A 56041-nucleotide genomic window follows, 5' to 3' on the forward strand; every position below is an offset into this window, starting at 1 on the left:
TGGATCCGGCCCTGCGACTCGGTCACCGGGACGCGCTGGACCCGGTGCACACCGCCTTCGAACTTCAGCTTCGCGTACGGCGCCTCACCCGGCTCCGGCGTGCCTTTCGCCTTCACCGCGACGGTGATCGACTTGTACCCGCCCAGGTCGGACTCGGCCGAGTCGAGCACCTCGGTCTTCCAGTTCTGCGACTCGGCGTACTTCAGGTACATCTTCAGCAGGTCGCCAGCGAACAGCGCGGACTCGTCACCGCCCTCGCCCGCCTTGATCTCGAGGATCGCGTCCTTGTCGTCACTCGGGTCGCGCGGGACCAGCAGCATCTGCAGCTTGTCCGCCAGCTCCTCACGGCGGGCCGCCAGCTTCGTGGCCTCCTCGGCGAACGCCGGGTCCTCGGCCGCGAGCTCCCGCGCCGCCTCGATGTCGTCGCCCGTCTGCAGCCACTCGTCGTACGTGCGGACGACCGGCGCCAGCGCGGCGTACCGCTTGCCGACGCGGCGCGCGTTGGCCTGGTCGGAGTGCAGCTCCGGATCGGACATCTGCCTTTCCAGCTCGGCGTACTCCGCCTTCAGCGTCTGGACCGCCTCGAACATCGCGCACTCCTCCCTTCGGGTCCCCTGGACATACACAAACCGCGCGCCGGTCCCGCACACATGCGGAACCGGCGCGCGGTGAGAAAGCTACTTCTTGGCGTACCGCTTCTCGAAGCGGGCGACCCGACCACCGGTGTCGAGGATCTTCTGCTTGCCGGTGTAGAAGGGGTGGCACTGCGAGCACACGTCGGCGTGGATCACGCCGTTCTCCGCGGTCGAGCGCGTGGTGAACGTGGCGCCACAGGTGCAGGTCACCGTGGTGTCGACGTACGTCGGGTGGATGTCGCTCTTCAAGGGATCTCCTAGGTTCAGGTGCCCCGGGTCGCCCGCGGGCGCGAGCGTGAACCGGAACCGACCAACTATTTTGCCATCCGCGACCGGTTTTCACCGAATCGAGGGGGTACGGCGACCGCCCGCACCCCCTGACCCGGTCAGTTGCCGTCGTCGGTGCTGCGGGCGCCGCCTGCGGACGGTGTGGTCTTGTTCACCTGGAGCAAGAACTCGATGTTCGACTTGCTCTCCTTGAGCTTGCCGATCAGCAGCTCCAGCGCCGCCTGCCCGTCGAGCGCCGACAGCACCCGGCGGAGCTTCCAGACGACCTGCGTCTCGTCCTTGCTCATCAGCAGCTCCTCGCGGCGGGTACCGGAGGCGACCACGTCGATGGCCGGGAAGATGCGCCGGTCGGCGAACTCGCGGCGCAGCCGCAGCTCCATGTTGCCGGTGCCCTTGAACTCCTCGAAGATGACCTCGTCCATCTTGGAACCGGTCTCGATCAGCGCGGTGGCCAGGATGGTCAGCGAGCCGCCGTCCTCGATGTTGCGGGCCGCGCCGAAGAACCGCTTCGGCGGGTACAGCGCCGAGGAGTCGACACCACCGGACAGGATCCGGCCGCTGGCCGGCGCCGCGATGTTGTACGCGCGGCCGAGCCGGGTGATCGAGTCGAGCAGCACGACGACGTCGTGGCCGAGCTCGACCAGGCGCTTGGCCCGCTCGATCGCCAGCTCCGCGACGGTGGTGTGGTCGTCGGCCGGGCGGTCGAAGGTCGAGGCGATGACCTCGCCCTTCACGGTGCGCTGCATGTCGGTGACCTCTTCGGGCCGCTCGTCCACCAGCACGACCATCAGGTGCACTTCGGGGTTGTTCGTGGTGATCGCGTTCGCCAGCGCCTGCAGCACCATCGTCTTGCCGGCCTTCGGCGGCGAGACGATCAGGCCGCGCTGGCCCTTGCCGATCGGGCTGACGATGTCGACGATCCGGGTGGTGAGCACGCCGGGCTCGGTCTCCAGCCGGAGCCGCTCGGTCGCGTACAGCGGGGTCAGCTTGTTGAAGTCCTGCCGCTGCTTGGCGATCTCCGGGTCCGACCCGTTCACGGTGTCGATCCGGACCAGCGGGTTGAACTTCTCCTTGCGCTCACCCTCCTGCGGCTGCTTCACCGCACCGGTGATCGCGTCGCCCTTGCGCAGGCCGTAGCGCTTCACCATCGACAGGGCGACGTACACGTCGTTCGGGCCCGGTAGATAGCCGCTGGTCCGGACGAAGGCGTAGTTGTCGAGCACGTCGAGGATGCCGGCCGCCGGCACGAGGACGTCGTCCTCGCTGATCGTCGGCTCCGGGTCGAACCGCTCGCCGCGGCCGCGGTTGCGGCCACCGTCACGACCGCTGTCGCGGCCGCCGGTCTGGTTGCCGTCGCGGTTACGGTCCCGGTCGCGGCCCCGGCGGCGCCGGCGACGGCCCTCGCCTTCCTCGCCGCGGTCGCTCTGGTCCTGCCGGTTCCGCTGGTCGCCCCGGTTGTCGGCACGGTTGTCGGCCCGGTTGTCGCCACGGCTCTGGTCGCCGCGGTTGCCGTCCCGGTTCTGGTCGCCGCGGTTGTCCCGGTTGCGGTCGCGGTTCTGCTCGCCGCGGTCACCCCGGTTGTCCCGGTTCTGCTCGCCACGGTCACCGCGGCTGTCCCGGTTGCGGTTCCGGTTGTCGCGGTCACCGCGGTCGTCCCGGTCCTCACCGCGGTCGTCGCCACGGTTGTCCGCCCGGCTCTCCGCCCGGTTCTCGGCGCGGTTCTCGGCGCGGTTCTCCGGGGCCTGCTCGGCCTTCGGCTCGGCGACGGCGGTGCCGTTCTGCGTGGCGACCGCGGCGGCCGGCGCCTCGGCGGCGACCACCGGCGCACTGGCAGCCGGTGCACTGGCAGCCGGTGCATCGGCGACCGGCGCAGCAGCGGTGTCCTTCTCGGCCACGCCGTTCTGCGCGGTGTCCTTGGCCGCGGCGCGGGTCCGGCGGCTGCCGCCCTCCCGCTTGGCCGGGGCCTTGGCCGCGGGCGCCTCGTCGGCACCCTCGTCCAGGGTCGGCTGGCTCGTCTTCGGGCGCGATCCGCCCGTCGAGCCACCCGCCTGGGCGGCCTTGATCGCCTCGATCAGCTGGCCCTTGCGCAGTGCGCCGGTGCCCTTGATGCCGAGCGTCCCGGCGAGCTGCTTGAGCTCGGGGAGCAGCATGCCCTCGAGGCCGCCTCCGGCCTTCCGGCGACGCGTCGCGGTGGTGGCCGCAGCGTCGGATCCCGGGGCCGACGAGGTGCCGGCTCCGCTGGAGGCTTCAACAGTTTCTGTCACGTGAGGTCCTTCCCACACGGATCGTCGATGACATGGAAGCCAATCGACCGTTTCATCACCCACGCCCTATGCGGTGTCAGCTGTTCCGACTGCGGCGGTCACGTGGGTACAAGAGGCTCTCGTTCGATCTGAGTCCCCCAGGACAGCTCCGGCGCAGGCGGCGCAAGTTCAAATCCACAGGAGGGTCGCCACACAACACAGGGTGCCGGGAGCACAGCCCGGATCGTGACGAGAGTTCACCGATCACCTGGAGGGGATCGGGTGAGTCGAGACTAGCACCACTACGGGTCTTTCTGCTGACTCGAGGGGTACAACGCGTGTCAGTCCCGACTCATTCCCGCACCGCTCAGCGGACTAGCCCGCTTCCATCGACCAGACCTGTACACCGACTGGATCGATCCCCAGGTCGTACCGCGTCCAGCCGTCCGGCGCCGGCGGCGCACCCCGGAAGAAGCCCTGACCTGCGGGTTTGCCCGTCGAGGCAGAGGTTCCATCAGGGCGGCCCAGTACGACGACGGTCGGCCCGGCGCCGCTCACGATCGCCGGCAGCCCGCTCCCCCGCAGCTTGTGCACCAGCGCCAGGCTCTCCGGCATCGCGGGCTCGCGGTACTCCTGGTGCAGCCGGTCCTCGGTCGCCGTCAGCAGCAACTCCGGCCGCCCGGTCACCGCCGCGACGAGCAAAGCAGCCTTCCCCGCATTGGCCGCCGCATCACTGTGGGAAACAACGCCTGGCAGCAGCCCGCGCGCCTCCTTGGTCAGCACCCGGTTGTCAGGTACATAAGCCACCGCCGCCAGACCGTCGACGGTCTGCAGCCGGACCGCGCGGCCTCCATCCCCTTCGTGCACAGCGCCTTCTGTCCAAGCGATTGTGAACCCACCGAGCGCGGCCGCGGCCACGTTGTCCGGATGCCCTTCGATCTCGTTCGCCAGTACGACGAGACGCTCTCGATCCAGCGGTGCACCGACCAGCCCGTACGCCGCCGCGAGACCGCCGACGATCGCCGCCGACGACGAGCCGAGCCCGCGGCCGTGCGGAATCCGGTTCTCGCACCGCAGCGTGAACCCGGGCACCGAGGCGCCCAGCGCGTCGAGACCGCGACGGATCGCCTGGACCACCAGGTGCGACTCGTCCAGCGGCACCTCGCCCTCGCCCGATCCGGTCACCTCGACCGTGACCCCGGATCCCCCCGGGGTGACGATCAGGTCGTCGTACAGGGTCAGCGCCAAGCCGAACGCGTCGAAACCGGGGCCGAGGTTCGCGCTCGTCGCCGGGACCCGGACCCGCACCTGGTCGCAGGGCCGGCGGTCGCTTGCGGCCTCCACTGCGCTCTCCACCGCCGGCCCGTCAGCTCAGGCCGGCGACGCGGGCGACGGCGTCGGTGTCGGCCGGGGTGACCGGCGACTCCTTCACCTTCGCGTGGTCGAGCGCGGTGTCGATGTCCTTCAAGCCGTGCCCGGTGACGGTGATCACGACGGTCGAGCCGCCGTCCAGCCAGCCTTGCGCCTTCGCGTGCAGCAGCCCGGCGACGCCGGCCGCCGACGCGGGCTCGACGAACACGCCTTCGTGGGCGGCGAGCTCACGCTGCGCGGTCAGGATCTGCTCGTCGGTGACCATCTCGATCCGGCCGCCGGACTCGTCCCGGGCGGCCTCGGCCAGCGTCCAGGAGGCCGGGTTGCCGACCCGGATCGCGGTCGCCGCGGTCTCCGGCTTCTCGACGATCGCCTTCCGGACGATCGGCGCCGCGCCCTCGGCCTGGAATCCCCACATGCGCGGGGTTTTCGAGGCGAGCTTGTCCTTCGCGTACTCCTGGTAGCCCTTCCAGTAGGCCGCGATGTTGCCGGCGTTGCCGACCGGCAGCAGGTGCAGGTCGGGCGCGTCGCCGAGCAGGTCGCAGACCTCGAACGCGGCTGTCTTCTGGCCTTCCAGCCGGACCGGGTTCACCGAGTTCACCAGCGCGACCGGGTAGTTCTTGCCGAGCTCGCGGACGATCCGCAGGCAGTCGTCGAACCCGCCGTCGATGGACACCAACTGGGCGCCGTGCACGATGGCCTGGGCCAGCTTGCCCTTGGCGATCCGGCCCGCCGGGATCAGCACCAGCGGGATCAGACCGGCGCGGACGGCGTACGCGGCTGCCGAGGCCGAGGTGTTGCCGGTCGACGCGCAGACGACGGCCTTGTCACCGGCCTGGGCGGCCAGCGAGATCGCGACCGTCATGCCGCGGTCCTTGAACGAGCCGGTCGGGTTGTTGCCCTCGACCTTGAGCCAGACCTCGCAGTTGGTCTGCTCGCTGAGCCACTGCGCGGCCACCAGCGGCGTCCCGCCCTCGCCGAGCGTGACCACGGGAGTGTCCGCCGACACCGGCAGCCGGTCCCTGTACTCCTCGATCACGCCTTGCCACTGGTGCGCCATTCGCTACTCGCCTTCTACCCGCATCACACTGCTGACTTCCCGAACGATGTCCATGTCACGCAGGGCCTCCACGGTCGCGGACAACGCGGCGTCGGTCGCGGTGTGGGTGACCACCACCAGCTGCGCGTCACTGCCCCGGCCCTCTTGCCGGACGGTCTGGATGGACACGTCGTGTTCGGCGAAGGCATGGGCCACCGCCGCCAGCACACCGGCCTTGTCGGCCACGTCCAGCGACACGTGGTAGCGGGTCACCGCGTCGCCCATCGGCCGCACGGCTCGCTGGGTGTACGACGACTCGCCGACCCCCGGCACTCCCTTGAGCCGGTTGCGCGCGGCGGACACGAGATCCCCGAGGACAGCGCTGGCCGTCGGGGCGCCGCCGGCACCACGACCATAGAACATCAGCTGGCCGGCCGCTTTGGATTCCACGAACACGGCGTTGTACGCGTCGCGAACACTGGCCAACGGATGAGTGGCCGGGATCATCGCCGGGTACACCCGGGCGCTGACCGAGTCGGTCGTCTCGTCGAGCTCGCAGATCGCCAGCGACTTCACCACGCAGCCCATCTCGCGGGCCGAGGCGATGTCGGTGGCGGACACCTCGGTGATGCCCTCGCGGTGCACGTCGGCGATGGAAACCCTGGTGTGGAAGGCCAAACTGGCCAGCAAAGCCGCCTTCGCGGCCGCGTCGAACCCCTCGATGTCCGCGGTCGGGTCGGCCTCGGCGTACCCGAGCGCTTGGGCCTCCTCCAGCGCCTCGTCGAAACCGGCGCCGGTGCTGTCCATCTTGTCGAGGATGTAGTTCGTGGTGCCGTTGACGATGCCCATCACCCGGGTCACGTCGTCACCGGCCAGCGACTCGCGCAGCGGCCGCAGGATCGGGATCGCGCCGGCCACGGCGGCTTCGAAGTACAGGTCGCGCTGGTACTTCTCCGCGGCGGCGAACAGCGTCGGGCCGTCCTCGGCCAGCAGCGCCTTGTTCGCCGTCACCACGGACGCGCCGTGCTCGAGGGCGGACAGGATCAGGCCGCGGGCCGGCTCCAGGCCGCCGATCACCTCGATCACCAGGTCCAGGTCGCCGCGCGACACCAGCGCGTGCGCGTCGGTCGTGATCAGCGACGGGTCGACCGCGATGTCGCGCGCGCGGCCTGGTCGCCGGACCGCGATCCCCGCGATCTCCAGCCGGCCGCCGACGCGGGCGGCGAGATGGTCACCCTGCTCGGTCAGGATCCGCACCACCTCGGTGCCGACCACGCCACAACCGAGCAGGCCTACCTTCAAGGGTTTGTCGTTCACTCCGCCGCCCCCATGTCGAGCAGTAGCAGGTCGTCTTCGGTCTCGCGCCGTACGACGACTCGCGTGTGACCGTCCTTGACCGCGATCACCGGTGGCCGCGGCACGTGGTTGTAGTTGCTCGCCATCGACCGGCAGTACGCACCGGTCCCTGGTACGGCGATGAGGTCGCCGGGGCGCACGTCCGACGGGACGAACTCGTCCTTCACCACGATGTCACCGGCCTCGCAGTGCTTGCCGACGACCCGGGCCAGCGTGGGCTCGGTGTCGGAGTAGCGGTTCGCGAGCGTGCAGGAGTAGTCGGCGTCGTACAGCGCGGCGCGGATGTTGTCGCTCATCCCGCCGTCGACCGACACGTACGTGCGGGACGCGCCGGCGTCGAGCTCGACCTCCTTGACCGTGCCGACCGTGTAGACGGTGCAGACGGCCGGGCCGACGATCGCGCGACCGGGCTCGATCGACACCTTCGGCACGTCGACCTGGAACGCCCGGCACTCGTGCTCGACGATCTTGCCCATCTCGGTGGCCAGCTGCGCGGGGTCGGACGGGTCGTCCTGCGTGGTGTAGGCGATACCGAAGCCACCACCCAGGTCGAGCTCCGGCATGTCCACGCCGAGCTCCTCGGAAACCCTTGCGTGCAAGGCGATCACACGCTTGGCGGCCACCTCGAACCCGGACGAGTCGAAGATCTGGGACCCGATGTGCGAGTGCAGGCCGAGCAGCTCCAGCTCGGCCGCTTCGTTGACTCGGGCAACGGCTTCGAAGGCCGCGCCGGAGGTGATCGAGAAGCCGAACTTCTGGTCCTCGTGCGCGGTCGCGATGTACTCGTGGGTGTGCGCCTCGACTCCGGCGGTGACCCGGACCATCACCGGAGCAGTCGTGTTGCGCTCCCGGGCCAGCTCGATCAGCCGGTCGATCTCGTACAGCGAGTCGACGATGATCCGGCCGACGCCGGCGTCCAGCGCCCGGGCCAGCTCGGACTCGGACTTGTTGTTGCCGTGGAAACCCAGCCTGGCCGGGTCGGCGCCCGCCCGGAGCGCGACCGCGAGTTCTCCGCCGCTGCAGACGTCGAGGTTGAGGCCTTCCTCCATCACCCAGCGGACGACCGTCGTACACAGGAACGCCTTGCCGGCGTAGTAGACGTCGAAGTCCTTGAAGGCGTGCTTGAACGCGCGGGCGCGGGCGCGGAAGTCGTCCTCGTCCAGCACGTACGACGGGCTGCCGTGCTCGGCGACCAGGTCACGGACGTCGACCCCGCCGACGACCAGCGAGCCCTCGCCGGTCTTCTTCGCCGTGGACGACCACAGCTGCGGGACCAGGTCGTTGACGTCGCGGGGCGCACGCAGCCAGGACGGGCCACGGTGACCGATGTCGGCGTGCAGCGCGCCCGCCTCGTGCGCCCTCACATCCGCTCCGGTGCGGAGACGCCGAGCAGGTCCAGCCCGTTGGCGAGCACGGTCCTGGTCGCGGAGACCAGGGTCAGGCGAGCCTTGTGCACCGGCTCCACCTCCTCGTCGCCGCGCGGCAGCACGCGGCAACTGTCGTAGAACTTGTGGAACGCCGACGCCGTGTCCTCCAGGTAGCGAGCGATCCGGTGTGGCTCGCGCAGCTCGGCGGCGGTGGCGACGACGCGCGGGAACTCGGCCAGCGCGCGCAGCAGGTCGCCCTCGCGCTCGTGGCTGAGCAGACCCGGGTCGAACTCGTCCAGCTTGATGCCGAGCTCGTCGGCGTTCCGCAGGATCGAGGCCAGCCGGGCGTGCGCGTACTGCACGTAGTAGACCGGGTTCTCGCTGACCTGGCGGGTCATCTCCTCGATGTCCAGGGTCAGCGGGGAGTCCACCGGGTAGCGGCAGAGCGTGTAGCGCAGCGGGTCGACGCCGCCCTCCTCGACCAGCTCGGCCAGCGTGACGATGGTGCCGGCCCGCTTGGACAGCCGCATCTCCTCGCCGCCCTTGAGGATCTTCACCAGCTGGCCGATCAGGATCTCGATGTTGTGCTCCGGGTCGTCGCCGGCGCAGGCGGCGATCGCCTTCAGCCGGTTCACGTACCCGTGGTGGTCGGCGCCGAGCATGTAGATGCAGACGTCGAAACCACGCTCGCGCTTGTTCACGTAGTACGCCGCGTCCGAGGCGAAGTACGTCGGCTCGCCGTTCGACCGGATCAGCACCCGGTCCTTGTCGTCGGTGAAGTCCGTCGTCCGCATCCACAGCGCGTCGTCGGCGTCGTACAGGTGACCCTGCTCACGCAGCTTGTCGATCGCGTGGCCGACGCCGTCCTGCTCGTGCAGGCTGCGCTCGGAGAACCAGACGTCGAAGTTGGTCCGGAAGTGCTCGAGCTGGGACTGCTGCTCCTTGAGCTGGCGCTCGTACCCGGCCTCGCGGAAGGCGACCGTCTGCTCCGCCTCCGGCAGCTCGGTGATGCCGGGGACCTCGGCGACGATCTGCTTGGCCAGGTCGCCGATGTACTCGCCGTGGTAGCCGTCCTCGGGGATCGGCTGACTGTGCGCAGCCGCCTGCAGGCTGGCGCCGAACTTGTCCATCTGGGCGCCGCGGTCGTTGATGTAGAACTCGCGGGTCACCTTCGCGCCGGCCGCGGCCAGCACCCGGGCCAGCGCGTCGCCGACCGCGGCCCAGCGGGTGTGGCCCAGGTGCAGCGGGCCGGTCGGGTTGGCGGAGATGAACTCCAGGTTCACCGTCTGGCCGTGCAGGCTGTCGGTGTGGCCGTATGCCGACCCGGCGTCGAGGATCGCCTGCGCGATCTTGCCCTGGGCATCGGCCGCGACGCGGAGGTTGATGAAGCCCGGACCGGCGATCTCGACCGCGGTGATCGCGTCGTCGTCCCGCAGCTTGGCGGCCAGCAGCTCGGCGAACTGGCGCGGGTTCAGCCCGGCGCGCTTGCCCAGCTGCATGGCGACGTTGGTGGCGTAGTCCCCGTGCTCGGGGTTCTTGGGTCGCTCGACCTTCAGCTCGCGCGGCAGCCCGCCCTCGACGGTGATGGCGCCGTCGTCGGCGAGCGCGGCCAGGGCCTGCAGGATCTTCTCAGCGAGCTGTTCCGGAGTCACCGCCTCAGCCTAATGGCCCCACGCCCAAACCCTTGACTCACCATCCACAGCCCGGTACGCCGTCAGCCGCGGGCAGTCACCGAGACCTGCGCCTTGGGAGTCAGCGGCGTATCCCAGGGAGCCGGCTGGCCGTCCACGGTGACTGTGAGTGAGCCACACGCGTCGCCCAGGCACTTGGCGTCGTACTTGACTCCCCAGAGGGTGAAGAACTGGGCGAGGGTCGGGCGCTCGGTGGTGGTCTTGGCCTCGACGTACACGAGGCCGTCCGTGGTGTGCGTGTGTACGGCGGCCTGCTCGGCGCGGACGCGGTCGACGCCGATCCCGGCCGGGACCTGCACCGGGGCGCCGTCGACGGTCACCGACAGAGTCAAGGTGTACGGCGACGGGCCGGAGAAGTCGAGCGGGAGACGTTCGAACCCCGCCTTGTCGATGTACGAGACCGCGTCGCGGGGGGCGTCCCACGGCGGCGCCCCGGTCCGGAGCTCGGCCGGACCGGGCGGCGCGGGACCAACCTGGCAGCCGCCGGCCACACTGCTGACGAGGAGCAGAGCGGCTGCCGTCGCACCCGCCCGGCGCCACCTGCCTGCTCTCATCCGTTTGACGGCGTAGAAGTCCCGTTCACGGCGGGGAGAATACGCCACTCGCCCTCTCAGGTTCCGTCGGATCGGTCGGGTACCATCTTCACTGGTTGCGATAGCCAAGTGACCGGCAGTTGCAGGACGATAACAACCGCGGCCGGGTGGGCCGTGGCAGCGCGGGGAGCCTTCTTGCGCAGTAAGGCACGGCTGTGAACCGCGAACCTCAACCCGCAAGGGTTGGAATCCCCTGCCTTCAGGCGGTGGGAGGACGCCAAGGGGAGCAGGTTGTCATCGGGTACTGAGTCGGCGAACCGCCGACTCAGCGCTCCGACGGCATCAGGATCCAGAGCGCGATGTAGATGAGGATCTGCGGGCCGGGCAGCAGGCAGCTGACGACGAAGATGAGCCGCATTGTGTTCGCCGACATACCGAACCGGCGAGCCAGTCCGGCACAGACACCGCCGATCATGCGACCGTGGGACGGGCGGACCAAAGAGCTAGCCATGGGTACCGAATTCCTTTCACTGATGGGCTTACAACCACTATGACGCCGACCTGAGCGGACGTGATCCCGCAGTACCGCGCTTCCAGGGTCCCGTCAGGGTCCCCCCGGCCCCCGGCTCCGGTACCCACCCGACGCACCGGCACCCGATTCGGGAAATCCCGGAATCTCCTGATACTGTTCTGACCGTTCCTGAGCCCCCGTAGCTCAGGGGATAGAGCACCGCCCTCCGGAGGCGGGTGCGCAGGTTCGAATCCTGCCGGGGGCGCGCGGACGATCTGGGCGGTCTTTGCCGGCGGAGTGCGCCGGCGGGGATCGTCCGATGTGTTTTGTGGGGGCGCGGCCCCCACACCCCGCCCGGAGGGGCTTCGCCCCCCGGACCCCCCTTGGCGGTGGTTGCTGTCCGCTGTTTGGTTCCCGTACCACTGGGCTGAGGGCCGCAAGGCTCCCCCGGGTGCTGTGATACGCCGTCGGGCGTAGGTGGGAGGGCGTCTGCTGCGCCAGGTGAGGTAGGGGAAGTCGGGCGGGTGCGCGGACGCCGTGGCGGCTCGGAATCAGAAGACTCTCGTCATGACGATTCCCGGTGTTGTTCTGGCTTTGATTGCTTCCCTACTAGGTCCGCCAACCTCTGGCACGGTGAAGGTGGACGCCGGCTGGCTGCGGGGGACGGTTGCTGCGGACCACGTGAGCTACACGGGTGTGCCGTACGCCGCTCCCCCGGTCGGCGAGAAACGATGGCGTCCACCTGCTCGGGTGAAGCCGTGGTCGGGTGTGCGCGATGCGACGGCGCCGAGCACGCCGTGTGCGCAGCAACTGGGGGCAGTCGGATCGGAGGACTGCCTCTACCTCGACGTCCGAGTGCCCCGTGGTGTGCGGCCGGGTGAGCGGCTGCCGGTGCTGGTGTGGTTGCCGGGCGGCGGGTTCGTCACCGGAGCGGCCAAGGAGTACGACAGCACAGCGCTCGCTACCGATGGCCGACTGATGGTTGTCATGGTCAACTATCGGCTCGGGGCACTCGGCTACCTCTCGTCGCCCGCCCTCGGTGAGGGCAACTACGGTCTGATGGACCAGGCCGCTGCACTGCGCTGGGTACGGCGCAACGCCGCCAGCTTCGGTGGAGACCCCGGCAACGTCACACTGGCCGGTCAGTCCGCGGGAGCGCGCTCGGTGTGCGCCTTGCTCGCCTCACCGCTCGCCCGCGGCCTCTTCGACCGCGCGACCGTGCAGAGCGGCGCGTGTGAGAACAGAGTGCCGACACTGGCCGAGGCACGAGCCTTCGGCGCCCGTGCAACCGAGGAACTCGGCTGCACCACAGCACCCAAGATTGCAGCCTGCCTGCGCGAGCGCCCGGCCGGCAAGGTGCTTGAAGCGCTCTCCAGCATTCCCCTGACGCCACACGGCCGCAGCGGCGACCGCCCTTGGGGCCCGACTGCCGGTACGGCGGTACTGCCGCGACAACCGGGAGACGCAGTACGCGACGGCACGGCTGCCCGGGTACCGCTACTGATCGGTGGGACCGCTCACGAGATGCGTGGGTTCCTCTCGCGTCAGTCGTCGCTGACCGCGGCGCAGTACGAGGCGATGCTGGTGGAAACGTTCGGTGACCGGGCCGACGCCGTACTCGCGAAGTACCCGGTGACTACGACTCCGGTGTTGGCGTTGGCGACTGTGCTGAGTGACTGGGGTGGCTTCATCGGTGCGTGTCCGGTACTGCGCACTGCCCAGGCGGCCGCCAAGCACCAGCCGGTCTACGCCTACGAGTTCGCCGAGGACAGCGGTCGGGTCCTGCCGGACGGCTACCCGCTCGGTGCGTACCACAGCTCAGACCTGCCGTACCTGTGGGCCGTTGACATGCCCCAGAACCCGTTCCCGCCACTCACCCCGGCCCAGGAACGCCTGTCGGACACGATGATCGCCTACTGGTCCGCGTTCGCCCACGCGGGCAACCCGAACGGCCGCGGACGTCCACAGTGGCCGGCCTTCAACGGCTCCGGCACCGTGCTGGGCCTGTCCACAGCCGGCATCGCGCCCACGGCGTACGCGACCAACCACCAGTGCGGCTTCTGGCAGGACCTACCGCGCTGACTGCGTGGTGGTGAAGCGGGCCGCGGGGCTGCCGGTCAGATGGTGTGGAGGCAGCGTGCGACCGCAGAGCACGAGGAGGAGGTCTTGGGCATTGCCGGACAAGGCCTCCCCGGTGCCGTACGTCCAGTCGAGGTCGGTCGCAGACAGCTGGATCCCGGTCAGGTCCACGCCGAAGTACTTGACCTGACGGGGCTTCACGCCGTCTAGGACCCGGCGCAGGCGATCCGCGGGAACACACCGGTCCATGCCTAAGGCAACGGTGATGTCAAGCCCGTGGATAACGTCGTGCGAGAGCGCGCCCTCGTACCCACCGCCCGGCGGTTTCCACGGGTGGTTCACGTTCTGCCGCAGGCACTCCGTCAGCTCGCCGGCCGAGAACTCGACCGCACCCTGCCGCGCCTGGCGATCCGAGAACTTGTTGAAGTTCCCACCCGCCCGGACCATCCCGACCAGAAACCGCGGCAAGGACATCCGGAAGGGCATCGTGACGTGCGCAACCACCTCACGCACCCGCCACCCCTCGCACAGGCTCGCCTTGTCCCAGTCCTGGTCCTGCAACCCGTCCAGCAGGTCAGCAAGCTCGGCCCGCTCCCCCGCCACCATCGTCCTGATATCCGTCATACCCCACCGACGAACGGCCTGCGCTCAGACAGACACCTCATCCAGCCGACGTTGGAGGTACTTGCGTTCGGCGTCCGTGGTGGCGAGGGTCAGGGCCTCGCGGTAAGAGGTTGCGGCCTCGGTGGAGCGGCCTAGGCGGCGGAGGAAGTCAGCGCGGGTGGCTGGGAGGAGGTGGTAGCCGGCTAGAGGGCCGGCTGCTAGGTCGTCGACGAGTTTCAGGCCTACTGCGGGGCCGTCGGCCATGCCGATGGCTACTGCGCGGTTGAGGGCGACCACTGGGGTCTGCTTGAGCTGGCCGTAGAGGGCGGCGATCTGCGGCCAGTCCGTGTCGGCGGCGGTACGCGCGGTGGCGTGACAAGCGGCGATGGCGGCCTGCACTTGGTACGGACCGGGGCTGCGTCGGCGGAGGGCTGCGTCCAGGAGGTCGACACCCTCGGTGATGGCTGTGTGGTCCCACTGGGTGCGGTCCTGGTCCTCCAGCGTCACCAGTACACCGTCCGCGGTCAGCCGCGTGTCACGCCGAGCGTCATGCAGCAGCATCAGTGCGAGCAGGCCAGCGGCCTCTGGCTCGTCCGGCATGAGCTGGACCAGCAGTCTGGCCAGTCGGATCGCCTCACTGGTCAGGTTGCTACGGACGACGTCGGAGTACCCCTCGTTGAACAGCAGGTACAGCACCGCCAGTACGGCGGGCGTCCGCTCGGGCAGCAGGTGTGCGGGCGGGACGCGGTACGGGATGCCGGCGTGCTGGATCTTCTGCTTCGCCCTGGTCAGCCGCTTCGACATGGTCGTCTCCGGGACCAGGAACGCGCGTGCGATGTCCGCCGTACTCAGACCGGCCAGCGTCCGCAGCGTCAGGGCGACGCGTGCCTCCATCGCCAGCGCCGGGTGGCAGCAGGTGAACATCAACCGCAGCCGGTCGTCCGGTACGTCGTACGGCTCGTCGGGCTCGTACTCCACCGCAGCCACCTCCTTCAGCTTCGCAGCGCCGACCGCCTCCCGGCGCAGCCAGTCGATCGCACGGTTGCGTGCCGTGGTGGTCAGCCAGGCACCCGGCTTGTCCGGTACGCCGTCCCGCGGCCACCGCTCCAGGGCGGCCGCGAACGCCTCCTGGGCGCACTCCTCGGAAAGCTCCCAGTCACCGGTCACACGGATCAGGGTGGCGACCACCTGGCCCCACTCCTGCCGGTAGACCTCCTCGAAGGTCACCCGATCCCCGGCGGCGGCTCCAGCACCGGCCGGATCTCGATCGTCCCGTAGGTCGCGAACGGGTGCTTGGCCGCGATCTCGATCGCCTCGTCCAGGTCGGCGCAGTTGATCAGCACGAACCCGCCGATCTGCTCCTTGGTCTCCGCGAACGGGCCGTCGGTGAGCAGCAGCTCGTCGTTGCGCACCCGCACCGTGGTCGCCTCGGTCGGCGGCCGCAGCCCGGCACCGCCCTCGACCACGCCGCGCTGCTCCATCTCCTCCGACCAGCCGCCGCACCCCTCGTTGGCGTGCGCCTCGGCCGTCTCGTCACCGCAGATCATCAGCAAGTACTTCACGGTCCTCCTCCAGACGGTGTCACCCCACCGACGAACGGCTCCGGCGGAAACAGACACCCCCACGGTAAAACGCCGGCGCCCTCGAGTACGTCGTACCGCCGAGGTTCGCCGAACACTCCGCAGTGAACCGGTCGGCGCTTTCCGCCCGGTTTCTGTTCGCTTTCCATCCGGACCGGACTAGCGTCGAAGCTGACGGATCGCCGGTGTCGAAGGGGAGGACTTGCGATGACCGGACGAGTAGTGCATTTCGAGGTTCCGTACGACGACGGGGACCGGGCGCGGGCGTTCTACGCCGAGGTGTTCGGCTGGCAGGTCAACGTGATGCCGGAGCTGCAGTACACCAGCGTGTCGACCGGACCGGTGACCGAGGAGGGGTACCCGCAGGAGCCCGGGTACATCAACGGCGGCATGTTCGAGCGCGCCGGAGCGCCGGCCACGCTCCCGGTGCTCACCGTCGAGGTCGACGACGCCGATGCCGCGCTGGAGTCGATCGAGCAGCACGGCGGCAAGACGGTCGCCGCCAAGTTCGCGGTCGGCGAGATGGGCTTCGCCGCCTACTTCCAGGACTGTGAGGGGAACGTCCTTGGGCTGTGGCAGTCCGCGCCCAGCTGAGTAATTCGGTCGCGGCCGGTCGCCGTACGCGGTCAGAGTGGTGAGCATGGTGACTGCATGGTGACTGCGGCTCAGCGCGACGAGTTCGACCGCACCGGTCTGCTGCGGGTGCCCGGGGCGATCCCGGCGGGTGACGCGGCCGCGATGTGCGACCGGGTCTGGGACCACGTGCGCGCGGAGCACGGGATGGAGCGAGCCGATCCGGCGACCTGGCTGATCGAGCAGCGGCTGTCCGGGCTCCGCAAGGTCGCCCGCGGGACCGAGTTCGAGCGGATCGGCAGCGCGGCGGTCCGGGCGACCCTGGACGGGCTGCTCGGCGCCTGGACCGAGCCGTCGAGGTGGGGCGTGCTGCTGGTCACGTTCCCGAGCCGGGAGCAGGCGGAGTGGAACATTCCGTACGACGTCTGGCACAACGACTTCGTCCCGTATGACACCGGCAGCAGGGCCCGCTCGGTCCAGATGTTCGTGCTGCTGAACGACATCCGGCCGCGTGGCGGGGCAACGCTCGTACTGACCGGATCACACCACCTGGTGACCCGGTACGCCGATCCCGCCGAGGACGGCCCGCATCCGAAGCGGGTGCGGAAGGTGCTCGGCGGTGTCGACCCGTGGTTGCGGGAGCTGTGGGTGGGCGACGATGCCGACGGCAACGACCGGGTACGGCGTTATATGGCCGACGGATCCGAGGTGGACGGCGTACCGCTGCGGGTGGTCGAGCTGACCGGCCAGGCGGGTGACGTGTACTTCATGCATTGCGACACCTTCCACTCGGCCGCGCCGAACTGCGGGGACGCGCCGCGGATGATGGCGACGAACATGATCGGCTGACCGCCGGGTGCCTACACTTCGGGTATGCCCGATCGCATCCAGACCATCGCCTATCCCGCGCCCGGATCGCGTCCGTCCCGACGGGATCCGGAGCCGCTCGCGCCGCATGTGATCGTGCTGTTCGGGGCCACCGGCGACCTGGCCAAGCGCAAGCTGCTGCCGGGGCTGGCCTACCTGCAGCAGTCCAAGTTCGCTCCCGACGTACGCATCATCGGCATGGCGACCGAGCAGCTCAGCTCCGACGAGTTCCGGGACAAGGCCCGGGAGGCGGTGGAGCGGTTCGGGACGCACCGGATGAGCAGCGAGGAACTGGCGCAGTTCACCGACCGGCTCGAGTACGTGCCGGCGACGGCCGGGCCGGACGGGCTCTCGGCCGCGGTGAAGGCGGCCGAGGCACAGCTCGGACCGGACACCTGCCGGCTGCACTACCTGTCCGTGCCGCCGAAGTCCGCGCAGGCGGTGATCGCGATGCTGCGCGACGCCGACCTGGTCGACCGGGCTCGGGTGGTGATGGAGAAGCCGTTCGGCGACGACCTGGCCACCGCGATCCAGCTGAACAACTTCGTGCACGAGACGTTCGACGAGTCGCAGATCTTCCGGATCGACCACTTCCTCGGCAAGGAGGCGGCGCTCAACATCCTCGCCTTCCGGTTCGCCAACGGCCTGTTCGAGCCGATCTGGAACCGCAACTTCATCGACCACGTGCAGATCGACATCCCCGAGTCCCTCGGCCTGGACCAGCGCGCCACCTTCTACGAGCCGACCGGCGCGTTCAAGGACATGGTCGTCACCCACCTCATGCAGGTGATGTCGTTCGTCGCGATGGAGCCGCCGACCGCGCTGGAGCCGCGGGCGATCTCGGAGGAGAAGAACAAGGTCTTCCGGTCCATGCTGCCGATCAACCCGGCCGAGGTGGTCCGCGGCCAGTACAGCGGCTACCGCGGCGAGGAAGGGGTCGCGCCGGACTCCGACACCGAGACGTTCATCGCGCTGAAGGTCGGCATCGACAACTGGCGCTGGGCCGGCGTCCCGTTCTACCTGCGCACCGGCAAGCGGCTGGCCGAAGGCATGCGGATCATCTCGATCGCCTTCAAGGAAGCCCCGAAGACGATGTTCCCGGCCGGCTCCGGGGTCGGCTCCCAGGGCCCCGACCACCTGACCTTCGACCTGGCCGACTCGTCCCGCGTCTCACTGTCCTTCTACGGCAAACGCCCCGGCCCCGGGATGCGGCTGGAGAAGCTGTCCATGCAGTTCTCGACCCAGGAGACCGAGAGCGCGGGCGACGTACTGGAGGCGTACGAGCGCCTGATCCTCGACGCGATGCGTGGCGACCACACCCTCTTCACCACCGCCGAGGGCATCGAGTCCCTCTGGGACCGCTCAGCGTTGCTGCTGGAGGACCCGCCCCCGGTCAAGCCCTACCAACCCGGCACCTGGGGCCCCAACGCCATCCACCAACTCATAGCCCCCCGAGCCTGGCGCCTCCCCTTCGAACGCGAATGGCGCGAATCCAAGTAGATCTCCCCCACGCCGCGGCTGCCTGATGGATCGGGGTTGTCTTGGGGAGTCTGACTGGTCGTTTCTGGTGCGTGATGCTCCCCAGACCGGTGCACCCAGTCGGCCGGCGGCGTGTCAGGGCGGTGGCGGCTTCGTGTCAGTGGGGAGGGCGATGGTTGGTGCCATGAGCGCGAATACACGGCACGAGGGAGATATCACGATGGGAACTGGCGGCACCGGCTTCTCCGCAACCGGGGTGCGCAGACTGCACGACGTACTGCAGCGGCATGTCGACTCCGGGAAGATCCCCGGGCTCGTCGCGCTGGTCAGCCGGGGCGGCGAGACGCACGTCGAGGCGATCGGGACGATGCGGCACGACGGCAGCGCGGACATGCGCCGGGACACGATCTTCCGGATGGCCTCGACGTCCAAGCCGCTCTCGATCGCGGCGGCGATGGTGCTGCTGGACGAGTGCAAGCTGCGGCTGGACGACTCGGTCGAGCAGTGGCTGCCGGAGCTCGCCAACCGGCAGGTGCTGAAGCGGATCGACGGTCCGCTGGACGACACCGAGCCGGCGCGGCGGCCGATCACCGTGCGGGACGTGCTGACCTCGACGTTCGGGCTCGGCATGGACATGACCGTGATCGGCACTCCGATCATGGGCGCGGTGTTCGAGCAGGGACTTACCCCGAACCTGCCGGAGCCGATGCCCGAGCCGGACGAGTGGATGCGCCGCCTGGGCACGCTTCCGCTGATGCACCAGCCCGGCGAGCAGTGGCAGTACCAGATCAGCAGCGACCTGGTCGGCGTACTCGTCGCCAGGGTCAGCGGCCAGTCGTTCGAGGCGTTCCTGCGGGAGCGCATCTTCGAGCCGCTGGGGATGAAGGACACCGGCTTCCACGTGCCCGAGGACAAGATCGACCGGCTGCCGGACCTCTACGCACCGGACCCGCAGACCGGCGAGTTCCTGGTGTGGGACGAGGCCAAGGGCGGACGGTGGAGCCAGCCTCCGGCGTTCCCGGGCGGCGGTGGTGGGCTCGTGTCCACCGCTGACGACTACCAGGCCTACTTCCAGATGCTTCTGAACGGCGGTCTGCACAGGGGCGAACGGATCCTGTCCCGCGCGGCGGTCGAGCTGATGACCACAAACCGCCTCACGCCGGAGCAGACCGCTGCCCGGACTGCGCTGGCTCGCGACAACGTCCACATCTCGTTCGGCCAGGGGCAGCACGGCGGCTGGGGCTTCGGGATGGCGGTGCGTACGTACCGCGGTGACTACGCGCCCGTCGGACAGTTCGGCTGGGACGGCGGCAGCGGCACCTCGACGTACGCCGACCCGACGAACCAGCTCACCGGAATCCTGCTCACCCAGGTCGGTGCGTCCGCGCCCAACTCGATCCACCTCCTGCATGACTTCTGGACCACGCTGTACCAGGCGATCGACGACTGATTGCTCGCGCTGGGGCTGGGGCGCTCCTGGAGCGCCCCAGCCTTTCAGCCGGTGTGGAGGATTCGGAAGCTGTCCGGGTGGGCTGGGTCTCGGTCGACTACCTGGACCGGCGGCCAGGTCCATTGCCAGACGCTGATGCCTGGGGTGCGGGAGAACTGGATCTTTCCGCGAGTGCCTTCGACTGCGACGTCCTGCCAGGCTTTGGATTTGCCGAGCACCTCGGCCAGTACGGCGATCGCGTCGTACCCCTCGTAGGCGACGAAGGACGGGGCTCCTTTGAGGTGGTCGCGGAGTTTCTTCTCGACCTGGGTGCCGAGTGGGGTGAGGTGCTCGGGGAGGTAGCGGAGGAACGGGATCGCGACGCCGTCGCCGCCTAACAGCGCCGCCCATTCTTTGAACTCCGGTTGGCCGGCTGGTGCACCGATCAGGGTCTCCGCGAGGCGCGGGTCACTGCGGACTGCCTTGACGATCGGCACTGCCGGGTCCGGGATGCCAACCAGGAGGAGCAGGGCTGTCGCGCGGTCGGCGATCTCGTCACACACGTCCTCCGGGGTGAGTGCGGTCATGTCGAGCTCTGTGACAGTGCCGCCGTTAGCGGCGAGGTGGTCCCGCAGGATGCGGGTCCCGGTTGCCCAGTAGACGCTCGGCTGGGTGGCTACGGCGATTCGTGTGTGGCCCGCGCTGAGGAGGAAGTCGGCGTAGACCTTCCAGCCACGGGACTGCGGCGGGGACAGCCGCGCGACCCAATCCGTTGGCTCCTCGGTGAGCGCGTCGAGCACCGCCGACGAACAGAGGAACGGCAACCCGACCGCGTCAGCCCGAGCAGCAGCCGCCCGAGCAACAACACTGTGATACTCCCCCACCAACGCAGCCACCCCCAGCCCAGCCAACTCATCCACAGCCGCCACGGCCTTCTGCGGATCAGCCGCGGTATCCCCCACCACCAACTCGAGCGGCCGCCCGCCGATCCCGCCGGCGTCGTTCACTTCCCTCACACCAACCTCAAGCCCAGCAAGCAACTGCTGCCCGGCCTCAACCCAACCCGGCCGAGTGAGCGGCGCGAGAGCACCAACCCGCACCGACGACCCCACCTGAGCACCCATGCCCCACATTGCATCCGCCACCCTCACCCCCAAGCAACCCGATTACCTGCCCTGACCCGAGCTCGGCGTGGGAAAGAAAGCGAGGCATTGCCGGGGGTTGGTTTTCGGGCGCACTATCGAGGTGTGATGTGAGTCACAAACATGTGGGCGGGGTCGGGAGGTGGGCGGATGACCGGGACCAGGACGCACATGACCGCGGAGCGGGCGCCGTGCGGGCGGGTGGGTGACGCGGACCGGAGCCAGGAGGACGACTTCGAGGGGTTCCGGATGGACGATGTGCGGTACGCGTGCGGCTGCCGCCGGATCCGGCACGAGTTTCATGACGGGAGTGTGCGGATCCAGACCGTGCGGCACGACGGCAAGATCCTGATGGACGAGCACAGCGGCGACCACGAAGCCTGACGGGGCGGGCAAAGGACATGACCGAGCGAAGCGAGGGCATCAAACAGCACAGCCATTCTCGCGCCTCATCCGCGCCCGGAGCGAAGCGAGGACGTGGATGAGCTTTCACGACGTCGTGGTGATCGGGGGCGGCGGCGCGGGGTTGCGGGCTGCCATAGCGGTGGCGGAGACGAATCCGGCGTTGCGGGTGGCGGTGGTGTCGAAGGTCTATCCGATGCGCAGTCACACGGTGTCGGCTGAGGGTGGAGCCGCGGCGGTGGCGGCGGACGACGACTCGCTCGACGAGCACGCCTACGACACCGTCTCCGGCAGCGACTGGTTGTGCGACCAGGACGCGGTCGAGGCGTTCGTGCAGGAGGCGCCGCGGGAGCTGCTGCGGCTCGAGCACTGGGGCTGCCCATGGAGCCGGCAGCCGGACGGGCGGATCGCCGTCCGGGCGTTCGGCGGGATGAAGAAGAAGCGCACCTGGTTCGCCGCGGACCGGACCGGCTTCCACCTGTTGCACACGCTGTTCCAGACCGCGCTGTCCTACTCCGACATCGTCCGGTACGACGAGTGGTACGTCACCAAGATCCTGGTCGACGACGGACGCGCGTACGGCGTCGTCGCGATCGAACTGTCGACCGGCCGGATCGAGACCATCACGGCGAGCGCGGTGATCGTGTGCACCGGCGGCTGCGGCCGGGTCTACCCGTTCACCACGAACGCGAACATCAAGACCGGCGACGGGATGGCCCTCGCTCTCCGCGCCGGCGCCGCGCTGAAAGACATGGAGTTCGTCCAGTACCACCCGACCGGCCTGCCGTTCACCGGCATCCTGATCACCGAGGCGGCCCGCGCGGAAGGCGGCTGGCTGCTCAACAAGGACGGCTACCGCTACCTGCAGGACTACGACCTCGGTACGCCGTCCCCGACGCCGGTGCTGCGCAGCATGGAACTCGGGCCACGCGACCGCCTGTCGCAGGCGTTCGTGCACGAGCTCGACAAGGGTCGCACTATCGACACGCCGTACGGGCCGGTCGTGAATCTGGACCTGCGGCACCTGGGCGCGAAGCTGATCGACGCCAAGCTGCCGTTCGTCCGTGAGCTGTGCTCGAAGTACCAGAACATCGACCCTGTGAAAGAGCTCGTGCCGGTTCGCCCGGTCGTGCACTACATGATGGGCGGCATCCACACCGACATCCGCGGCGCGACGAACCTCGAGGGTCTGTACGCCGCCGGCGAGGTGGCCTGTGTCAGCATCAACGGCGCGAACCGGCTGGGATCGAACTCGTTGCCCGAGTGCCTCGTCTTCGGCAACCGGGCCGGCCGGGCCGCGTCGGTCTTCGCCGGCCGCTACGGCACCGCCGTACCGAAGGCGATCGAGGCGCAGGGCCGCGACGAGGTACGGCGCCTCACCGCCGAGCTGACCCGGCACGCCGAGGGACACGAGCGGATCGCGGACATCCGGACCGAGATGCAGACCACGATGGAGACCGGCGCCGGGATCTACCGCGACGGCGACTCGCTGGCGAAGGCGGCCGAGCAACTCGCGGAGCTCCGGTCGCGCTTCACCCACGCCGCGATCGACGACCACAGTACGAGCTTCAACACCGAGCTGATCGCCTTGCTGGAGCTCGACTTCATGCTGGATGTTGCCGAGAGCATCATCGACTGCGCGCTGCGCCGGGAGGAGTCGCGGGGAGCACACCAGCGCGTCGACTTCCCGGCCCGCGACGACGAGCGGTTCCTGGCGCACTCGCTGGTACGGCGGGACCCCGACGGAACCAGCCGCGTCACGTACCTGCCGGTGACCATCACCCGCTGGCCGCCGGGAGAACGGGTGTACGGGAGGTAGGGATGGCGGACGAGATCACCCTGGAGGTAGCGCGGTACCGGCCCGAGCAGGACTCCGAACCGGTGCTGCAGTCCTACCAGGTGCCGCTGCGCGAGCACTGGGCTGTGCTCGACGGCTTGTCGTACATCAAGGACCATCTGGACGGCACGCTGTCGTTCCGGTGGTCGTGCCGGATGGGCATCTGCGGCAGCTGTGGCATGACGGTCAACGGCGAGCCGCAGCTGAGTTGCGCGACCTTCCTCACCGACTACGCGCCCGGTCCGGTGCGGGTGGAACCGTTGCGCAACTTCCCGGTGATCCGCGACCTGGTCATCGACATCGACGACTTCATGACCAAGCTGCCGACGGTGAAGCCGTGGATCGTGCGGGACGTGCACAGTCCGGTCGAGGAGGGCGAGTACCTGCAGACGCCGGAGCAGCTGGACGAGTACCAGCAGTTCAGCATGTGCATCAACTGCATGCTGTGCTACTCGGCCTGCCCGGTGTACAGCCTGGAGCCGGAGTTCATCGGGCCGGCCGCGATCGCGTTGGCCCAGCGGTACAACCTGGACTCCCGCGACGAGGGGGCTGAGGAGCGTCGCGCCGTACTCTCGTCGCCGGAAGGGATCTGGGCCTGCACGTTCGTCGGTGAGTGCAGTGCGGCGTGCCCGAAGGGCGTGGACCCGGCGGGCGCGATCCAGCGGTACAAGCTGACCGCGGCGACGCAGTCGATCAAGGATCTGCTGATGCCGCGGAGCCGGCGATGAGCACGTACCAGCGACCGCTCAACCTGTTCTGGTGGCTCGAGCGCCGGTCGTACCTGCTGTTCGTGCTGCGCGAGTTGAGCAGTGTCTTCGTGGCGTGGTTCGTGGTCTTCCTGCTCCTGCTGGTGAAGGCGGTCAGCGACGGGCCGGCGGCGTACCAGGACTTCCTCGACTGGAGCGGGCGGTGGTGGATGATCGCGATCAACGTGATCGCGATGCTGTTCGTGCTGCTGCACACGATCACCTGGTTCGGGCTGGCGCCGCGGGCGATGGTGATCCGGCTGCGCGGGCAGCGGGTGCCGCCGCCTCAGGTCGTCGTCGGGCATTACGTGCTGTGGTTGGTGTTGTCGGCCGTCGTCGCCTGGCTGGTCCTGCGATGAACCGCCGCCGTCCGTACCCGGAACCCATGCTCTGGATGCTGTTCAGCTCCGGCGGCATGGTCGCCGCATTGATGGTGCCGATCCTGCTGTTCCTGTTCGGCATCGCGTTCCCACTGGACCTGCTGTCGCCGCCGGACCACTCGCACCTGCTCGCCATCCTGCGGAACTGGATCACCCGGCTGGTGCTGTTCGGGCTGTGCGCGCTGTGCCTGTTCCACTGGGCGCATCGCTTCCGCTTCACCCTGTACGACGGGCTCCAGCTCAAGCGGTACGGCGTACCGATCGTGATCATCTGTTACGGCGGAGCCATCGTAGGAACCGTGATCGCCGCCGCGCTCCTGCTGTCGATCTGACTGACGTAGGGTCTGCGGCATGCGGGAGATTGTGGTGATCGGGGTCGGGGCGGGCGATCCGGAGCAGGTGACGATGCAGGCGGTGTCGGCGCTGAACCGGGTCGACGTGTTCTTCGTGCTGGACAAGGGCGAGGTCAAGCAGGAGCTGGTCGACCTGCGCGAGGAGATCCTGCGCCGGTACGCGACGGACAAGGACTACCGGGTCGTGATCGGCCGCGATCCCGAGCGGGACCGGACCACCACCGCGTACGTCGAAGCCGTCGACGACTGGCGTCGGCGCCGGGCCGATGTGTGCGCGGAGCTGATCGCATCGGAACTCGGCGAGGACCAGGTCGGCGCGTTCCTGGTCTGGGGTGACCCGTCGCTGTACGACAGCACGCTGGCGATCCTGGACGACATCCTGGCGCGGGGTGAGCTGGCGTTCGAGGTCGAGGTGATCCCGGGGATCAGCAGCGTGTCGACGCTGGCCGCGCGGCACCGGGTCGGCCTGAACCAGGTGGGCCGGCCGATCCAGATCACCACCGGCCGCCGGCTGGCGAAGGCGTGGCCCGAGGACGTGGACGACGTGGTGGTGATGCTGGACGCGCAGACCGCATTCACCGAACACCTCGACCAGGACGCGCACATCTATTGGGGCGCCTACCTGGGCACGCCCGACGAACTCCTCATCTCAGGTCCACTCAGTGAGGTCGCGGCCGAGATCGAGAAGGTCCGCGCGGAGGCCCGCGACCGCAAGGGCTGGATCATGGACACGTACCTGCTCCGCAGGAAGTAGCCCGAAGATGTAGGTGGGTTGGCTGGTCAGGCATCCGCTGATTGACGGAGCAGCAGTGCGACGGTGAGTACGAGCGCCGCGAGGACGAAGCCAGCGGCCGCAAGCCACGCGGCGCCGTACCCATCCCGAAGAGCCAGTACGTCGCTCGCACCGTCACCCAACCGACTAGCGGTCGTCGACGCTGCCAGCGTGGCCAGTACGGCGGTGCCGACCGCAGCGCCCGCCTGCTGCGCAGTGTTGTTGAGGCCAGAGGCCAGTCCGGCGTCCCCAGGCTCCGCACCGGACATGGCGAGCATGATCGCGGCCGGAATGGCCAGTCCGATGCCGGCACCCATCACTGCGAGCACTGGCGCGACGTTGACGACGTACGAGCCGTCGACAGGTGCCTGGCTGATCCACAGCAGGGCAACGAAGAAGGCGGCGAGGCCGGCAGTCAGCATGACCCGCGGCCCGAAGCGGACTGTCAGGCGCGGCGCGATGGACAACGACATCACAGCGTTCATCAGCGGGGCGGGGAGGAACGCCAGGCCGGTAGTGAGCGAGTCGTAGCCCAGCACTCGCTGCACATAGAGCGCGGTCGTGAACTGGAAGCCGAAGCCGGCCGCGAAGAGCAGCACCACGACAACGTTCGCCACCGTCACCTGCCGCTTGCGGAAGATGTGCAGTGCGAGCAACGGGTTGGCAAGGCGCGCTTGACGCAGTACGAATGCCGCCAGCAACAACACCGAGACCACAGCCAGGACGAGCGTGCGCACCAGCGACGCGTGCGGCTCGGCGGTCTGGACGATGGTGTAGACGCCAAGCGAGAGTCCTGCAGTCACCAGTACGGCGCCCAGCACGTCAGCCCCGTTGCCGAGGCCCATGCCCTTCTCCCCCGCCAGCACGCGTACGGCGAAGACCAGCGAGAGCAGCCCGATCGGCACGTTGATCAGGAACGCCCAGTGCCAGCCGACGGTCTGGGTGATCACGCCACCGAAGATCAGGCCGATGGACGCACCGCTCGCTGCGGTGAAGCTGTAGACGCCCATCGCCCGGGCCTGCTCACCCGGAGCCGGGAAGAGCCCGACGATCATGCCGAGGATGACGGCGGACGCCAGTGCTCCGCCGACGCCTTGCAGGAAGCGCCCGGCGATCAGCACCTCGGCGCTGGTGGCGACGCCGCAGAGCAGCGACGCGGCGGTGAACAGGCCGAGCCCGGCGACGAAGACCCGCTTGCTGCCGAGCAGGTCGCCGATCCGGCCGGCCAGCAGCAGGAGGCCGGCGAAGGCGATCAGGTACGAGTTCATCACCCAGGCCAGACCGGCCTGCGAGAAGCCGAGGTCCTCCTGGATGGTCGGTAGCGCGACGGTCACCACGGTGCCGTCGAGGATGATCATCAGCTGCATCACGCACAGCACGATCAACGCCTTCACGCGGCCGTCGATCGTGGGTGCAGGGGTTGCCGAAGTGGTCGTCATGAAAACGACCATAGCAGATAGTCCCGTAGTAGACGATCTTTTAGTGGATCATGGTGTGCGCTGGCGTGCGCGCCGTACCGGCTGCGCCTCGACCGGGGTGGACAGGTGCCCGTCGACGAGCTCGACCAGGGCGTTCACGAACGGCGTGCGCTGGTCGGCGGCGAGCGCGGCCAGGGCCTCGGCGTGCACCCGGTCGACGATCCGCTGGCCCTCGTGCGCGATCTTGGCGCCGGCGTCGGTGACCGCGATGATCCGGGCCCGGCGGTCGGTGGCCGACGGTTTGCGCTCGGCATACCCGGCCTTCTCGAGCGCGTCGACGGTGACGACCATGGTCGTCTTGTCCAGGTACGCGAGCTCGGCGATCTGGATCTGGGTGCGCTCAGCCTCGAGCGCGTGCCGCAGGACGCACTGCATCCGCAGCGTCAGCCCGACCTCCGCCAGCGCCGCGGACAGCTGCGTCTCGAGCACATGACCGGCATGAGTCAGGTAGCCGGTGAGATCGGGAACGGTACGAGCCGGTGTCGCTGCCATACGTCGAGACTATCCCGCGCCAGATAATCCCGTCCGGATCATTCCCGGCGGGTAAGCGACGTGGTGGTCCGGCGGTATGGCGAGGGCGGGAATCCGCCGGTGTTCGGTCGGTGCGGCGGGTGGGGTGGACGCCATGGCGACTGCGACGACGGTTCGGGCTGGGGTGCGGGAGTGGTTGGGGGTGGGTGCGGTGACGTTCGGGATCTTCTCGATCGTCACGGCGGAGATGCTGCCGGTGGGCCTGCTCGGGCCGATGGGCAGCAGTTTCGGGCTGTCGGCCGGGCGGACGGGGTGGCTGATGACGATGCCGGGGCTGGTCGCCGCGGTAGCGGCGCCCGCGGTCACGGTGGCGACCGCCCGGCTCGATCGGCGGGTGATGCTGTGCGTGCTGATGCTCGTGCTGGCCGTGGCCGACCTTCTCGCCGCCGTCGCGCCGACCTACTGGCTGGAGTTGCTCGCGCGCGTCCTGGTCGGGCTGGTGATCGGCGGGTTCTGGCCCATCGGCGCCGGGCTCGCCGGGCGGCTGGTGCCAGAGCGGTCCGCGGCACGAGCCACCGCTGTGATCTTCTCGGCGGTGCCGCTGGGCTCGGTTCTGGGCGTACCAGCCGGCACCTACCTCGGCGACCTCGCGGGCTGGCGTACGGCGTTCGCCGTACTCGGGCTGCTGACCTTGGCCGTGTTCGGCGGACTCTATGCCTTCGTTCCACGGCTACCGCCGCTGCGGGCGACGCGTCCGGCAGTACTGCAGGCTGCACTGAGGCAGCGCGGCACCGGAGTGGCGCTGGCCCTCACCTGCCTGATCGTGACAGCACACTTCGGCACCTACACCTACGTCACGACGTTCCTGCGAGAGTTCATGCAGCCAGAGCTGCTCAGTGCGTTGCTGCTCGTCTACGGCGTGGCGGGACTGGTCGGCAACCTCATCGCCGGGAGCACCGCCGGACGGCACCTGCACACGACGTTCCTGACCTGCGCCGGCCTCATCGCAGCCGTCACACTGCTGCTACCCGTCCTGGGACGCAGTACGGCGGGAGCGCTAATCCTGCTGGTCGTCTGGGGACTCGGGTACGGCGGAATACCCGTCTGCTCGATGAGCCTGTTCGCCAATGCACTCCCCCAGACCCGTGAGGCAGCGACCGTGTTGTTCACCTCCTCCTTCCAGGCCACATTGTCCGCCGGTGCTCTGCTGGGCGGCCTGGTTGTCGATGCGTGGTCGGTCTCGGTCGCGATGGTTTGCGGCGGTCTGTGTGCTCTGCTCGCCTGCACCGTGCTGCTGAGGGTCAGAAGGGCCACGTAGCATCTCGGGGATGCGTAGGACTGAGGCGGATCGGTGCCCTGGGGTGCTGGCGGTACATGAGGCAGCCGACGGTGGGCTAGCTCGGGTGCGGATCCCGGGCGGCGTGCTGACCGTCGAGCAGCTCGACGTACTGCGGCTGGCCGCGAGCGACCTCGGCGACGGACGACTCGAGCTGACGTCGCGGGGGAACGTGCAGGTCAGAGGCCTGACCGCAGACGGACCGCGCGAGCTGTCGCAGCGGTTGTACGAAACCGGACTGCTCCCCTCCATCACCCACGAGCGTGTCCGCAACATCCTGGCCTCGCCGCTGTCCGGTCTGGACAACCAGAGCGCGTACGACGTGATGCCACTCGTCAGCGCGGTCGACCGAGCGCTGTGCTCGCGTCCGGGCCTGGCGGAGCTGCCCGGGCGCTTCCTGTTCGCGCTGGACGACGGGCGCGGGGATCTGAGCGGGGTGCAGGCGGATGTGCTGGTGCGTGCGGTGGACGAGCGCGAGGCGCTCCTCAGCCTGGGCGCGCTCGGGGTGCGAGTGAGCTGGGCTGAGGTGCCCGAGGTGATGGTCGCGGCGGCGGAGGCGTTCCTGGCGGAGCGCGACGGCCAGGAGTGGCGGATCGCCGAGCTGGACGACGGAGAACACCGGATCCTGCACAGGCTCGGACTGCGGACGACGGACGAATTGCCGACGGCGACCTCGACGATCACCGCCGGGCAGCACGGGGCCGCGATGGTGGTGACGGTTCCGCTGGGCAGCCTCGGGCCAGAGCAGGCCGCCGTCGTCGCCGACGTGGCCGAGGAGATCCGGATCACGCCCTGGCGATCCCTGGTCCTGGTCAACGGCGCGGACCAGAGGGCGCGGCTGGACGAGGTTGGGTTGGTCACAAAGCCGGACTCGCCGTGGAACGGTGTGACAGCGTGTGCTGGTCAGCCCGGGTGCGCGAAGGCGCTCGCGGACGTCCGGGCCGAGGCCTGGCGGGTGACGCCGCGGCTGCCGCGGCACGGGCGGCCGATGCACTGGTCAGGGTGTGAGCGGCGGTGCGGCAAGCCGGCCGGCGAGTTCGTGGATGTGCTTGCACTAGGCAACGGGTATTCGATCGACGGAGAGCGGATGTGAGTGGGTTCGAGTACGTGCGGGACGGCGCGGAGATCTACCGGCGGTCCTTCGCCACGATCCGGACCGAGGCGGCGGACGCGCTCGGCGGTCTCCCGGCCGACCTGGCGCAGGTCGCCGTACGGATGATTCACGCGTGCGGGATGACCGACCTGGTCGCGGACCTCAAAGCCTCGCCCAACGTGGTCAAGAACGCGCGGGCCGCGCTGCAGGACAGGGCGCCGATCCTCTGTGACGCCCAGATGGTCGCCGCCGGCATCACCCGGAAGCGGCTGCCCGCGGACAACCAGGTCATCTGTACGCTCCAGGATCCGCGGACCGCCGAGCTCGCCGAACGCCTGCAGACCACCCGGAGCGCGGCCGCGGCCGACCTCTGGCACGACCACCTCGCCGGTGCGGTTGTTGCCATCGGCAACGCCCCGACCACGCTGTTCCGGCTGCTCGAGCTGATCGCGGACGGCGCACCGCGGCCGGCCGCGATCCTCGGCATCCCGGTCGGGTTCATCGGCGCGGCCGAGTCCAAGGACGCGCTGGCCGCGAACGACCTCGGGCTGGAGTACCTGGTGGTCACCGGGCGCCGGGGCGGCAGCGCGATCACCGCGGCCGCCGTCAACGCGATCGCGAGTGAGGCGGAGTGACCGGGCGGCTCTGGGGTCTCGGGCTCGGCCCGGGCGACCCCGAACTGGTGACGGTGAAGGCGGCCCGGCTGATCGGCGCCGCGGACGTGATCGCGTTCCACAGTGCCCGGCACGGGCGTAGCATCGCCCGCTCGGTGGCGGCGCCGTACCTCACCGACGGGCAGATCGAGGAGCACCTGGTCTACCCGCTGACCACGGAGACGACCGACCACCCGGGCGGCTACCAGGGTGCGATGGACGACTTCTACGCGGACTGCGCTGCCCGGCTCGCCGCGCATCTCGATGCCGGCCGCGATGTCGTCGTACTGGCTGAAGGGGATCCCTTGTTCTACGGGTCCTACATGCACATGCACAAGCGGCTGGCCGACCGGTATCCGTGTGAGGTCGTTCCCGGGGTCACGTCGGTGAGCGCGGCGGCCGCCGTACTCGGTCGGCCGTTGTGTGAGCGGGACGAGATCCTCACGGTGCTGCCCGGCACGCTGCCGCCCGACGTCCTGGCGGACCGGCTGCGCTACACCGACGCAGCCGCGGTGATGAAGCTCGGGCGGACGTTCGCCAACGTGCGCGAGGCCTTCGAGCTCGCCGGACGGGCCGACGAGGCCTGGTACGTCGAGCGCGCGACGACCGACGCGCAGCGGACTGCTCCCCTGGCCGACGTGGACCCGAACGACGTGCCGTACTTCTCGCTCGCGCTGCTGCCCAGCCCGATCAACAACACCTTCGCGGCCCCCACGCCCAAGACCGAGGCGGAAGGCTCGGTGACCGTCGTCGGTCTCGGGCCGGCCGGACCGGAGTGGATGACGCCAGAGGTACGGGCGGCGATCGCGAGCGCCAACGACCTGATCGGCTACGGCCCGTACGTCGACCGCCTGCCGGATCGGGCCCGTCAGCGCAAGCACGGGTCGGACAACCGGGTGGAGTCCGAGCGAGCCGCTTTCGCGCTCGACTTGGCGCGCAAGGGCTCCAGGGTGGTTGTGGTCTCGTCCGGTGACCCGGGTGTGTTCGCGATGGCCAGTGCCGTCACCGAGGTCGCGTCCGAGCCCGAGTACGCCGACATCGCCGTCCGCGTACTGCCCGGGATGACCGCGGCCCAGGCGGTCGCCAGCCGGGTCGGCGCACCACTCGGGCACGACTACTGCGTCCTGTCGCTGTCGGACCGCCTGAAGCCGTGGGAGGTGATCGCCGGGCGGCTGTCCGCCGCAGCCGCGGCCGACCTGGCGATCGCGATCTACAACCCGGCCTCGAAGTCCCGCACCTGGCAGGTCGCCGCCACCCGCGACCTGCTCCTCGAACACCGTTCGCCCAGTACGCCGGTCGTCGTCGGACGCGATGTGGGCGGTCCCGGAGAAGCGATCACCGTCACAACACTCGCCGAACTGGACCCCGAAGCGGTTGACATGCGGTGCCTGCTGGTGGTCGGGTCGTCACAGACCCGCACCGTGCTCCGCCCGGCCGGCCCCCTGGTCTTCACTCCCCGCCGATACCCGGCGACGGTGAGTGAGCCCGCGCCAGAGGCCGGTTAAATCCGCTGTTCCGGCCGTGTAGGAACAGCCTCGGTGGGTAGGACCCGCGCGGAGCTGACCAGTGAGGAGATAGGGAATGGTCCAGCAGTACGGCGAGACCGCCACGATGACGCAGCCCGTCGCCGCGGCGCCGGCGCCTGAGAATGCGGATGCGAACACGACCCAGAAGTACGAGGAGGCACGGGCGGCAGCCCACCGGGCGATGAGCACTGTCACGATCATTCCGGACCGGCCACTGCCCGCCGAGCCTGCCGTGGACCCCGAGATGCTGTCCTACCGCGGCTTCAAGTTCGGCGCGGCGTTCTTCGGCTGGCTGATCGCGATCGCCATGTCGGTGGTGCTCTCGCTGGCCGTGTCAGCAGCTGCCGTGGGTACGGCGGAGGTCCTCGACTACACCCGTGCCGACGCCGAGGCGCAGGCCGGCGCCGCGGGCATCACGGCTGGGGCTGTCGCCGTACTGACGCTGAGCCTGGCCTTCTACTGCGGTGGGTACGTCGCCGGGCGGCTGGCCCGCTTCGACGGTGGCCGGAACGGGTTCGGGGTGTGGATGTTCGCATTCCTGTTCTCCGTGCTGGCGGCCGGCGGGGCTGCGCTGCTGAACAACCAGTACGACCTGGTTTCCGACGTGAACCGGCCGGACGTGGCGATGTCCACCGACACCATGACCACCGGCGGAATCATCGCCGCCGCGGCGCTCGTCGTACTCACGCTGCTGGCCGCGATCCTGGGCGGCAAGACCGGCAAGCGGTACCACGACAAGATCGACCGGCTGCTCGACTAGCAGCCAGTCACCACCTCGCCACGCTTAGCCAGTCCTCCGGCGGGTACCGGGGGTACGACACGGGGCTGTCTGGCGAGGAGAACTGACATGGCCCAGCAGTATCGAGAGGACACGCAAGCAGAGCGGCTCGGCACGGTCGAGCCCTATGACGACGACCGGCAGGTCAGCACGACCGAGCCGATGCACCGGGCGGACGTCCCGGCGACCGAGGTCGACCCCGCGTACCGGGGCTTCAAGGGTGGTGCCGCGTTCTTCGGCTGGCTGGTCGCGGTCGGGCTGATCGCGCTGCTGACCGGGATCGTCAGCGCCGTCGCGGCAGCCGTCGACTACGCGGTGACGATCGACTGGAACGCGGCCGAGGCGGAGGCCGGCACGATCGGCATCGTGTCCGGCGGCGTCCTGCTGCTGATCCTGGCGATCGCCTACTACAACGGCGGATACGTCGCCGGGCGGCTCGCTCGCTTCGACGGTGCCCGGCAGGGCTTCGGCGTCTGGCTGATCGGCGTACTGGTCACGCTGATTGTCGCGGCGATCGCTGCGCTGGCCGGTTCGCAGTACGACGTACTGGACCGGGTGGACCTGCCGTCCGTGCCGCTGGCCGATGACACGATGACGACCGGCGGGCTGATCGCGCTCGGCGCGGCCGTGCTGATCACGCTGTTCGCAGCTGTGATCGGCGGTAAGGCGGGCCAGCGGTACCACCGCCGGATCGACGTGAGTGGCGACTGACCTTCAGCAGGAGACCCGGGCGGCGGATGGGGGGCATCCGCTGTCCGGGTCTTCGTTGTGCTGACCCGGACGGCGGTGCAGGATGCCGGACATGGCTCGGACCGCGCTTGTCATCGGAGGTACGAGCGGTATCGGCGCGGCCACCGCCCTCCGGCTCGTCGTCGACGGCGCTTCCGTGGTCGTCGCCGGACTGAACGTGGCGGAGGCATCTCCCGAGCTGCGGCGCTCCGCGCAGCTGCATGAGCTCGACCTCCGCGAACCGGATGCGTTGGAGGACCTGATCGGGTCGCTCGACCGGCTCGACGTACTCGTCAACGCAGCCGGCATCATCCGGCGCGGCGACGAGCACCGGCCCGACGTGTTCCGGGAGGTCGTCGAGATCAACCTGACCGGCGCGATGCGTGCTGCCGAGGCGGCGCACGACCTGCTCGCCGCGAGCCGCGGCTGCATCGTCAACGTCGCCTCGATGCTGAGCTACTTCGGCGGCCCGCTGGTCCCGGCGTACAGCGCGTCGAAGGGTGGGATCGTGCAGCTCACCAAGTCGCTCGCGGTCGCCTGGGCGGCCGAGGGCATCCGGGTCAACGCGGTCGCACCCGGCTGGATCGCCACCGAGCTGACCGCAGCCCTGCAAGCCGATCCGGATGCGGCCGGCCGGATCATCTCCCGTACGCCGATGGCCCGCTGGGGCGCCCCGGAAGAGGTCGCCGCCGCGATCGCCTTCCTGGCCGGCCCGGACGCGGGATTCGTCACCGGCGCCGTCCTGCCCGTGGACGGCGGCTACCAGAGCATTTGACGCCCTCCCCGCCAGAACCGGTGGGGATTCCAACTACTACGCGGAGGTAGCGTGTTGAGGTTCACGCTTCGGCGAGACCTGTACGGGCGTCTCTCGGCGTGCGCTGACGGCCCGTCCGGCCGCGATGTTGATTGCCGCGTTCACGTCCGCGTGTGCGCGATGTCCACAGGCCGTGCATCGAAAGACCGCTTGGTTCTTGCGGTTGTCCGGTGCGCGGTGCCTGCAGACGCTGCAGGTCTGCGACGTGTACGCAGGGTTGACCTTCTCGACCCGCCCGGGGGCCTTGTGCTCAAGGCGCTGGACCAGCAGTCCCCATCCGTTGGCCAGAATTTCCCGGTTGAGTCCGGCCTTTGCGCGGCGACGGTTCGGCAGGTAGCTACCTGGTCGTGCGGGATCGGGTTTGGGCTTGGGGCGTCTGGTCATCTGTGCGACCCGCAGGTCTTCCACACGGATGACGTCGAACCGTCGAGCGAGGTCGGTGCTGGTCTTCTCTACCCAGTCCTTGCGGCGGTCACGTGCACGTGCGTACAGCCTGGCGATCGCCGCCTTCACCCGATGACGGCGGCGAGACCCGCGACGACAGCGCGACAGGCGACGCTGAAGCTGCATCAGCCGCTCATGCTCACGTTCCGACAGACCGGGACAGGACAGCAGTTCTCCAGTGGACAGGGCCGCGGAGACGGCGACGCCACGGTCCACGCCGACGACCTCCCCCGTCCCCGGTGCGGGAACCGGCGGAGGGATGGCGGCGAAGGCGATGTGCCAGCGCCCCGCGCGATCACGCGTAATCCGATACGACTTCGCGCCAGGTACCGGTCGGGACAGCCGGAACCGCACCCAGCCGACCTTGGGCACGAGCACTCCACCCCACTTCCGGTTGAGCTTCACAATCCGGGACGCTTGGGAGCCGACGATGCGGAACCCCTCATGCAGCCCGGCCTTGCGCCAGGTCGGCCGTCGATGGGTCCCGCCGTAGAAGTTTCTGACCGCCTGGTCGAAATCTCGCAAAGCTTGTTGCTGCACCGTCTGCGACCCAGCCCTCAGCCAATCAAACATCAGTCGCACCGAGGTCAACTGCCGGCACTGTTCAGCAAAGCCCGGCGCCGGCCCTTTGCTGCGGGGCCACATCGACCACTGCTCGAGGGCCAGGTTCCACACGAACCGGGCGTGGCCACAGTGTTCCAGCAATGCTGCCCGCTGAGCGGGGGTCGGGCACAGCCGGAATCGGGACATGCCTTCAACCCAATCAGCCGAGACCGACATTTCTCGACGTCATGGAGGATGGCGCGGTTTCACCTCAGATCAGGCTGGACTCCTGAAAAGCATGTGAAGGAGCGTCGATGATTCCGGTTTCGGCAGGAGTGCCCGCGGAGATCGCCGTACCGGCGGTGCCCGAGGACGACCGGTTGTGGGTGCCGCAGGCGCCGGACGTGTGGTTCCGGCCGCTGATGCTGAACACGATCACCGGGCAGTGGTGCAACCTGCTCAAGGTGACCCGGTCCGGCATCGTGTCCCGGCACCGGCACCCGAGCGCGGTGTTCGGCTACGTGGTCAAGGGCAAGTGGCAGTACGACGAACACGACTGGGTCGCCGAGACCGGGTCGTTCGTGTACGAGCCGCCGGGTGAGATCCACACCCTGCGGGTACCGGAGGACTGCACCGAGATGATCACGTTCTTCAACATCTCCGGCGCGATGATCTACGTCGACGACGCCGGCCACCAGACCGGCTACGAGGACACCTTCACCAAGATCCAGCTCTGCCGGGACCACTACGGGGCGAATGGGCTCGGCGCGGACTACGTGGACCAGTTCATCCGGTGATCGTGCGGATCGCGTCGACGACCTGGATGAGCGCCGGGGATCGGTGGTCCCGCCGCCTGAACAGTGCGACCTGGCGTTCGACGTCGGCGTCGGTGATCGGGACGAGGCGGACGCCGGTCAGGTTGGCGGTGGTGACTGCGAGCTCGTTGGTGACGCCAACGCCCAGGCCGTGGCGGACCAGGGAGAGCAGGGTCTGCGGCTGGTTGGTGCGGAAGGCCGACTCGGGGTTGAGGCCCGCTTTCGCGAAGGCGAGGTGGGACTCGAACTGGCGTGGTCCGCTGCTCTCGCCGATCGAGATGAGTGGCAGGCCGGCCAACTGCTCGAGGGTGACGGACTCGGCTTGGGCGAGCTGGTGGGACTCAGAGAAGACTGCGACGAGGGGCTCGCGCCAGAGGACCTCGTGGTCGAGAGACTCGTCGGCGACGAGCGGGTGGACCGGGCGGACGGCCAGGTCGATGTCTCCACGGACGAGCGCGCTCTCCAGGTCGATGCTCGGCCCTTCTACCAGGTGCAGCGTGATGTTGGCGGGCAAGCGCCGTACGACTTGGGGGAAGAGCCAGGCGGCGGCGCTGGGATAGGCGCCGAAGCGGACCTCTCCCCCGGCGGACGCCAGTGTGCTGAGGCGGTGGAGGATCTCCTCGGCCTGCGGGAGCAGGGCCCGGCCCTCGGGGGTGAGTCGGGCCGGGTGGGCGGTGCGATCGAAGAGCTGGACGCCAAGGGTCTTCTCCAGGTCGGCTACGTGCTCGCTGATCCTGGACTGGCCGCGGAAGACGGCCTTGGCGGCTGCGGAGAACCCGCCGTGGTGGGCGACCGCGACGAAGCTGACGAGCCAATCCATGCGGAAGCCGTACGCCGCAGTCAGGTCCATCTGCCCAGTATTCAAGCCAGGTCCGTACCGCGATTCGCCGCATCCGCGGTGCCGTCGCCGGACTGAATCACTGGCAGTACTCGGTTGACCAGCGCCTCGCGGAAGCGCTCGGGTTGGGTGAAGGCGGCGAAGTGGCTGGCGTCCTCGATCAGCGCGATCTCCTTGTGCGGCGCGTCGATGTGCGCGACGTACTCCTGCGCGAGGTCGGTCAGGGTGAGCACGTCGTCGGCGCCCTGGAAGACGAAGACCGGCAGCTCGTAGCGGGCAGGCAGATCGTAGGCGTTGAAGGACATGTATTCACTGAACATGGCCTTCTGCGTGGCCAGGAAGCCGGCGAGCAGATGCCACGCCTCCCGCTTGCTGTAAACCTCACCCTTGAGCGCCAGCGGGAACAGTAACTTGCTCACGGCATTGGGCGTGACGGGGTCGGTGGCCATCGTCCACTTCATCTTCGTCTGCCACGCCTTGAGGTTCCAGGCGGACGGGTCGGCGCCGATCTTCTCCAGGGCACGGACGGCCTTGGAGTTGCCGGCTGCCGTCACGCGCTCCAGGCAGCGGGCATAGCCGAGGGCCTCGTTGCGGTGCATGTCGGCGTACAGGTCGGTGGTGACCAGCGCCGAGTACAGGTCCGGGCGGCGCTGCGCCAGCGGCAGGCCGATGATCGTGCCCATCGAGCCGGCCATCAGGACGATCTTGTCCTTGTCGAGATGGGTCCGCAGGAACTCGGTGACCTCGATCGCGTCCTCGAGATGCCGCTCGAAGGGGGCCGTCTGCTTGGTGCCGCGGGCGCGGGTCTTGCCGCAGCCGCGCCGATCCCACTGGACGACGGTGAAGTCGCGCTCCCAGGACCGGATCAGCGGCGTGAACACCGCGTACGGCGAGCCCGGGCCGCCGTGCAGGACCAGGAGCACGGGGTTGTCGGCGCTCTCACCGCGGATCTGGATCCACTGCTCGACGCCGCCGATGCGGAGGTAGTGCTGCTCGTTGATCGTCATGCCAAGCATCGTACGCAGGTCTTATACAGTTGTGCAAGACGATCGTCTGAGAATTCTGTATGATGTGGGCATGGGAAACCGGGAAGCCCTGATCCAGGGCGCCAAACAGTGCTTGTTCGAGAAGGGCTTCACGCGGACGACGGCGCGCGACGTCGCGACCGCAGCCGGCGTGAGCCTGGCCGCGATCGGGTACCACTTCGGCTCCACCGAGACGCTGCTCACCCAGGCGCTGTTCGAGGCCGTGGGAGAGTGGGGCGCGCGACTCACTGAGGCCATGGCGGCCGGCGGCGACCCGGCCGCCGTCTGGGACGGCGTCATCGCCTCGGTGCGGTCCGACCGCGCGATGTGGACGGTCCAGTACGAGTTGGTCGGGCAGATCGACCGCTCGGAGCAGCTCCGCACGTTCCTCACGGATTCCCAGCGGTACGCGCGAGACGAGCTGGCCGATCTCTTCGGCTCTCCTGAGGCGGACGAGGAGCGGCGACTGCTGGGCGGGCTCTACCAGGCGATCCTGGGTGGCCTGGTCATGCAGTGGCTCATCGATCCGGACAACGCACCCACCGGCGCCGACATCGTCGCCGCCCTCGAGCTCGCCGCCCAGTCCTCCTAGCCGGCGCCGAACCTGGTGCACCCGGCGGGGACCTCGTACATCCGACCAGATGTCCCAAGTCCCCGGCACCTGTCCGAGGATCTGGCGGGAAGAGGGCGGGGGGCGGGGGTGTTGGGGCGGGGGTGAGGGTTGTGGTGATTGGGGCGGGGCAGGCGGGGTTGTCGGCTGCTTACCACTTGGTGCGGCTTGGGTTCACGCCGTACGACGAGGTCGTCGTACTGGATCGGAATCCGGCGCCGGGTGGGGCTTGGCAGCACCGGTGGGACTCGCTGACCATGCGTGACGTGCACGGGATCGCGAACCTGCCGGGGGTGCCGGTGCCGCCCAGTGCTGATGGGGACCGGGCGAACGCGTTTGTGCCGGCGTACTTCGCGGACTACGAGCAGCGGTTCTCGTTGCCCGTGCTGCGGCCGGTCGTGGTGTCGAGTGTGCGCCGGGTGGGCTCGTTGTTCGAGGTGTCGACTTCTGGTGAGACCTACCTGACCGAGGCGATCGTGAACGCGACCGGGACGTGGAACCGGCCGTTCATTCCCTGGTATCCGGGGATCGAGACCTTTCGCGGGCGGCAGTTGCACACGGCCGACTATCGCGGGGCCTCGGAGTTCGACGGCCAGCACGTGCTCGTGGTCGGTGGGGGCGCGTCGGCGGTGCAGTTGCTGGCGGAGATCTCCGAGGTCGCGACCACGACCTGGGTGACGCGACGGCCGCCGGAGTGGCGCACTGGCGAGGAGTTCGGGCCCGAGCTCGGGCGTCGCGTGGTCGCGAAGGTCGAGGAACGGGTACGCGCGGGACTACCGCCGCGGAGCGTGGTCAGCGTGACCGGGCTGCACCTACGCGAACAGGAGCAGGCCGCGCTGCAGCGCGGGGTCTACGAACGCCAGCCCATCTTCTCCCGCATCACCCCCGATGGCGTCGAATGGCCCGACGGCCGCACCTTGCACGTCGACACCATCCTCTGGGCCACCGGCTTCCGCGCCGACCTCGCCCACCTGGCACCACTCCACCTCCGCGAACCCTCCGGCGGCATCCGCATGAACGGCACCCAAACCGCCCTGGACCCGTACGTCCACCTCATCGGCTACGGCCCCTCCGCCAGCACCATAGGCGCCAACCGAGCCGGCTTCACCGCCGCCCGATCCCTACGCAACCTCCTCCAACCGCTTGCTGCTTGACTCTGTCCAGGTGCGGTGGCGGCGTACCGCGAGGGGGATGAGGGTGCCGGCCGTTAGGAAGAGTAGGGCGGTTAGGAGCCAGCCGGGGTAGCCCAAGGGGATGGCGAGGGTGGTGAGGAGGAGGGGGGCGATCATGTCGCCGGATTGGCGGGACATGGCGTAGGCGCCTTGGTATTGGCCTTGGGCGCCGGGTGGGGCCAGTTCGAAGCTGATGCCCCAGCCGCCGGCGGATTGGAGCATCTCGCCGATGACGTGGACCAAGGCGGCGACCAGGAGCAGGGCGATGGTGACGGCGCCTGAGGTGACGTCGGTCAGGGCCAGGACGGCGCAGGCGGCGGCTAGGAGGAGGCCGGCGCGGCGGCCGGCCCGGGCGGCGCCGGCTAGGTTTTCGGTGCCGCGGGCAACTCGGATCTGCAGGAGTACGACGGCCACGGAGTTGAGGACCAGGAGGACCGCGATCAGCCACCGCGGCGCATCGGTTGCCGTCGCCACCCACAGTGGGATCGCGACCTGCGCCATCGCGGCATGCATGCTGAGTACGCCGTCCAACGCAACGAAAGCCAGGAACGGCCGGTCCCGCAACGCGGCCAGCGCGGACGGACCGGTGGCCGCCGGCACCGGTTCCACCTCCGGCATTCCGAAGCGGACCAGCCCGGCGGTGACCAGGTACGTCGCCGCGTTCGCCAGCAACGCGATCACATAAACGTCCCGCCGATCGACCGCCAGCACGATCCCGGCCAGCCCCATCCCGACGGCCATCCCGACGTTCGTCGCGACCCGCAGGATCGCCCGCGTCCGCACCCGCTGGTCGGCCGGAGCCACGCCGGCGATCAACGCGCCCTTGGCCCCGCGCTGCCCCGAGTCAGCGACCGCAGTGACGGCTGCGATCCCGACGTACAGCGGAAACGAACGCACCTGGGTCAGCGCGGCCATCGTGATCGCCTGCAGCAGCAGGAAACCGACGTACGCACGGTTGGGCCCGAGTCGATCGGCGACGGTTCCGAGTGGGGTGCTGGTCACCAGGCCGACGAGGCCCGCGACGGTCAACCCGACGCCGACCTGGCCGACCGACAGGCCGGCCATCCGGGTCAGGTAGAGCGCGCCGATGGCGAAGTAGAGGCCGTTCCCGAGCGTGTTGACCAGCGTGGCGAAGACCAGGCGACGCACGGCGGGCGGAAGAGAGGCAGTCACAGCTGCCCACTCAACCCCAGCACTCTTCGACTGGCCGTTGGACTGATGGATTTCGTCAGGCCTTCGCCGCCTTGCCCTTGACTGTGTGCCACTTGGTCTGCGGTGGTTCCGGTGGGGCGGGAGAGAGCTGACGGACGATGGTGGCGTCGGGAGCCCAGGCGGCGTCGGGCAGCTTGTCGCCCATCACATCGGCGTACACCGATCGGATCACCTCGGCCTGTGCGGCCCAGGAGAACCGGTGCAGCAGCTGGGCGTCGTCGGCGATGCGCTTGGCGATGCGGTCGCGGTCAGCGAGCACACTCCAGACCGCCTGTACGAGGCTGTCCACGTCGCCCGCGGTGTAGACGGCGCCGAGGTCGAGCTCGTTCACCAAGTCGGCCTGCGCGGGGGTGTCGCTGGTGATGATGGGCAGTCCGGCGGCGATGTACTCGCAGAACTTGTTCGTCACCGCGATGTCGTGGTTGGGCGCGTGCAGCAGCGGGCTGAGGCCGATGCTCGCCGACCGCAGGTACAGCGGCACGACCTCGGCCTCGACGAACGGCGCCAGATGCACGCGATCGCTCACGCCAAGCTCGGCGGCGCGGGCCACCAATTCCGCGGTGACGGAGTTGGCTCGCGCGACGATCGCGAGGTGGACGTCGGGCAGCTGGGGCAGTACCTCGACGACCGTTCCGACACCGCGGGCGCGGTTGACACCGCCGCCGTACACCAGCAGCGGTACGTCCTCGGACAGCTCCAGCAGCTCGCGCAGACCCGTGACCTCGGCGTCCTCGGGTGGTTCGACCGGAGCGTTGAGTACGACGTCGGGCAGGCCGGCCAGCTTGTGGTCGCGCTGCAACCAGTGGGCCAGCGGCTCGGACACCGTGATGACGCGGTCGGCGTCGCGGATGAACTCGCGCTCGAGGTCGCTGTAGGCGGCGACTCGGCGCGGTGCGACCACCGGCACGCCCGGGATGTACTCGTGGGCGTCGTAGATGATCTTGACGGTGCGCCCGTCCAGGGCCGCCCGGTGCGCGGCGCGCGCCGCAATGCCGAGCATGAAGACGTCGTGCACGTGAATGACGTCGATGTGGAGGCGGTCGAGCAGCGGGCCCAGCGTCAGCTCTTGGTCGACCAGCTCCGGCATCACGCGCCGCCAGCGGCCTGTCGGCAGGCGGCGGTGGAGAGCGAGCAGCCGCTCGCGCCGCTTGCCGATGCCCAGGTCGGTGAGGTCGACCTCGCGCTGGCCTCGCCGGACGACGTACGCGCGGGCGTGGAGGATGGCGCGACGCAGCCGGAGGGTCCGCCAGGTCACCGCCCGCCGCAGCCGGTCGAGGACGGACCGCAGAGTCGGCACGGACGAGCCGCCGGTGCGCTGTCGGTCGCGGTGGTCGCGCCCGCGGTCGCCGCGTAGCTCGCGGCTGGCGTACTGCCAGCGACCGTAGGCCAGCTTGTACTCGGCCTCGGTGCTGAACCACGGCTTGAGGTTGGCCTTGATGGCGGCCCACCGCCTGCGCCATCCCGTCACCAGCACCTTCGACTGGATGGGCGGGCACAACACCTGCACCTTGCCGAGCCGGCGGACACCCCTGAGCCTGCGTCCGGGGATGCCGATGCAGGTGACGTCGAGGTCCCAGTTGGCCACGGTCTGCGCGTACTTGAGCACCCGGGCATCGACGACGATCTCGTTGCCGGCCATCATCACGACCTTGGGCCGGACCCACGGCGGCTTCCAATCAGCCGGCACCGTGCTCGGCTGCTCGACGAACGCGGCCAGCGCCTCGGCCGAACGGCGGCCGTCGTGCACCTGCTCGACGTAGGCCGGCCCGCGCGCGGCGATCTCGCGGGCCCGCTCCGGGTGCGCGATGAGGTCGAGCACGACCTGCTCGACGGTGTCGGGCGTCGCGTCGACGATGGGCAACTCGAGCCCGGTGTCGGCGGCCACGCGGTCGCGGACGTGCTGGGCGATGTGGCCCACCACGATCCGGCCCGCCGCCATGGCCTCGCACGCGGCGACGCCGTAGCTGCCGACCCGGAACTGGTCGAGGACGATGTCGGCGTCGCGGTACACGGCCGGCATGTCCGCGGGGTCGACCCCTTCGACCCGGCGATACGTGATCAGGCCGCGCTGAGCCAGGCGCTCCATGATCGGGTCGATGAGCTCCGACCCCTTCATGGCCGACTTGCTGGGCGCATGAGCCACCACCGGCTTGTCGTGCGTGAGCACAGGTACGTCGCTGCGCCAGGTCTCGACGTCGACGACCACAGGACACCACACGGCGTTGGGGACGTAGTCGAGAAGGTCGGGCGTCGAGACATAGACCGGACCCGGGTACGACGTGAACATCTCGACGGCTCGGGTCGCGTTGTGCTCGAGCAGCTCAACGGTCTCGTTCTCGAGGTCAGGGAACGGCGACCACGGCTCGAGCTCGACGTGCTTGCTGGGGATGCGGACGTCGGAGCCGTGCGCCATGAGCCCCAAGCGCAGGCCCTTGGCGAGCAGATACTGGAGGTCGCCGGCCGCGTCCGGTCCGTGCAATGGGCCGAAGATCGGCCGCGCCGCCTCGATCAGCACGTGCGTGTAGTTGCGCACGACGTGGTTGTAGAAGTTCAGCTGCCATCGACGGTGGCCCCGGTACGTGCGCGCCGGGACGCCGTAGTCGACCGGGTAGTCGAGGACTCCCCGGAAGAACGCGAACGAGGTCGCCAACGCGTCGGGCACCCGATCCTCGAGCGCACGTGCCCACCGGGTGCCCTGACCCGCGAAGTTGGCCGGGCCGACCAGCAGCCGGACCGGCGCGTCGAGCCGTGCCGGCATCCCGTCCTGCGTGGCCGGTGCGCTGCCCGGGCGCGCCGGCCGGTCGACTCCGGCCTTGCCTGTCTTTCGATCCACTGTGTTGCCCCCCACGCCCCTGTCAAGATCGCGCTGCGGTCTTGACAATTGCGGCCTATACCGGTATTTGGACAGGCGCTGCCCAAGGACTGTTGCGATTGGTGGCGCCTATCCCCCTCTGTGTCCAGCGAGCCCGAGAGGTTTCCTCGGACTCACTGGGTAGATGCAGCGAATGTCCCGTTTGGTTGCACGGAATCGCAAGTTTGTTACTTCACCTCATGACCAGGTCCAAGAGGTCGGCTCCGAGGTTGCGGAAGGCGTCCTCGTCCAGGCGATAGGCGACGAAGCGGCCTTGGCGTTCGGCGGTGACCAGACCAGCTCGGGTGAGGGCGCGGAGGTGGCGAGTGACCTGCGTCGGATGCAGGCCCCAGAGGGCCGCGATCTCACCAGCAGTCCGCGGTTCGCTGGCCACGGCGCGGCAGACCTGCAGGCGGTCTGGCGCGGCCAGCGCCTCGAGTCGGCTGCGGACCTGCTGAGCAGTTGGTACGGCGGCGCCGCGGCCACCAGCCGGGTAGATGACAGTCAGCGGCTCTCCCGGGATCTCGCCGAGGAAGAGGTGCGGTGCGATGTAGTTGCTCGGGACAAGGAGCAATGAGCGCTCGGACAGGTCGATGCGCTTGTTCTGGACCTTCTGCACGACCACGCTGTCCCGATCCCGCACCTCGATCGACCCATCCAGCGACCGCAGCATCGCAAGCGCACCGTCTCGCACGGCCAGGTCCCGGTCCTGCCGACCACGGGCAGCGAGCGCGTCCCGCGACTCCTCCCACACGTCCCGGAACCACTCCGCCCAGCACGCATCCAGCAGGTCGAGGAAACGCCGTACCGGCTCCTCTGGCTCGGTCAGCAGCGCCTCGACCAGGTCCGCAACCGCTCGGCCCCGGCTGCGGGCCCAGTGGCGTACGGCGTCCGCGTCTGTCGTCCTGCTACTCAGTGGACGACCCCGCAGCGGCCGGACCAGCTCAGCGGCCAACTCCTCCGGCGCACGAGCCTGCAGCGCCTTCAGCTCGTCCTGCCACGTCGGCATACCCGTCGCCGCACTGGTCGCGAAGAAGCGCGCCCTGACGGCTCGCACCGTCCAGGTCCACTGCGCCAGCTCTTCCCGGAGTACGGCGGGCAGCCGTACGGCGGCCGCCCAATCGACGCGATCGTGGTGGCGCGGCTCGGCCAGCACGTGCAGAGCGCAGCCGAGCTCGATCAGGGGTGAGGCGACATGGCGGATCCGCTCAGGGTCGAGCCGGCTCGCGCCGGCGAGAACAGTCGGCACCGAAGCGCCTAGTCCTTCAGCTTGAACTCGAGGTCGGTGTCCCAGTCGTTCATGTCCGGGACCTCGCGCGGGTCGGACCGGTAGATCTCGAGCCGGGCGGTCCAGTTGTTGCCGTTGGCATCCCACTCCAGGCCTTCCGCGGTCGCCCAGTCGAGCAGGTCGCGGGTGGCGCCGAGCAGGCCGTCCGGGTGGCCGTGGTGGGTGGCGCTTACGTAGCGGCCGGCCGGGAGCACTCCGGTGACGATCTCCCCCTCACCGTGCTGCAGGTCGTCGACCGGGAACCCGATCTCCATCACCAGGCCGGCTTCCATGTCCACCACGTCGTACTTGAAGAACGGAGCGTCGTTCGGGGCGATCTCATGCGCGGCCAGCCAGGACACCACCTCGCCCAGTCGCTCGGCGAACGCGCCGATCCCGTCCATCGCGACCTTTCCCCGCAACGCGACGTACGGCCGCTCCTCGCGCTTCACGATCTCCGGCATCCGACAACCTCCCGACTCGACGCTCCTCTCAACTTAACGCCTGCGCAGGACTGGCGCCGAACAGGCTCCCTGGCTTTACTACTGACGTGGGGGTGATCGCGATGGGGCGCGTCAAGGGATTCGCGGTGCTGGGTGCGGCTGTGGCGACGGTGCTGTTCGGGCTGGCGGTGCCGGCATCGGCGGAGCCGACCACGCCGTTGACCTATCCGGCGGGAGGTACGGCGACGCGGTTCACCGGGCTCGCCTTCGACACGTGTACGGCGCCGACGGTCGCCCAGATGACGGCGTGGAGAGCCTCGCCGTACAAGGCGATCGGGATCTACGTCGGCGGCGTCAACCGCAGCTGCGCGCAACCGCAGCTCACCCCCAGCTGGGTCAGCAGCGTGACGCGGATGGGCTTCCGGTTGATCCCGATCTACGTCGGTTACCAGGCCCCGTGCACGTTCCGGACCAACGCCGTGAAGATGACGGCGCCGTCCGCGACCTTCCAGGGCGGCCTGCTCGCGCGGGACGCGATCGCCGCCGCCCGGGCGCTCAACCTACTGGGAGGCAGCGCGATCTACTACGACCTGGAGCACTACGACGCGGCCGACGCGACCTGCAAGCTGACGGTCCTGCGCTTCCTGTCGGCGTGGACGAAGGAGCTGCACCGGCTCGGGTTCCTCTCCGGCGTGTACGCGCACCAGAACTCGGGCGCCCCGCATCTCGCGTCGGCGTACAACTCCTCGTCGTACGCCCGACCGGACGCGCTCTGGATCGCCCGCTGGGACGGCAACAGCTCGCTCACCGGCTGGCCGACCGTGCCCAACTCCTTCTGGGCAGTCGGCCAGCGCGGCAAGCAGTACGTCGGCGACCACAACGAGACGCACGGCGGCGTGACACTCAACATCGACAGCGACCGGTTCGACGCGCCGGTCGCGAGTGTCTGGTACACGTACACGGTCCGAACCACGATCCACTCGTACGCCGGCCCATCGACCGCTTACCCGGTCCGGTCCACGATCGCCGCGAATTCCGGCGTACGGATCGTCTGCCAGACGTTCGGCCCGAAGATCGGCACCACCTCCGTCTGGAACAAACTGATCGACGGCACCTACGTGACCGACTACTACGTGCGGACGCCGAACAAGACCGGCTACTCAGCACCCATCCCCGGCTGCAGCAATCCCTTCCAGACCACGATCAACAACCTGACCCGCCGGCATGGCCCGGGGACGTCGTACGCCGCGTACCCAAGCCCGTTGCCGATCGGGTCCCTGGCCTGGGTGACCTGCCAGCGAGCCGGCTCCAAGGTCGGTACGACGTCCGTCTGGGACCGACTCAGTGACGGCAGTTGGGTGACCGACTACTACGTCGCCACCACGAGCAAGACCACTTACACGGCACCGATCCGGCGTTGTTGAGTCACTGCGCCCACGGCGGCTGGACCGTCGTACCGTCGGCCATCGTCCCGGTGAAACCCGAGGTGATGGCGACGTGGAGCTCGGCCGTGCCGGATCCCAGGTTGGTCAGCCGGATCGGCTCGCCCGCGGTGACCACGACGGCGTCGCCGGGGCCGAGCTTCTCGCCGTCCGGAGTGACCTGCACGGTGCCGTTGAGCACCATGAACACCTCGTCCCGGTCGACCGTGTGCGGCTGATCGCCGCCGGCACCGGGGTCGACGGTGAGCTTCCAGGTGCACAACCCGGCCGACCCGAGGCTCGGCGCCGCCAGCACCGTGAACCGGACGCCGGGCATGTCGAACGTCGGCGCCTCGGCTGCGCGGACTACCTGCATGGTGGTTCCCCCTTCATCGAGATTTAGTCGAGCATCGAGATTTAGTCGAGCATCGAGATTTAGTCGAGCATCGAGATTTAGTCAAGCTGACTTGACCAAGCCAGCTTGACTATCATGGAGCCCATGACACGATCTGGCAAGCCTGATTTCGGGATCCTGCTGGTGCTGGCCGAGCAGGAGTTCGTCCGAGCGCTGCGGGCCGACACGGCCGGGCAGGGGTTCGACGACCAGGGCCGGTCGGACGGGTTCGTGCTGCGCACGCTGGACGCCGGGCCGACGAGCATCAGCGGGCTCGCGGCGCGGCTGGAGATCACCAAGCAGGGCGCGAGCCAGATCGTCGACGACATGGAACGGCGCGGGTACGTCGAACGGCGCCCCGACCCGTCCGACGCCCGCGCGCGGCTGCTGCACCTCACCCCTCGCGGCGAGGCGGCGCTCAAGGCGGCCCGGAAGTTCCACCAGGCCTACGAGCGAAAACTCCGAAGGCAGTACGGCGACGACGCGATCGACACCGTCCGCGCCGTACTGACCTCGATGGCAGGTGAGGCGCAGGTGAGCACCCCACACTTCCGAGCGTTGATGTTTTAGCTGAAGTACTTCGAGAAGTAGTCGTGGGTGGGCCAGGTCTTGACGCCGTTGGCCGCGGTCCACATTGCCGCGTCGATGTCGGCGTACGACTTGCCGCTGGCGTCGTCGCGGCGGTTGAAGATGGCCGCCCAGCTCATCCCGGAGGAGGTCCGGACCAGCAGGCTGTAGGTGCCGGGCAGGCTGCCGGTGTGCCAGGTGTTGCGCCCGGTGCCACCCGACGTCGGCCGCACCTGCCAGCCGAGGCCGTAGTACCAGCCGTTGGCGATCCCGGTCTCCGGCTTCGCCCAGATCGCGTTCAGCGAGGTGGAGTTCAGCACCGAGGACGACGCGTCGAACATCCGCGCCCAGCGGACCAGGTCCGGCGCGCTCGCGATCCAGCCGCCGTTCGCGTCCTGGATCCGCATGCTGAACGTCCCGTACGGCGATGCCACCGTCGCGCCGGTGTTGTCGAGCACGGTCTTGCCGGTGTACTGCGACTCGTACGGCACCTCACCGGTGTGCTTGGCGATGCTCCAGCCGAGCGCCATCCGCGTGATCTTCAACGGGGTCAGCAGCTTCTGCTGGACGTAGGTCGCGTAGCTCATGCCGCTGACCTTCTCGATCACCCGGCCGGCCAGCACGTAGCCGAAGTTCGAGTAGGCGACCTTGGTGCCGGGCGCGTAGTTGATCGGCTGGCCGGCCATGTACTTGATCACGTCGGCGTGCTTGAGCTCCATCGGCACGTTCAGCGCCCTGGAGATGGTGGCGTCCTTGAAGTTCGGGTCACCGGACAGGTCGCGGTCCCAGCCGCCGAGGTGCTGCAGCAGCCGCTTGATCGTCACCGACGACCAGCGCGCGTCCCGGGTCTGGCCGGTCGGCGGGGTGATGGTGAGGATCTTCGTGACCGGCGTGGACAGGCTCAGTTTGCCGTCCTGCACCAGCTTCATGATCGCGGCCGCGGTGATCGACTTCGACACGCTCGCGATCCGGAACAGCGAGGTCGGCTGGACGTCCAGCGTGGTCGACGTACTGTAGCCGCGGGCAAGCACCAGGCGGCCCTTGTAGGTGACCGCGAGCTGGCCGCCGGTGATCCCGCGGGCCTGCATGAAGGTCTTCACCTGGGTGTCGAAGCCGGCCAGCGCGGAGACCGCGGTGCCGGTGGTCTTCCAGGTCGCGGCGGCATCGGCGGAACGACTGAGCAACGTCGTCCCCACGCCGGTGCCGACGGCGGCGGCCGCCCCGGTTGCGACTGCGAACTTCCCGAGGTTGCGGCGCGTCAGCTCCACGAACGTGTTCTCCTTCAGGTGTCACGGCAGGGGGTAGTGCCTGAGGAGTCTCTCACCGCGCGGGTTCGTTCTAGGGCTCGTCGACCATCGACGCGTACGAGATCACACCGCGGCGGATCTGGTCCACGACCGCACGTGCGGTGCTGCGCAGCTCGCTGTCACCGGCGGCGTCGGCGACCTGCTCGGTGAGGTCGATCAGTTGCTTCACCCAACGAACGAAGTCCCCCGCGGCGAGGTCGGACTCGTACAGCACCTCGGCCAGCGAAGCACCCGACGCCCACCGGAACGCCGGCCAGCAGAACCCGAGATCCATCGACCGCAGGAAGTCGACACGCATGTCGCGCTCCAGCGCCGACAGGTCCCGCCAGATCGACCCCATCCGCTCCAGCGCCTGCCGTACGTCGCCACGCGGCAACCGTGGTGACGTCGGCTCGTCCTTGGCCCGCGACTCGTAGACCAGCGCAGCCAGGCACGCGGCCAGCTCGGGCACGGTCAGGTTGTCGAACACGCCTTGGCGCAGGCACTCCGCGGCGACCAGGTCGAGCTCGGTGTAGATCCGCGCCAGCCGGTCGCCGGCCTCCGTGGTCTTGTCGCCGTCCAGGTAGTGCAGGGCGTCCAGGACCTGGCAGACCCGGTCGAACTGGCGGGCGATCGTGTTCGTCCGCTGCTCGATCTTCCGCTGTACGTCGCGGTTCTCCCGGTCGAGCCGGAAGTACCGCTCGGCCCAGCGGGCGTGGTCCTCGCGATCCGAGCAGCCGTGGCACGGATGCGCGCGCAACTGGGCCCGCATCTCCTGCAACTCCGGGTCGTCCGCGTGACTGACCGCGTCACGACCACGGGTGCGCGACGGCGGGCCGTCCTCCCCCAGCATGTCGGTGCGATTCCGCAGCACCTGGGCCAGCTCGCGGCGCTGCTGCGGGTTGCGAGGGTTGAACTTCTTCGGGATCCGCAGGTTCCCGATCGCCTCGACCGGCGTCGGGAAGTCGATCATCGACAGCTTGCGGACCTGACGGTCCAGCGTCAGCACGGTCGGCCGCGGGCCCTCCCGCTCCGAGCGCATCCCCGGGTCGAGCACCAGCGCGAAGCCCGCGCTGCGCCCGGCCGGGATCCGGATGATGTCGCCGATCCGCAGCTTCTCGATCGACTCCTGCGCCTCGATCCGGCGATCCAGCTTGCGCCGCTTCGACCCCGACGCCTCACGCTCACTGATCCGCCGGCGCAGGTCGGCGTACTCGAGGAAGTCGCCGAGGTGGCAGTCGATGGACTCCTTGTACCCCTCGAGCGCCTCGGTGTTGCGGTGCACCTGCCGGGCCAGCCCGACCACAGCCTGGTCGGACTGGAACTGCGCGAACGACAGCTCCAGCATGTCGCGCGCCCTGGTCCGGCCGACTTGGCGGACCAGGTTGACGGCCATGTTGTACGACGGGGAGAACGACGAGCGGAGCGGATACGTACGGGTGCTGGCCAGGCCGGCCACGGCGCGCGGATCGAACCCGGGCTGCCAGAGCACGACCGCGTGCCCCTCGACGTCGATCCCACGCCGTCCGGCCCGGCCGGTCAGCTGGGTGTACTCCCCCGGCGTGATGTCGACGTGCGCCTCGCCGTTCCACTTGGACAGCTTCTCGAGGACGACGGTGCGGGCCGGCATGTTGATGCCCAGGGCAAGCGTCTCGGTGGCGAACACGACCTTGATCAGGCCGCGCGCGAACAGCTCCTCCACGACCTCCTTGAAGGCCGCCAGCATGCCCGCGTGGTGCGCGGCGATCCCGCGGCTGAGCGCCTCGGCGAAGTCGTGGTACCCGAGCACGCCGAGGTCCTCGTCCGGCAGGTCCGCGGTCCGCTCGGCCAGCACCCGCTTGATCTCGTCCCGCTCGTGCGGCTTGGTCAGCCGCAGGCCGGACCGCAGGCACTGGACCATCGCGTCCTCGCAGCCCTTGCGGGAGAAGATGAAGTAGATCGCCGGCAGCAACGCGCCCGCGTCCAGCTCCTCGACCACATCGGACCGGTACGGCGTGAAGTGCGTCCGGCTGGGGCGGTTCTTCGGCAGGTCGCGCCGCCGGCGTGGTTTGCGCGAGTCGTCGCGGAAGACCCGGTTGTCGTCGCGGGCGATCCGGACCAGCTGCGGGTTGACCAGGTCCTTCAGATCGGGCTGCGACGCCTTGGCGGGATTACCCGACTTCGAAGGCTTCGCGGGCGCGCCGACGCGCGCGGTCGGCGCCTCCCCGGCGAACAGGTCGTGCAGCCGCTTGCCCACCATCACGTGCTGGAACAGCGGCACCGGCCGCTTCTCCTCCAGTACGACGACGGTGTTGCCGCGGACGGTCTCCAGCCAGTCGCCGAACTCCTCGGCGTTGCTCACGGTCGCGGACAACGACACCACCGAGACCGAGTCCGGCAGGTGGATCAGCACCTCTTCCCAGACCGCGCCGCGGGACCGGTCGGCGAGGTAGTGCACCTCGTCCATCACGACGTACGACAGGCCGAGCAGGGTGTTGGATCCGGCGTACAGCATGTTCCGCAGCACCTCGGTCGTCATCACGACGATCGGGGCCTCGGAGTTGATCGAGTTGTCACCGGTGAGCAGGCCGACCTTGTCGGCGCCGTACCGGCTGACCAGGTCGGCGTACTTCTGGTTGCTCAGCGCCTTGATCGGGGTGGTGTAGAAGCACTTCTGTCCGCGCTGCAGGGCCAGGTGGACGGCGAACTCGCCGACCAGCGTCTTCCCGGACCCGGTCGGCGCCGCCACCAGCACCTGATGCCCGTCCTCCAGCGCCGCACACGCCCGCAGCTGGAACTCGTCGAGCTCGAAGTCGTAGAGCCGTCTGAACTCCACAACAGCCGGATGCTCCTGGTCCGAGCGAAACACGGCGTACTTCTCGGACGGAGTGCTCATACCCCCAATCTATGCGACAGCACCCCCAAGAAACCGGGCGGCGTGGTCGAGCGCCTCGTCGGCCTCGTCCAACAGGCCTGCCATGAGCTGGTAGACGTGGGGTGCGCCGGCTACTACGTCGAGGCTTACATCGACGTCCTGTTCGGCGGCGTGGGTGGCCAGGCGGAGGGCGTCGTCGAGGAGGACTTCGGCGGTGCCGACCTGGATCAGGAGGGGTGGGAGGCCGGTCAGGTTGGCCAGGAGCGGGCTGGCCAGGTCGTTCTTGGGGTCTTGGCCGGCGAGGTAGTGGTCGGCGTACTCCTGCATGTGGGCGCGACTGAAGAGCGGGTCGAAGTCGCCGCGGCTGTCCATGCTCGCGCCGGACAGCGTCAGGTCTGCCCAGGGCGAGAAGACAGCGGCAGCGGCAGGCAGCCGGAGGTCTTGGCGTCTCGCAGCCAGCATGGTGGCCAGGGCCAGCCCACCACCAGCAGAGTCGGCCGCGATCACGATCGGACGGCCGGTCTCCAGGAGTGCCTTGTACGCCGCCAACGCGTCATTCAGCGCAGCCGGGAAGGGATGCTCCGGCGCGAGGCGGTAGTCCAGAGAGACTGCGTGAAAGCCGGTACGACGGGCCAGCGGGGCCGCAAGGTTGGCGCCGGTCCGGGCCGAGCCGACGACGTACCCGCCGCCGTGCAGGTAGAAGATCACCGCGTCACCGTCTGCCCCGGCGACGTTGACGTCCAGCGCCGGGACGCCGCCGAGAGTGCGCTGCATCAGCGTGACATCGTCGCCCAGCGGCCGGGTCGCGAACAGCTCGTCGAACTCGGCCCGCTGCTGCGCCGCCGTCCGGCCCAGGTCGCCCTTGGTCATCATGGCTCGCGCCGCGGCGCGTTGTTCGTGGGTCATCGTCATCCTCCGATAGATTCCAAGGAATATAGTTCCTCGTAACCAGATTCCTCCGCTGCTCATTCCCTAGGATGCCGAGTGACCGATCTCACAGCACTGTTCACGGACCTGGTCCGGCTGGAGACGCGGCTCTACAACGTGCTCGATGCCCGGCTGAAGGCGGAGCACGACCTGCCGTTGGGCCAGTTCGAGTTCCTCCGGTTCATCGCGGCGCGCGGGTCCGCCCGCGTCTACGACCTGGCCCAAGAGATGGCGATCACCGTCGGCGCGACCAGCAAGGCCGTCGACCGGCTCGAGTCCACCGGGCGCGTCCGCCGTACGGCGAACCCGCACGACCGCCGCTCGTCCCTGGTCACACTCACCCCGGAAGGCGAGCGGATCCTCGCGGCCGCGACCCCCACGGTCGAGTCGGAGCTCCGCATCTGGGTCGGCTCGATCCTCCCCGCCGAGGTCCTGGACAACCTCGCAGTCAGCCTGTCGATGCTCCGCCAGCGGGCGGAGGCGGACGGGCGGACGTCGCGGGTCGAGCCGTCGGTGTGAGTGCCGGACGCCCAGGTCATCACAATCGCGGTCGCAGCACCCGGCTCACGCTCACCGGGGCGCAGGTCGCGCAGTTGTGATGGCCTGGCCGTCCGCCTCAGTCCAGGTGACAGGGTCGTCGAGTCCGGCGGCAGCGCGCGACTCCCGGGGTACGACGGCGACCGCGGGCGATGCCCTGACTCGACAGAGCTGAAGATGAAGGTTGTGTCTCAAGCGAGGACGGTGAGCGCGCCCGGGGCGATCGCGATGTCGACCGGGAGCGGGCCGAGCGGCTCGCCGTCGGCGTACGCGGTGATGCCGGGCGACTCGATCCGGACCGACTTGCCGCGCAGCGTCACCAGCCGGGGGTCGCCGACATGCGTGCCCTTGGCGAGCTTCGGGAACAGCTGAAGCAGGGTCAGCCGGGAGATCGGCGAGATGATCGTGACGTCCAGCAGGCCGTCGTCGATCTCGGCGCCGGCGCAGATCTGCAGTCCCCCGCCGTACGTCGGCCCGGTGCCGACCGCGACCAGCATGGCCTTGGTCTCGATCACCTGGCCGTCGACGGTCACGACGTACTCGAGCGGGGTGAAGGTGCGCAGTTCAGCCAGAGTGGCGACGGTGTAGCGGGAGTTGCCCTTCGGCCAGCTCATCGCGTTGGCCCGCTTGTTCACCAGGGAGTCGAACCCGCCGGCCACGACGGTGGTGATGTACTCGTCCTTGGCCACCGCGAGGTCGACGGCCCGGGTGTTGCCGGCCACGATCAGGTCGGCCGCCGCGGCCGGATCCTTCAGCGGTACGCCGATCCCGCGGGCGAAGTCGTTGCCGGTGCCGGCCGGGATCACGCCGAACGGCATCCCGGACTTGGCCAGCACCTGGGCGCCGAGGTGGACGGTGCCGTCGCCGCCGATCAGCGCGACCGCGTCGGCGCCGGAGGCGATCACGTCCGCGGAGATCCGCCCGACGTCCTCGGCGCAGGTCGTCGAGTACTCGTCGACGGTGAGCCCCGCAGCCTCCAGCCGCCCGCGAACGACCGGCGCCACCCGGGCACCGAGGCCCTTGCCGGAGGTCGGGTTGACCACCAGCGCGATCTTCCTGCTCATCAGTCGGCCAGGAGTTCCTCGGTCTTGCGGGCCCGGCGGCGGTCGTTGAGGCGGGAGATCACCTCGGCGATGAAGAACAGCACGCACATCGGGATCGCCAGCAGGCACATCGTGAACGGGTCGCCGGACGGGGTCGCGACCGCCGCGAACACGAAGATGACCAGCACGATGTACGGCCGGAACCGGCCCAGCGCGGCGCCCGGGACGATGCCCAGGATGTTCAGCAGCACGACGACCAGCGGGATCAGGAACGCGACCCCGAACACGAGCATCGTGCGCAGCACGAAGTCGAGGTAGTCGGGCAGCTCAACCAGGTTCTGGATGTCCAGCGGGGTGAAGCCCAGCAGGATCTCGATGCCCTTCGGCAGCGTCCAGTAGGCCACCCAGATACCGCCGGCGAACAGCGGTGTGGCGAGCGCCGAGAAGACGTAGGCCCACTTCCGCTCGTTGCGGTGCAGGCCGGGCGCGATGAACGCCCACAGCTGGTACAGCCAGACCGGCGCGGCCAGGATCAGGCCGAACAGCGCCGAGATCTTGATCCGGAACGTCAGCGCGTTGCCGACACCGGGGAAGGTCAGCTGTGGGGTCTTCGTGTTGCCCGCGTCCTTGGCCATCTCGGCGACGCTGGTCAGGAACGGCTTGGTCAGGAAGTCGAAGGCCTGGTTGTAGAAGATCCAGCCCACGATCGTCCCGGCCACGATCGCGAGCACACTGATCACCAGCCGGTTGCGCAGCTCGATGATGTGCTCGCGCAGGGTCATTCGACCCTCGTCGTCCTTCGGACGGCGCTCCTTGGGTTCCTTACGCCGTCCGATCTTCACCAATGACACCGGCGGGTGCTCGGCTCAGTTGGCCGTGTGCGTCGGCGGCAGGCCGTCGCCCGGCGCCTGGCCGTTCACCTGGTTCGGCTGCTGGGCCGCCTGCGGCTGGGCCTGGGGGGCCGCCTGCTGGGTCGGCGCCTGGGCCGGCTGGGTGGTGCCCTCGGTCAGCTCCGGCTCCTTCTTCTTCGGGCCGACCTCTTCCTCCCAGATCTTCTTCGACTTGCCGAGCTGCTTCACCAGAGCCGGCAGCTTGGCCGATCCGAACAGCAGCACGACGATGGCGAGGATGATCAGCCACTCCGCGCCCTGGGGCATACCGATGAGTGGTGCCATGTCGATCTCCCTTTCACAAAACGTCTAGGTCGTGGCTCGAGCGTGCGAACGTGGGCCGAATACTACGCCGGTGCTCGCGCATCCTCGCGGGTCTGTCCAGACCCGGACGTGGACATCGCGGCGTCCAGCTTGGACTGGGCGGCGACCAACTCACGCGTCAGCGCCTTGCCCTGGCCCCACAGCCTCTTCGCGAGCAGGGCGAGGACGAGCAGCCACACCGCCACCACACCGAGGAAGAGCAGGAACCAGTACATACCCAGGAGCCTAGCCGGTTCCCGGTGATCGCCCACGTCCCGCGGGGAGTCTCGGTGGACAACGGTGCCGGAACGTGATGGTAAAACCGGGTGTCGCGCAGCCGACGCGGCCAACGGGGCTGCCGGTCGGCCGGTGAGCGGGCAGACTGCTTCCGCGAGCGTGGAAACACGGAAACTTTCGGTACGGCGAGGGGGCTGGATGTTGCGGA

56 protein-coding genes and 1 tRNA gene (2 of these 57 cut by a window edge) are annotated in these 56041 nt (G+C 69.1%); 26 read left to right on the top strand and 31 right to left on the bottom strand.

Annotated elements, in window-relative coordinates:
* The 10 genes from prfA to ACIBL3_RS31585 all read right to left on the bottom strand — a co-directional run.
* Positions 1-590: the 5' portion of a peptide chain release factor 1 gene (gene prfA / locus ACIBL3_RS31540; RefSeq protein ID WP_396357392.1), read on the bottom strand. It extends 487 nt beyond the left edge of the window; only the first 590 of its 1077 coding nucleotides appear in the window; the start codon lies at positions 588-590; the stop codon falls past the left edge of the window.
* A gap of 87 nt (positions 591-677) precedes the next feature.
* Complete coding sequence (gene rpmE / locus ACIBL3_RS31545) at positions 678-884, bottom strand: 50S ribosomal protein L31 (protein ID WP_130387310.1); 207 nt, start codon at positions 882-884, stop codon at positions 678-680.
* 137 nt (positions 885-1021) lie between these two features.
* Positions 1022-3187 carry a transcription termination factor Rho gene (gene rho / locus ACIBL3_RS31550; protein ID WP_396357393.1) on the bottom strand — a complete coding sequence of 722 codons (2166 nt, stop codon included), beginning with the start codon at positions 3185-3187 and terminating at the stop codon, positions 1022-1024.
* A 354-nt stretch (positions 3188-3541) separates the two neighbouring features.
* Complete coding sequence (gene thrB / locus ACIBL3_RS31555; protein WP_396357394.1) at positions 3542-4510, bottom strand: homoserine kinase; 969 nt, start codon at positions 4508-4510, stop codon at positions 3542-3544.
* A gap of 22 nt (positions 4511-4532) precedes the next feature.
* The gene (thrC, locus tag ACIBL3_RS31560; RefSeq protein ID WP_396357395.1) at positions 4533-5597 is read right to left on the bottom strand and encodes a threonine synthase; all 1065 of its coding nucleotides are present in this window, start codon (positions 5595-5597) and stop codon (positions 4533-4535) included.
* A gap of 3 nt (positions 5598-5600) precedes the next feature.
* Positions 5601-6893 carry a homoserine dehydrogenase gene (locus ACIBL3_RS31565; RefSeq protein ID WP_396357396.1) on the bottom strand — a complete coding sequence of 431 codons (1293 nt, stop codon included), beginning with the start codon at positions 6891-6893 and terminating at the stop codon, positions 5601-5603.
* Entirely contained in the window at positions 6890-8296 is a 1407-nt protein-coding gene (gene lysA, locus ACIBL3_RS31570) for a diaminopimelate decarboxylase (protein WP_396357397.1), read from the bottom strand. Before lysA ends, ACIBL3_RS31565 begins: the two co-directional genes overlap by 4 nt.
* Entirely contained in the window at positions 8293-9951 is a 1659-nt protein-coding gene (gene argS, locus ACIBL3_RS31575) for an arginine--tRNA ligase (RefSeq protein WP_396357399.1), read from the bottom strand. The genes lysA and argS overlap by 4 nt, the downstream gene beginning before the upstream one ends.
* 62 nt (positions 9952-10013) lie before the next feature.
* Complete coding sequence (locus ACIBL3_RS31580; protein ID WP_396357400.1) at positions 10014-10544, bottom strand: hypothetical protein; 531 nt, start codon at positions 10542-10544, stop codon at positions 10014-10016.
* Between the two features lie 304 nt (positions 10545-10848).
* Positions 10849-11034: a PspC domain-containing protein gene (locus ACIBL3_RS31585; protein ID WP_396357401.1), complete on the bottom strand. Its 186-nt coding sequence runs from the start codon at positions 11032-11034 to the stop codon at positions 10849-10851.
* Positions 11035-11227: 193 nt separating this feature from the next.
* On the opposite strand from ACIBL3_RS31585, the gene ACIBL3_RS31590 reads away from it, so the two are divergent.
* Both ACIBL3_RS31590 and ACIBL3_RS31595 read left to right on the top strand, forming a co-directional pair.
* Positions 11228-11299, top strand: a tRNA-Arg gene (locus ACIBL3_RS31590).
* A gap of 368 nt (positions 11300-11667) precedes the next feature.
* A complete protein-coding gene (locus ACIBL3_RS31595) occupies positions 11668-13116 on the top strand; it encodes a carboxylesterase/lipase family protein (RefSeq protein WP_396357402.1) in 1449 nt (482 codons plus the stop codon).
* On the opposite strand, the gene ACIBL3_RS31600 is transcribed toward ACIBL3_RS31595, so the two are convergent.
* The 3 genes from ACIBL3_RS31600 to ACIBL3_RS31610 are packed head-to-tail and all read right to left on the bottom strand — an operon-like array spanning position 13105 to position 15278.
* Entirely contained in the window at positions 13105-13737 is a 633-nt protein-coding gene (locus ACIBL3_RS31600) for a maleylpyruvate isomerase family mycothiol-dependent enzyme (protein WP_396357403.1), read from the bottom strand. The two genes, ACIBL3_RS31595 and ACIBL3_RS31600, sit on opposite strands and share 12 nt — an antisense overlap.
* Before the next feature lie 24 nt (positions 13738-13761).
* Positions 13762-14943 carry an RNA polymerase sigma factor gene (locus ACIBL3_RS31605; RefSeq protein WP_396357404.1) on the bottom strand — a complete coding sequence of 394 codons (1182 nt, stop codon included), beginning with the start codon at positions 14941-14943 and terminating at the stop codon, positions 13762-13764.
* Positions 14940-15278 carry a YciI family protein gene (locus ACIBL3_RS31610; RefSeq protein ID WP_396357405.1) on the bottom strand — a complete coding sequence of 113 codons (339 nt, stop codon included), beginning with the start codon at positions 15276-15278 and terminating at the stop codon, positions 14940-14942. The genes ACIBL3_RS31605 and ACIBL3_RS31610 overlap by 4 nt, the downstream gene beginning before the upstream one ends.
* Positions 15279-15503: 225 nt before the next feature.
* Between ACIBL3_RS31610 and ACIBL3_RS31615 the strand changes: the two genes are divergently transcribed.
* The 4 genes from ACIBL3_RS31615 (at position 15504) to ACIBL3_RS31630 (ending at position 19665) form a co-directional block, all read left to right on the top strand.
* A complete protein-coding gene (locus ACIBL3_RS31615) occupies positions 15504-15890 on the top strand; it encodes a VOC family protein (protein ID WP_396357406.1) in 387 nt (128 codons plus the stop codon).
* 57 nt (positions 15891-15947) lie between these two features.
* Positions 15948-16718: a phytanoyl-CoA dioxygenase family protein gene (locus tag ACIBL3_RS31620; RefSeq protein WP_396357408.1), complete on the top strand. Its 771-nt coding sequence runs from the start codon at positions 15948-15950 to the stop codon at positions 16716-16718.
* 24 nt (positions 16719-16742) lie between these two features.
* The gene (zwf, locus tag ACIBL3_RS31625) at positions 16743-18236 is read left to right on the top strand and encodes a glucose-6-phosphate dehydrogenase (protein ID WP_396357409.1); all 1494 of its coding nucleotides are present in this window, start codon (positions 16743-16745) and stop codon (positions 18234-18236) included.
* A gap of 199 nt (positions 18237-18435) precedes the next feature.
* Positions 18436-19665 carry a serine hydrolase domain-containing protein gene (locus ACIBL3_RS31630; protein ID WP_396357410.1) on the top strand — a complete coding sequence of 410 codons (1230 nt, stop codon included), beginning with the start codon at positions 18436-18438 and terminating at the stop codon, positions 19663-19665.
* Positions 19666-19709: 44 nt separating this feature from the next.
* Here the strand turns inward: ACIBL3_RS31630 and ACIBL3_RS31635 are convergent, their stop codons facing one another.
* Positions 19710-20777, bottom strand: coding sequence for an ABC transporter substrate-binding protein (locus ACIBL3_RS31635; RefSeq protein ID WP_396357497.1), 1068 nt, complete (start codon positions 20775-20777; stop codon positions 19710-19712).
* A gap of 159 nt (positions 20778-20936) precedes the next feature.
* Here ACIBL3_RS31635 and ACIBL3_RS31640 point away from each other — a divergent pair, with 159 nt between their 5' ends.
* The 6 genes from ACIBL3_RS31640 (at position 20937) to cobF (ending at position 25258) form a co-directional block, all read left to right on the top strand.
* Positions 20937-21170: a hypothetical protein gene (locus ACIBL3_RS31640; protein ID WP_132213771.1), complete on the top strand. Its 234-nt coding sequence runs from the start codon at positions 20937-20939 to the stop codon at positions 21168-21170.
* 97 nt (positions 21171-21267) lie between these two features.
* Positions 21268-23007 (top strand): fumarate reductase (quinol) flavoprotein subunit, encoded by a 1740-nt coding sequence (gene frdA, locus ACIBL3_RS31645; protein ID WP_396357411.1) that lies wholly within the window; start codon positions 21268-21270, stop codon positions 23005-23007.
* 2 nt (positions 23008-23009) lie between these two features.
* Positions 23010-23753, top strand: a complete 744-nt coding sequence (locus ACIBL3_RS31650; RefSeq protein WP_396357412.1) for a succinate dehydrogenase/fumarate reductase iron-sulfur subunit — start codon at positions 23010-23012, stop codon at positions 23751-23753.
* Positions 23750-24130 carry a fumarate reductase subunit C gene (locus ACIBL3_RS31655; protein WP_396357413.1) on the top strand — a complete coding sequence of 127 codons (381 nt, stop codon included), beginning with the start codon at positions 23750-23752 and terminating at the stop codon, positions 24128-24130. Before ACIBL3_RS31650 ends, ACIBL3_RS31655 begins: the two co-directional genes overlap by 4 nt.
* On the top strand, positions 24127-24483 hold the full coding sequence (frdD, locus tag ACIBL3_RS31660; protein ID WP_396357414.1) for a fumarate reductase subunit FrdD: 357 nt from the start codon (positions 24127-24129) through the stop codon (positions 24481-24483). Before ACIBL3_RS31655 ends, frdD begins: the two co-directional genes overlap by 4 nt.
* Before the next feature lie 19 nt (positions 24484-24502).
* Positions 24503-25258 carry a precorrin-6A synthase (deacetylating) gene (gene cobF, locus ACIBL3_RS31665; RefSeq protein WP_396357415.1) on the top strand — a complete coding sequence of 252 codons (756 nt, stop codon included), beginning with the start codon at positions 24503-24505 and terminating at the stop codon, positions 25256-25258.
* Between the two features lie 26 nt (positions 25259-25284).
* Here cobF and ACIBL3_RS31670 read toward each other — a convergent pair whose 3' ends face one another.
* Both ACIBL3_RS31670 and ACIBL3_RS31675 read right to left on the bottom strand, forming a co-directional pair.
* Positions 25285-26715 carry an MFS transporter gene (locus tag ACIBL3_RS31670; RefSeq protein ID WP_396357416.1) on the bottom strand — a complete coding sequence of 477 codons (1431 nt, stop codon included), beginning with the start codon at positions 26713-26715 and terminating at the stop codon, positions 25285-25287.
* Positions 26716-26763: 48 nt separating this feature from the next.
* A complete protein-coding gene (locus ACIBL3_RS31675) occupies positions 26764-27246 on the bottom strand; it encodes a MarR family winged helix-turn-helix transcriptional regulator (protein ID WP_396357419.1) in 483 nt (160 codons plus the stop codon).
* Positions 27247-27379: 133 nt separating this feature from the next.
* Here ACIBL3_RS31675 and ACIBL3_RS31680 point away from each other — a divergent pair, with 133 nt between their 5' ends.
* The 7 genes from ACIBL3_RS31680 to ACIBL3_RS31710 all read left to right on the top strand — a co-directional run bounded on the left by ACIBL3_RS31680 (position 27380) and on the right by ACIBL3_RS31710 (position 34115).
* The gene (locus tag ACIBL3_RS31680) at positions 27380-28543 is read left to right on the top strand and encodes an MFS transporter (RefSeq protein WP_396357420.1); all 1164 of its coding nucleotides are present in this window, start codon (positions 27380-27382) and stop codon (positions 28541-28543) included.
* Between the two features lie 10 nt (positions 28544-28553).
* Positions 28554-29654: a precorrin-3B synthase gene (cobG, locus tag ACIBL3_RS31685; protein ID WP_396357421.1), complete on the top strand. Its 1101-nt coding sequence runs from the start codon at positions 28554-28556 to the stop codon at positions 29652-29654.
* Positions 29651-30289 carry a precorrin-8X methylmutase gene (locus ACIBL3_RS31690; RefSeq protein WP_396357422.1) on the top strand — a complete coding sequence of 213 codons (639 nt, stop codon included), beginning with the start codon at positions 29651-29653 and terminating at the stop codon, positions 30287-30289. The genes cobG and ACIBL3_RS31690 overlap by 4 nt, the downstream gene beginning before the upstream one ends.
* Positions 30286-31812 (top strand): precorrin-2 C(20)-methyltransferase, encoded by a 1527-nt coding sequence (locus ACIBL3_RS31695; RefSeq protein ID WP_396357423.1) that lies wholly within the window; start codon positions 30286-30288, stop codon positions 31810-31812. Before ACIBL3_RS31690 ends, ACIBL3_RS31695 begins: the two co-directional genes overlap by 4 nt.
* Before the next feature lie 76 nt (positions 31813-31888).
* The gene (locus tag ACIBL3_RS31700; RefSeq protein ID WP_396357424.1) at positions 31889-32593 is read left to right on the top strand and encodes a hypothetical protein; all 705 of its coding nucleotides are present in this window, start codon (positions 31889-31891) and stop codon (positions 32591-32593) included.
* Positions 32594-32680: 87 nt separating this feature from the next.
* Positions 32681-33322, top strand: coding sequence for a hypothetical protein (locus ACIBL3_RS31705; protein ID WP_396357425.1), 642 nt, complete (start codon positions 32681-32683; stop codon positions 33320-33322).
* A gap of 91 nt (positions 33323-33413) precedes the next feature.
* A complete protein-coding gene (locus ACIBL3_RS31710) occupies positions 33414-34115 on the top strand; it encodes an SDR family NAD(P)-dependent oxidoreductase (protein ID WP_396357426.1) in 702 nt (233 codons plus the stop codon).
* A 36-nt stretch (positions 34116-34151) separates the two neighbouring features.
* Here ACIBL3_RS31710 and ACIBL3_RS31715 read toward each other — a convergent pair whose 3' ends face one another.
* Positions 34152-35378, bottom strand: coding sequence for an RNA-guided endonuclease InsQ/TnpB family protein (locus ACIBL3_RS31715; protein ID WP_396357427.1), 1227 nt, complete (start codon positions 35376-35378; stop codon positions 34152-34154).
* A gap of 77 nt (positions 35379-35455) precedes the next feature.
* Between ACIBL3_RS31715 and ACIBL3_RS31720 the strand changes: the two genes are divergently transcribed.
* A complete protein-coding gene (locus tag ACIBL3_RS31720) occupies positions 35456-35938 on the top strand; it encodes a 2,4'-dihydroxyacetophenone dioxygenase family protein (RefSeq protein ID WP_396357428.1) in 483 nt (160 codons plus the stop codon).
* Here ACIBL3_RS31720 and ACIBL3_RS31725 read toward each other — a convergent pair.
* Positions 35928-36806 carry a LysR family transcriptional regulator gene (locus ACIBL3_RS31725; RefSeq protein ID WP_396357430.1) on the bottom strand — a complete coding sequence of 293 codons (879 nt, stop codon included), beginning with the start codon at positions 36804-36806 and terminating at the stop codon, positions 35928-35930. The two genes, ACIBL3_RS31720 and ACIBL3_RS31725, sit on opposite strands and share 11 nt — an antisense overlap.
* Before the next feature lie 11 nt (positions 36807-36817).
* Positions 36818-37801 (bottom strand): alpha/beta fold hydrolase, encoded by a 984-nt coding sequence (locus ACIBL3_RS31730; protein ID WP_396357431.1) that lies wholly within the window; start codon positions 37799-37801, stop codon positions 36818-36820.
* A 70-nt stretch (positions 37802-37871) separates the two neighbouring features.
* Here ACIBL3_RS31730 and ACIBL3_RS31735 point away from each other — a divergent pair, with 70 nt between their 5' ends.
* Positions 37872-38411: a TetR/AcrR family transcriptional regulator gene (locus tag ACIBL3_RS31735; protein ID WP_396357432.1), complete on the top strand. Its 540-nt coding sequence runs from the start codon at positions 37872-37874 to the stop codon at positions 38409-38411.
* Positions 38412-38542: 131 nt separating this feature from the next.
* Complete coding sequence (locus ACIBL3_RS31740; protein WP_396357434.1) at positions 38543-39583, top strand: NAD(P)-binding domain-containing protein; 1041 nt, start codon at positions 38543-38545, stop codon at positions 39581-39583.
* Here ACIBL3_RS31740 and ACIBL3_RS31745 read toward each other — a convergent pair.
* From ACIBL3_RS31745 to ACIBL3_RS31760, 4 genes are all read right to left on the bottom strand, one after another.
* Positions 39551-40774 (bottom strand): MFS transporter, encoded by a 1224-nt coding sequence (locus ACIBL3_RS31745; RefSeq protein WP_396357435.1) that lies wholly within the window; start codon positions 40772-40774, stop codon positions 39551-39553. The genes ACIBL3_RS31740 and ACIBL3_RS31745 overlap by 33 nt on opposite strands.
* Before the next feature lie 55 nt (positions 40775-40829).
* Positions 40830-43646 (bottom strand): glycosyltransferase, encoded by a 2817-nt coding sequence (locus tag ACIBL3_RS31750; RefSeq protein WP_396357436.1) that lies wholly within the window; start codon positions 43644-43646, stop codon positions 40830-40832.
* A 211-nt stretch (positions 43647-43857) separates the two neighbouring features.
* Complete coding sequence (locus tag ACIBL3_RS31755) at positions 43858-44913, bottom strand: DUF5937 family protein (protein ID WP_396357437.1); 1056 nt, start codon at positions 44911-44913, stop codon at positions 43858-43860.
* A gap of 8 nt (positions 44914-44921) precedes the next feature.
* Positions 44922-45395: a GyrI-like domain-containing protein gene (locus tag ACIBL3_RS31760; RefSeq protein WP_396357439.1), complete on the bottom strand. Its 474-nt coding sequence runs from the start codon at positions 45393-45395 to the stop codon at positions 44922-44924.
* 101 nt (positions 45396-45496) lie between these two features.
* Between ACIBL3_RS31760 and ACIBL3_RS31765 the strand changes: the two genes are divergently transcribed.
* Positions 45497-46798 (top strand): glycoside hydrolase domain-containing protein, encoded by a 1302-nt coding sequence (locus tag ACIBL3_RS31765; RefSeq protein ID WP_396357440.1) that lies wholly within the window; start codon positions 45497-45499, stop codon positions 46796-46798.
* Position 46799: 1 nt separating this feature from the next.
* Here ACIBL3_RS31765 and ACIBL3_RS31770 read toward each other — a convergent pair whose 3' ends face one another.
* Positions 46800-47171 (bottom strand): cupin domain-containing protein, encoded by a 372-nt coding sequence (locus tag ACIBL3_RS31770; RefSeq protein WP_396357442.1) that lies wholly within the window; start codon positions 47169-47171, stop codon positions 46800-46802.
* 123 nt (positions 47172-47294) lie between these two features.
* On the opposite strand from ACIBL3_RS31770, the gene ACIBL3_RS31775 reads away from it, so the two are divergent.
* The gene (locus ACIBL3_RS31775) at positions 47295-47759 is read left to right on the top strand and encodes a MarR family winged helix-turn-helix transcriptional regulator (protein ID WP_396357443.1); all 465 of its coding nucleotides are present in this window, start codon (positions 47295-47297) and stop codon (positions 47757-47759) included.
* Here the strand turns inward: ACIBL3_RS31775 and ACIBL3_RS31780 are convergent.
* The 3 genes from ACIBL3_RS31780 to ACIBL3_RS31790 form a co-directional block, all read right to left on the bottom strand.
* The gene (locus tag ACIBL3_RS31780) at positions 47756-49024 is read right to left on the bottom strand and encodes a serine hydrolase domain-containing protein (protein ID WP_396357444.1); all 1269 of its coding nucleotides are present in this window, start codon (positions 49022-49024) and stop codon (positions 47756-47758) included. The two genes, ACIBL3_RS31775 and ACIBL3_RS31780, sit on opposite strands and share 4 nt — an antisense overlap.
* A gap of 70 nt (positions 49025-49094) precedes the next feature.
* The gene (locus tag ACIBL3_RS31785; protein WP_396357445.1) at positions 49095-51917 is read right to left on the bottom strand and encodes a DEAD/DEAH box helicase; all 2823 of its coding nucleotides are present in this window, start codon (positions 51915-51917) and stop codon (positions 49095-49097) included.
* 9 nt (positions 51918-51926) lie between these two features.
* Positions 51927-52802 carry an alpha/beta hydrolase gene (locus ACIBL3_RS31790; protein WP_396357447.1) on the bottom strand — a complete coding sequence of 292 codons (876 nt, stop codon included), beginning with the start codon at positions 52800-52802 and terminating at the stop codon, positions 51927-51929.
* A 78-nt stretch (positions 52803-52880) separates the two neighbouring features.
* Here ACIBL3_RS31790 and ACIBL3_RS31795 point away from each other — a divergent pair, with 78 nt between their 5' ends.
* On the top strand, positions 52881-53342 hold the full coding sequence (locus ACIBL3_RS31795; RefSeq protein WP_396357448.1) for a MarR family winged helix-turn-helix transcriptional regulator: 462 nt from the start codon (positions 52881-52883) through the stop codon (positions 53340-53342).
* 209 nt (positions 53343-53551) lie between these two features.
* On the opposite strand, the gene ACIBL3_RS31800 is transcribed toward ACIBL3_RS31795, so the two are convergent.
* The 4 genes from ACIBL3_RS31800 to ACIBL3_RS31815 form a co-directional block, all read right to left on the bottom strand.
* Complete coding sequence (locus ACIBL3_RS31800; protein ID WP_396357449.1) at positions 53552-54424, bottom strand: diacylglycerol/lipid kinase family protein; 873 nt, start codon at positions 54422-54424, stop codon at positions 53552-53554.
* A complete protein-coding gene (gene tatC, locus ACIBL3_RS31805) occupies positions 54424-55254 on the bottom strand; it encodes a twin-arginine translocase subunit TatC (protein ID WP_360533783.1) in 831 nt (276 codons plus the stop codon). The genes ACIBL3_RS31800 and tatC overlap by 1 nt, the downstream gene beginning before the upstream one ends.
* Positions 55255-55269: 15 nt before the next feature.
* Positions 55270-55578, bottom strand: coding sequence for a twin-arginine translocase TatA/TatE family subunit (locus tag ACIBL3_RS31810; protein WP_396357450.1), 309 nt, complete (start codon positions 55576-55578; stop codon positions 55270-55272).
* Between the two features lie 62 nt (positions 55579-55640).
* Entirely contained in the window at positions 55641-55832 is a 192-nt protein-coding gene (locus ACIBL3_RS31815) for a hypothetical protein (RefSeq protein WP_396357451.1), read from the bottom strand.
* A gap of 199 nt (positions 55833-56031) precedes the next feature.
* Between ACIBL3_RS31815 and ACIBL3_RS31820 the strand changes: the two genes are divergently transcribed.
* Positions 56032-56041 carry the beginning of a winged helix DNA-binding domain-containing protein gene (locus ACIBL3_RS31820; RefSeq protein WP_396357452.1) on the top strand. It continues 1181 nt past the right edge of the window, so the window shows 10 of its 1191 coding nt (coding positions 1-10); it begins with the start codon at positions 56032-56034; its stop codon lies beyond the right edge, outside the window.

The sequence above is a fragment of the Kribbella sp. NPDC050124 genome (assembly GCF_044460355.1).
GTDB lineage: Bacteria > Actinomycetota > Actinomycetes > Propionibacteriales > Kribbellaceae > Kribbella.

Coding starts and splice junctions, on each gene's coding strand:
- ACIBL3_RS31600 (WP_396357403.1), bottom strand. CDS start 13,737: ATGACGGATATCAGGACGATGGTGGCGGGGGAGCGGGCCGAGCTTGCT.
- ACIBL3_RS31655 (WP_396357413.1), top strand. CDS start 23,750: ATGAGCACGTACCAGCGACCGCTCAACCTGTTCTGGTGGCTCGAGCGC.
- cobF (WP_396357415.1), top strand. CDS start 24,503: ATGCGGGAGATTGTGGTGATCGGGGTCGGGGCGGGCGATCCGGAGCAG.
- frdA (WP_396357411.1), top strand. CDS start 21,268: ATGAGCTTTCACGACGTCGTGGTGATCGGGGGCGGCGGCGCGGGGTTG.
- ACIBL3_RS31770 (WP_396357442.1), bottom strand. CDS start 47,171: ATGCAGGTAGTCCGCGCAGCCGAGGCGCCGACGTTCGACATGCCCGGC.
- ACIBL3_RS31760 (WP_396357439.1), bottom strand. CDS start 45,395: ATGCCGGAGATCGTGAAGCGCGAGGAGCGGCCGTACGTCGCGTTGCGG.
- ACIBL3_RS31730 (WP_396357431.1), bottom strand. CDS start 37,801: ATGACGATCAACGAGCAGCACTACCTCCGCATCGGCGGCGTCGAGCAG.
- ACIBL3_RS31620 (WP_396357408.1), top strand. CDS start 15,948: ATGGTGACTGCGGCTCAGCGCGACGAGTTCGACCGCACCGGTCTGCTG.
- ACIBL3_RS31765 (WP_396357440.1), top strand. CDS start 45,497: ATGGGGCGCGTCAAGGGATTCGCGGTGCTGGGTGCGGCTGTGGCGACG.
- ACIBL3_RS31715 (WP_396357427.1), bottom strand. CDS start 35,378: ATGTCGGTCTCGGCTGATTGGGTTGAAGGCATGTCCCGATTCCGGCTG.
- thrC (WP_396357395.1), bottom strand. CDS start 5,597: ATGGCGCACCAGTGGCAAGGCGTGATCGAGGAGTACAGGGACCGGCTG.
- cobG (WP_396357421.1), top strand. CDS start 28,554: ATGCGTAGGACTGAGGCGGATCGGTGCCCTGGGGTGCTGGCGGTACAT.
- ACIBL3_RS31705 (WP_396357425.1), top strand. CDS start 32,681: ATGGCCCAGCAGTATCGAGAGGACACGCAAGCAGAGCGGCTCGGCACG.
- ACIBL3_RS31775 (WP_396357443.1), top strand. CDS start 47,295: ATGACACGATCTGGCAAGCCTGATTTCGGGATCCTGCTGGTGCTGGCC.
- ACIBL3_RS31675 (WP_396357419.1), bottom strand. CDS start 27,246: ATGGCAGCGACACCGGCTCGTACCGTTCCCGATCTCACCGGCTACCTG.
- ACIBL3_RS31580 (WP_396357400.1), bottom strand. CDS start 10,544: ATGAGAGCAGGCAGGTGGCGCCGGGCGGGTGCGACGGCAGCCGCTCTG.
- ACIBL3_RS31710 (WP_396357426.1), top strand. CDS start 33,414: ATGGCTCGGACCGCGCTTGTCATCGGAGGTACGAGCGGTATCGGCGCG.
- ACIBL3_RS31810 (WP_396357450.1), bottom strand. CDS start 55,578: ATGGCACCACTCATCGGTATGCCCCAGGGCGCGGAGTGGCTGATCATC.
- ACIBL3_RS31815 (WP_396357451.1), bottom strand. CDS start 55,832: ATGTACTGGTTCCTGCTCTTCCTCGGTGTGGTGGCGGTGTGGCTGCTC.
- ACIBL3_RS31790 (WP_396357447.1), bottom strand. CDS start 52,802: ATGACCCACGAACAACGCGCCGCGGCGCGAGCCATGATGACCAAGGGC.
- zwf (WP_396357409.1), top strand. CDS start 16,743: ATGCCCGATCGCATCCAGACCATCGCCTATCCCGCGCCCGGATCGCGT.
- ACIBL3_RS31725 (WP_396357430.1), bottom strand. CDS start 36,806: ATGGACCTGACTGCGGCGTACGGCTTCCGCATGGATTGGCTCGTCAGC.
- ACIBL3_RS31635 (WP_396357497.1), bottom strand. CDS start 20,777: ATGTGGGGCATGGGTGCTCAGGTGGGGTCGTCGGTGCGGGTTGGTGCT.
- ACIBL3_RS31650 (WP_396357412.1), top strand. CDS start 23,010: ATGGCGGACGAGATCACCCTGGAGGTAGCGCGGTACCGGCCCGAGCAG.
- ACIBL3_RS31735 (WP_396357432.1), top strand. CDS start 37,872: ATGGGAAACCGGGAAGCCCTGATCCAGGGCGCCAAACAGTGCTTGTTC.
- ACIBL3_RS31630 (WP_396357410.1), top strand. CDS start 18,436: ATGGGAACTGGCGGCACCGGCTTCTCCGCAACCGGGGTGCGCAGACTG.
- ACIBL3_RS31700 (WP_396357424.1), top strand. CDS start 31,889: ATGGTCCAGCAGTACGGCGAGACCGCCACGATGACGCAGCCCGTCGCC.
- ACIBL3_RS31800 (WP_396357449.1), bottom strand. CDS start 54,424: ATGAGCAGGAAGATCGCGCTGGTGGTCAACCCGACCTCCGGCAAGGGC.
- ACIBL3_RS31680 (WP_396357420.1), top strand. CDS start 27,380: ATGGCGACTGCGACGACGGTTCGGGCTGGGGTGCGGGAGTGGTTGGGG.
- ACIBL3_RS31670 (WP_396357416.1), bottom strand. CDS start 26,715: ATGACGACCACTTCGGCAACCCCTGCACCCACGATCGACGGCCGCGTG.
- frdD (WP_396357414.1), top strand. CDS start 24,127: ATGAACCGCCGCCGTCCGTACCCGGAACCCATGCTCTGGATGCTGTTC.
- ACIBL3_RS31585 (WP_396357401.1), bottom strand. CDS start 11,034: ATGGCTAGCTCTTTGGTCCGCCCGTCCCACGGTCGCATGATCGGCGGT.
- ACIBL3_RS31640 (WP_132213771.1), top strand. CDS start 20,937: ATGACCGGGACCAGGACGCACATGACCGCGGAGCGGGCGCCGTGCGGG.
- ACIBL3_RS31785 (WP_396357445.1), bottom strand. CDS start 51,917: ATGAGCACTCCGTCCGAGAAGTACGCCGTGTTTCGCTCGGACCAGGAG.
- ACIBL3_RS31615 (WP_396357406.1), top strand. CDS start 15,504: ATGACCGGACGAGTAGTGCATTTCGAGGTTCCGTACGACGACGGGGAC.
- ACIBL3_RS31720 (WP_396357428.1), top strand. CDS start 35,456: ATGATTCCGGTTTCGGCAGGAGTGCCCGCGGAGATCGCCGTACCGGCG.